General features: G+C 71.5%; 53 protein-coding genes and 1 tRNA gene (1 of these 54 cut by a window edge). 28 read left to right on the forward strand and 26 right to left on the reverse strand.

Annotated features, from left to right (window positions below; genetic code table 11):
• Positions 1–559: 559 nt before the first annotated feature.
• From ABT063_RS23350 to ABT063_RS23370, 5 genes are all read left to right on the forward strand, one after another.
• Positions 560–1,243, forward strand: coding sequence for a class F sortase (locus tag ABT063_RS23350; protein WP_351059458.1), 684 nt, complete (start codon positions 560–562; stop codon positions 1,241–1,243).
• Positions 1,244–1,415: 172 nt separating this feature from the next.
• On the forward strand, positions 1,416–2,753 hold the full coding sequence (locus ABT063_RS23355; protein ID WP_351059461.1) for an ABC transporter ATP-binding protein: 1,338 nt from the start codon (positions 1,416–1,418) through the stop codon (positions 2,751–2,753).
• A 128-nt stretch (positions 2,754–2,881) separates the two neighbouring features.
• A complete protein-coding gene (locus ABT063_RS23360; RefSeq protein WP_351059464.1) occupies positions 2,882–4,270 on the forward strand; it encodes an aldehyde dehydrogenase family protein in 1,389 nt (462 codons plus the stop codon).
• 11 nt (positions 4,271–4,281) lie between these two features.
• The gene (locus ABT063_RS23365) at positions 4,282–5,364 is read left to right on the forward strand and encodes a Zn-dependent alcohol dehydrogenase (protein ID WP_351059467.1); all 1,083 of its coding nucleotides are present in this window, start codon (positions 4,282–4,284) and stop codon (positions 5,362–5,364) included.
• A 127-nt stretch (positions 5,365–5,491) separates the two neighbouring features.
• A complete protein-coding gene (locus ABT063_RS23370) occupies positions 5,492–6,814 on the forward strand; it encodes an MFS transporter (protein WP_351059470.1) in 1,323 nt (440 codons plus the stop codon).
• Here the strand turns inward: ABT063_RS23370 and ABT063_RS23375 are convergent.
• From ABT063_RS23375 to ABT063_RS23385, 3 genes are all read right to left on the reverse strand, one after another.
• A complete protein-coding gene (locus tag ABT063_RS23375; protein ID WP_351059473.1) occupies positions 6,806–7,762 on the reverse strand; it encodes a DMT family transporter in 957 nt (318 codons plus the stop codon). The two genes, ABT063_RS23370 and ABT063_RS23375, sit on opposite strands and share 9 nt — an antisense overlap.
• 75 nt (positions 7,763–7,837) lie before the next feature.
• Complete coding sequence (locus ABT063_RS23380) at positions 7,838–8,560, reverse strand: ArsR/SmtB family transcription factor (protein WP_502990871.1); 723 nt, start codon at positions 8,558–8,560, stop codon at positions 7,838–7,840.
• A 34-nt stretch (positions 8,561–8,594) separates the two neighbouring features.
• Entirely contained in the window at positions 8,595–9,236 is a 642-nt protein-coding gene (locus ABT063_RS23385) for a TetR/AcrR family transcriptional regulator (RefSeq protein ID WP_351059479.1), read from the reverse strand.
• A gap of 77 nt (positions 9,237–9,313) precedes the next feature.
• Between ABT063_RS23385 and ABT063_RS23390 the strand changes: the two genes are divergently transcribed.
• The 3 genes from ABT063_RS23390 (at position 9,314) to ABT063_RS23400 (ending at position 11,469) form a co-directional block, all read left to right on the forward strand.
• Positions 9,314–10,465 (forward strand): acyl-CoA dehydrogenase family protein, encoded by a 1,152-nt coding sequence (locus ABT063_RS23390; protein WP_351059643.1) that lies wholly within the window; start codon positions 9,314–9,316, stop codon positions 10,463–10,465.
• A gap of 61 nt (positions 10,466–10,526) precedes the next feature.
• A complete protein-coding gene (locus tag ABT063_RS23395; protein ID WP_351059482.1) occupies positions 10,527–10,772 on the forward strand; it encodes a YiaA/YiaB family inner membrane protein in 246 nt (81 codons plus the stop codon).
• 73 nt (positions 10,773–10,845) lie between these two features.
• Positions 10,846–11,469 (forward strand): TetR-type transcription factor C-terminal domain-containing protein, encoded by a 624-nt coding sequence (locus ABT063_RS23400; protein ID WP_351059485.1) that lies wholly within the window; start codon positions 10,846–10,848, stop codon positions 11,467–11,469.
• Between the two features lie 12 nt (positions 11,470–11,481).
• Here ABT063_RS23400 and ABT063_RS23405 read toward each other — a convergent pair whose 3' ends face one another.
• Positions 11,482–11,943: a MaoC family dehydratase gene (locus ABT063_RS23405; protein ID WP_351059487.1), complete on the reverse strand. Its 462-nt coding sequence runs from the start codon at positions 11,941–11,943 to the stop codon at positions 11,482–11,484.
• A gap of 125 nt (positions 11,944–12,068) precedes the next feature.
• On the opposite strand from ABT063_RS23405, the gene soxR reads away from it, so the two are divergent.
• Positions 12,069–12,584 carry a redox-sensitive transcriptional activator SoxR gene (gene soxR, locus ABT063_RS23410; RefSeq protein ID WP_351059490.1) on the forward strand — a complete coding sequence of 172 codons (516 nt, stop codon included), beginning with the start codon at positions 12,069–12,071 and terminating at the stop codon, positions 12,582–12,584.
• Positions 12,585–13,111: 527 nt separating this feature from the next.
• On the opposite strand, the gene ABT063_RS23415 is transcribed toward soxR, so the two are convergent.
• A complete protein-coding gene (locus ABT063_RS23415) occupies positions 13,112–13,846 on the reverse strand; it encodes a 3-keto-5-aminohexanoate cleavage protein (RefSeq protein ID WP_351059493.1) in 735 nt (244 codons plus the stop codon).
• Between the two features lie 88 nt (positions 13,847–13,934).
• A complete protein-coding gene (locus tag ABT063_RS23420; RefSeq protein ID WP_351059496.1) occupies positions 13,935–14,537 on the reverse strand; it encodes a hypothetical protein in 603 nt (200 codons plus the stop codon).
• Positions 14,538–14,808: 271 nt separating this feature from the next.
• Here ABT063_RS23420 and ABT063_RS23425 point away from each other — a divergent pair, with 271 nt between their 5' ends.
• Complete coding sequence (locus ABT063_RS23425; RefSeq protein WP_351059499.1) at positions 14,809–17,607, forward strand: penicillin acylase family protein; 2,799 nt, start codon at positions 14,809–14,811, stop codon at positions 17,605–17,607.
• A gap of 18 nt (positions 17,608–17,625) precedes the next feature.
• Here ABT063_RS23425 and ABT063_RS23430 read toward each other — a convergent pair whose 3' ends face one another.
• Complete coding sequence (locus ABT063_RS23430; RefSeq protein ID WP_351059502.1) at positions 17,626–18,945, reverse strand: serine-threonine protein kinase; 1,320 nt, start codon at positions 18,943–18,945, stop codon at positions 17,626–17,628.
• 239 nt (positions 18,946–19,184) lie between these two features.
• Between ABT063_RS23430 and ABT063_RS23435 the strand changes: the two genes are divergently transcribed.
• The 3 genes from ABT063_RS23435 to ABT063_RS23445 are packed head-to-tail and all read left to right on the forward strand — an operon-like array spanning position 19,185 to position 22,274.
• Positions 19,185–19,958 (forward strand): SDR family oxidoreductase, encoded by a 774-nt coding sequence (locus ABT063_RS23435; RefSeq protein ID WP_351059505.1) that lies wholly within the window; start codon positions 19,185–19,187, stop codon positions 19,956–19,958.
• Positions 19,955–21,634, forward strand: coding sequence for a class I adenylate-forming enzyme family protein (locus ABT063_RS23440; RefSeq protein ID WP_351059507.1), 1,680 nt, complete (start codon positions 19,955–19,957; stop codon positions 21,632–21,634). Before ABT063_RS23435 ends, ABT063_RS23440 begins: the two co-directional genes overlap by 4 nt.
• 46 nt (positions 21,635–21,680) lie before the next feature.
• A complete protein-coding gene (locus ABT063_RS23445) occupies positions 21,681–22,274 on the forward strand; it encodes a TetR/AcrR family transcriptional regulator (RefSeq protein ID WP_351059510.1) in 594 nt (197 codons plus the stop codon).
• A gap of 91 nt (positions 22,275–22,365) precedes the next feature.
• On the opposite strand, the gene ABT063_RS23450 is transcribed toward ABT063_RS23445, so the two are convergent.
• From ABT063_RS23450 to ABT063_RS23480, 7 genes are all read right to left on the reverse strand, one after another.
• On the reverse strand, positions 22,366–23,589 hold the full coding sequence (locus tag ABT063_RS23450; RefSeq protein WP_351059513.1) for an acyl-CoA dehydrogenase family protein: 1,224 nt from the start codon (positions 23,587–23,589) through the stop codon (positions 22,366–22,368).
• Between the two features lie 4 nt (positions 23,590–23,593).
• Positions 23,594–24,628: a phosphotransferase family protein gene (locus ABT063_RS23455; RefSeq protein ID WP_351059516.1), complete on the reverse strand. Its 1,035-nt coding sequence runs from the start codon at positions 24,626–24,628 to the stop codon at positions 23,594–23,596.
• A 231-nt stretch (positions 24,629–24,859) separates the two neighbouring features.
• Entirely contained in the window at positions 24,860–25,156 is a 297-nt protein-coding gene (locus ABT063_RS23460; protein WP_351059519.1) for a hypothetical protein, read from the reverse strand.
• Positions 25,157–25,361: 205 nt separating this feature from the next.
• A complete protein-coding gene (locus ABT063_RS23465) occupies positions 25,362–25,694 on the reverse strand; it encodes a DUF202 domain-containing protein (protein WP_351059521.1) in 333 nt (110 codons plus the stop codon).
• On the reverse strand, positions 25,691–26,083 hold the full coding sequence (locus tag ABT063_RS23470; protein WP_351059524.1) for a YidH family protein: 393 nt from the start codon (positions 26,081–26,083) through the stop codon (positions 25,691–25,693). The genes ABT063_RS23465 and ABT063_RS23470 overlap by 4 nt, the downstream gene beginning before the upstream one ends.
• Before the next feature lie 124 nt (positions 26,084–26,207).
• On the reverse strand, positions 26,208–26,717 hold the full coding sequence (locus ABT063_RS23475; RefSeq protein WP_351059527.1) for an NUDIX hydrolase: 510 nt from the start codon (positions 26,715–26,717) through the stop codon (positions 26,208–26,210).
• Positions 26,718–26,740: 23 nt separating this feature from the next.
• The gene (locus ABT063_RS23480) at positions 26,741–27,634 is read right to left on the reverse strand and encodes a DMT family transporter (protein ID WP_351059530.1); all 894 of its coding nucleotides are present in this window, start codon (positions 27,632–27,634) and stop codon (positions 26,741–26,743) included.
• Between the two features lie 346 nt (positions 27,635–27,980).
• Between ABT063_RS23480 and ABT063_RS23485 the strand changes: the two genes are divergently transcribed.
• The 4 genes from ABT063_RS23485 to ABT063_RS23500 all read left to right on the forward strand — a co-directional run bounded on the left by ABT063_RS23485 (position 27,981) and on the right by ABT063_RS23500 (position 31,965).
• Positions 27,981–28,931 (forward strand): hypothetical protein, encoded by a 951-nt coding sequence (locus ABT063_RS23485; protein WP_351059533.1) that lies wholly within the window; start codon positions 27,981–27,983, stop codon positions 28,929–28,931.
• A 66-nt stretch (positions 28,932–28,997) separates the two neighbouring features.
• On the forward strand, positions 28,998–30,539 hold the full coding sequence (locus ABT063_RS23490) for an APC family permease (protein ID WP_351059536.1): 1,542 nt from the start codon (positions 28,998–29,000) through the stop codon (positions 30,537–30,539).
• A gap of 93 nt (positions 30,540–30,632) precedes the next feature.
• Positions 30,633–31,358 (forward strand): molybdopterin-dependent oxidoreductase, encoded by a 726-nt coding sequence (locus ABT063_RS23495; protein ID WP_351059539.1) that lies wholly within the window; start codon positions 30,633–30,635, stop codon positions 31,356–31,358.
• A complete protein-coding gene (locus tag ABT063_RS23500; RefSeq protein ID WP_351059542.1) occupies positions 31,342–31,965 on the forward strand; it encodes a cytochrome b/b6 domain-containing protein in 624 nt (207 codons plus the stop codon). Before ABT063_RS23495 ends, ABT063_RS23500 begins: the two co-directional genes overlap by 17 nt.
• Positions 31,966–32,259: 294 nt before the next feature.
• Here the strand turns inward: ABT063_RS23500 and ABT063_RS23505 are convergent, their stop codons facing one another.
• The 4 genes from ABT063_RS23505 to ABT063_RS23520 are packed head-to-tail and all read right to left on the reverse strand — an operon-like array spanning position 32,260 to position 36,044.
• Positions 32,260–33,285: an L-idonate 5-dehydrogenase gene (locus tag ABT063_RS23505; protein WP_351059545.1), complete on the reverse strand. Its 1,026-nt coding sequence runs from the start codon at positions 33,283–33,285 to the stop codon at positions 32,260–32,262.
• A gap of 17 nt (positions 33,286–33,302) precedes the next feature.
• Entirely contained in the window at positions 33,303–34,061 is a 759-nt protein-coding gene (locus ABT063_RS23510) for a glucose 1-dehydrogenase (RefSeq protein ID WP_351059548.1), read from the reverse strand.
• Positions 34,062–34,071: 10 nt separating this feature from the next.
• Entirely contained in the window at positions 34,072–35,469 is a 1,398-nt protein-coding gene (locus ABT063_RS23515; RefSeq protein ID WP_351059551.1) for a GntP family permease, read from the reverse strand.
• A 41-nt stretch (positions 35,470–35,510) separates the two neighbouring features.
• Positions 35,511–36,044, reverse strand: a complete 534-nt coding sequence (locus ABT063_RS23520; protein WP_351059554.1) for a gluconokinase — start codon at positions 36,042–36,044, stop codon at positions 35,511–35,513.
• A gap of 142 nt (positions 36,045–36,186) precedes the next feature.
• Here ABT063_RS23520 and ABT063_RS23525 point away from each other — a divergent pair, with 142 nt between their 5' ends.
• Complete coding sequence (locus tag ABT063_RS23525; RefSeq protein WP_351059557.1) at positions 36,187–36,888, forward strand: FadR/GntR family transcriptional regulator; 702 nt, start codon at positions 36,187–36,189, stop codon at positions 36,886–36,888.
• Between the two features lie 4 nt (positions 36,889–36,892).
• On the opposite strand, the gene ABT063_RS23530 is transcribed toward ABT063_RS23525, so the two are convergent.
• The 4 genes from ABT063_RS23530 to ABT063_RS23545 all read right to left on the reverse strand — a co-directional run bounded on the left by ABT063_RS23530 (position 36,893) and on the right by ABT063_RS23545 (position 42,995).
• Complete coding sequence (locus ABT063_RS23530; RefSeq protein ID WP_351059560.1) at positions 36,893–37,270, reverse strand: YchJ family protein; 378 nt, start codon at positions 37,268–37,270, stop codon at positions 36,893–36,895.
• A gap of 12 nt (positions 37,271–37,282) precedes the next feature.
• Positions 37,283–38,626 (reverse strand): M1 family metallopeptidase, encoded by a 1,344-nt coding sequence (locus tag ABT063_RS23535; RefSeq protein WP_351059563.1) that lies wholly within the window; start codon positions 38,624–38,626, stop codon positions 37,283–37,285.
• Between the two features lie 68 nt (positions 38,627–38,694).
• Positions 38,695–42,549, reverse strand: a complete 3,855-nt coding sequence (locus tag ABT063_RS23540) for a Pls/PosA family non-ribosomal peptide synthetase (protein WP_351059566.1) — start codon at positions 42,547–42,549, stop codon at positions 38,695–38,697.
• 358 nt (positions 42,550–42,907) lie between these two features.
• A tRNA-Leu gene (locus tag ABT063_RS23545) sits at positions 42,908–42,995 on the reverse strand.
• Between the two features lie 188 nt (positions 42,996–43,183).
• Between ABT063_RS23545 and ABT063_RS23550 the strand changes: the two genes are divergently transcribed.
• The 3 genes from ABT063_RS23550 to ABT063_RS23560 all read left to right on the forward strand — a co-directional run bounded on the left by ABT063_RS23550 (position 43,184) and on the right by ABT063_RS23560 (position 45,895).
• The gene (locus ABT063_RS23550) at positions 43,184–44,509 is read left to right on the forward strand and encodes a M20/M25/M40 family metallo-hydrolase (RefSeq protein WP_351059569.1); all 1,326 of its coding nucleotides are present in this window, start codon (positions 43,184–43,186) and stop codon (positions 44,507–44,509) included.
• A gap of 157 nt (positions 44,510–44,666) precedes the next feature.
• Complete coding sequence (gene chpH, locus ABT063_RS23555; RefSeq protein WP_351059571.1) at positions 44,667–44,900, forward strand: chaplin ChpH; 234 nt, start codon at positions 44,667–44,669, stop codon at positions 44,898–44,900.
• Positions 44,901–45,040: 140 nt separating this feature from the next.
• A complete protein-coding gene (locus ABT063_RS23560; RefSeq protein WP_351059574.1) occupies positions 45,041–45,895 on the forward strand; it encodes a chaplin in 855 nt (284 codons plus the stop codon).
• Positions 45,896–46,014: 119 nt separating this feature from the next.
• Here ABT063_RS23560 and ABT063_RS23565 read toward each other — a convergent pair whose 3' ends face one another.
• Positions 46,015–46,203 (reverse strand): DUF5703 family protein, encoded by a 189-nt coding sequence (locus tag ABT063_RS23565; protein WP_005485166.1) that lies wholly within the window; start codon positions 46,201–46,203, stop codon positions 46,015–46,017.
• A gap of 47 nt (positions 46,204–46,250) precedes the next feature.
• Here ABT063_RS23565 and ABT063_RS23570 point away from each other — a divergent pair, with 47 nt between their 5' ends.
• Positions 46,251–46,973: a hypothetical protein gene (locus tag ABT063_RS23570; RefSeq protein ID WP_351059577.1), complete on the forward strand. Its 723-nt coding sequence runs from the start codon at positions 46,251–46,253 to the stop codon at positions 46,971–46,973.
• Between the two features lie 85 nt (positions 46,974–47,058).
• Here ABT063_RS23570 and ABT063_RS23575 read toward each other — a convergent pair whose 3' ends face one another.
• Positions 47,059–49,245: a helix-hairpin-helix domain-containing protein gene (locus ABT063_RS23575; RefSeq protein ID WP_351059580.1), complete on the reverse strand. Its 2,187-nt coding sequence runs from the start codon at positions 49,243–49,245 to the stop codon at positions 47,059–47,061.
• Complete coding sequence (locus tag ABT063_RS23580) at positions 49,242–50,225, reverse strand: aldo/keto reductase (protein WP_351059583.1); 984 nt, start codon at positions 50,223–50,225, stop codon at positions 49,242–49,244. Before ABT063_RS23580 ends, ABT063_RS23575 begins: the two co-directional genes overlap by 4 nt.
• Before the next feature lie 133 nt (positions 50,226–50,358).
• Here ABT063_RS23580 and ABT063_RS23585 point away from each other — a divergent pair, with 133 nt between their 5' ends.
• A complete protein-coding gene (locus ABT063_RS23585) occupies positions 50,359–51,414 on the forward strand; it encodes an LLM class F420-dependent oxidoreductase (protein WP_351059585.1) in 1,056 nt (351 codons plus the stop codon).
• Between the two features lie 235 nt (positions 51,415–51,649).
• A complete protein-coding gene (locus tag ABT063_RS23590) occupies positions 51,650–52,438 on the forward strand; it encodes a ferritin-like domain-containing protein (RefSeq protein WP_351059587.1) in 789 nt (262 codons plus the stop codon).
• 31 nt (positions 52,439–52,469) lie between these two features.
• Here ABT063_RS23590 and corA read toward each other — a convergent pair whose 3' ends face one another.
• Complete coding sequence (gene corA, locus ABT063_RS23595; protein WP_351059590.1) at positions 52,470–53,465, reverse strand: magnesium/cobalt transporter CorA; 996 nt, start codon at positions 53,463–53,465, stop codon at positions 52,470–52,472.
• Between the two features lie 62 nt (positions 53,466–53,527).
• Here corA and ABT063_RS23600 point away from each other — a divergent pair, with 62 nt between their 5' ends.
• The 4 genes from ABT063_RS23600 to mshC all read left to right on the forward strand — a co-directional run.
• Positions 53,528–54,214 (forward strand): histidine phosphatase family protein, encoded by a 687-nt coding sequence (locus tag ABT063_RS23600; protein ID WP_351059592.1) that lies wholly within the window; start codon positions 53,528–53,530, stop codon positions 54,212–54,214.
• 67 nt (positions 54,215–54,281) lie between these two features.
• Positions 54,282–54,872 (forward strand): DUF3090 domain-containing protein, encoded by a 591-nt coding sequence (locus tag ABT063_RS23605; protein WP_351059595.1) that lies wholly within the window; start codon positions 54,282–54,284, stop codon positions 54,870–54,872.
• Entirely contained in the window at positions 54,836–55,681 is an 846-nt protein-coding gene (locus ABT063_RS23610; RefSeq protein WP_351059598.1) for an SCO1664 family protein, read from the forward strand. The genes ABT063_RS23605 and ABT063_RS23610 overlap by 37 nt, the downstream gene beginning before the upstream one ends.
• Before the next feature lie 111 nt (positions 55,682–55,792).
• On the forward strand, positions 55,793–56,518 hold the 5' portion of the coding sequence (gene mshC / locus ABT063_RS23615) for a cysteine--1-D-myo-inosityl 2-amino-2-deoxy-alpha-D-glucopyranoside ligase (protein ID WP_351059600.1). Its footprint extends 504 nt past the window's final position; the window shows 726 of its 1,230 coding nt (coding positions 1–726); the start codon lies at positions 55,793–55,795; its stop codon lies beyond the right edge, outside the window.

Raw genomic sequence — 56,518 nt, forward strand, 5'->3', positions numbered from 1 at the left:
TGGGGCGGTCCCGGCGCGTCCTGGATCCGGCGCTGTCGCGGATGGTGTCCGGCCTGGCCCGGGAGACGCACGGCCTGGTGCCGGTGCGGGTGGTGCCCGGCGTGATCCGGCAGGAACTCAAGCGGGCGGTGGGGCGGTCCCGGCGCGTCCTGGATCCGGCGCTGTCGCGGATGGTGTCCGGCCTGGCCCGGGAGACGCACGGCCTGGTGCCGGTGCGGGTGGTGTCCGGCGTGATCCGGCTGGGGCCCGAGCGGGCGGTGGGGCGGCGCAGGCGCGGCCTGGATCCGGCGCTGTCGCGGGCGGTGCGCGGCCTGGCCAGAGTGGCGCGCGGCCTGGAACCGGTGCCGGCCCCGGCGGCGCGCGCCCTGGAACCGGTGCCGACGCGGGCGCCGCTCGACCCGGTTCCCGCCCCGCCGCCGGCGGTGTCCGGCAGGCCCCGCCGAAGGCCGGCGCAGCCGGGGGCAGGGCAAACCCGCCCTGGCGGCCTCGAGCCGGTGCCGACGCCGACGGCGCCCGACCCGGCCCTCGCGCCGACGCGGGCGGCCGTGGGGCGGCGCAGGTGCGGCCCGGAACCGGCGCCGCTCGACCCGGCCCGCGCCCCGGCCGTCCCCGGCACACCCCGCCGAAGGCCGGAGCAGCCGAGGCCAGGGGAAACCCGCAGTCGCCCAGCCCCCGCACCAACGTCCGCCCGCCACGACCCCACCGACCCGCGCCGCCCCCCAAGGCCACCCGTCGCCCCCCGGCCCCGCCCCCGGTCCGCCTCCTGCCCCGCTCCCGCGCCACCCGGCTCGTCATCCCCTACCTGGACGTCGACGCCCCGGTCATGGGCCTGCGGCTGGACCGTGAGCGGCGGCTCCCCGCGCCTCCGGACAGCAAGTCGAACCTGGTGGGCTGGTACGCGCAGGGGCCGTCGCCCGGTGAGCAGGGGACCGCCGTCGCCGTAGGACACCTGGACACGGACACCGGCCCGGCCGTCTTCGCGGGCCTCACCGAGCTGAAACCGGGTCGGTCGGTCGAGGTGCGGCGCGCCGACGGGCGGACCGCCGTCTACACCGTCGACGCCATCAAGAAGTACGAGAAGGCGAACTTCCCCGACCGGGAGGTGTACGGCCCCCGCGGCCGCCCCGAGCTGCGCCTGATCACCTGCGGCGGCACCTACAACCGCAGAACCGGCTACTCGGGCAACCTCGTCGTCTTCGCGCACCTCACCAAGGTCCGCGAACCGGCCCGCCCCGCCCGCTGAATACGACCGTCCGCTTTCTCGCCAGTTGGACCGGAGTACCCGATCCCGCCCCGTCTCTTCCCCCCGCCGCGCACAGTCCGTTAATTTCCGTGACCCACAGGTCTCGTACGACTCGCACGGGACATCCGACCGCGGAGCACCAGCGCCCAAGTGAGCCCCCGGGGGCACCGTCATGACACGCGCCATCTCCCTGCACGACATCAGCAAGATCTACAGCAAGGGTGTCCGCGTGGTGGACCGGCTCTCGCTGGACATCACGCCCGGCGAGTTCCTCGTCCTGCTCGGGCCCTCCGGCTGCGGCAAGTCCACCGTCCTCAGAATGATCGCCGGCCTGGAGGAGATCACCGAGGGGCAGCTGCTGCTCGACGGCGAGTACGCCAACGACCTGCTGCCGTCCGACCGTGACATGGCGATGGTCTTCCAGAACTTCGCCCTCTACCCGAACATGACGAGCCGCGGCAACATCGGCTTCCCGCTGCGCATCGAGGCCCCCGGCGAGGACCCGGGCCCACGCGTGGACGCCACCGCCCGCATGCTGGGCATCGAGGACCTCCTCGACCGCCGTCCCGCCCAGCTCTCCGGCGGCGAACGCCAGCGCGTCGCCATGGGCCGGGCCATCGCCCGGCACCCCTCCGCCTTCCTGATGGACGAACCGCTGTCCAACCTCGACGCCAAGCTCCGCAACCACTTGCGCGCCGAAATAGCCAACCTCACCCGGGAGCTGGGCGTCACCACGGTGTACGTCACCCACGACCAGGCCGAGGCCATGTCCCTCGGCGGCCGGGTCGCCGTCCTGCGCGGCGGTGTCCTCCAGCAAGTGGACACCCCGCGCTCGGTCTACGCGCTGCCCCGCAACATCTTCGTCGCCGCCTTCATCGGCACCCCGCGCATCAACCTCCTGCGCGGCCTGGTCCGCGCCCCGCTCGACGGCGCGATGACCATCAGCCTCGGCAAGCAGTACCTGCGCCTGCCCGAGCCTCTCTCCCTCGACCACCAGCTGCTCCGCGTCCAGCAGGGCCGCGAGGTCATCGTGGGCCTGCGCTCGGAGGCCGTACGCATCGCCAAACCGGCCGCCGCCCGCCCCGGCGAGGTGCCGATCAGCGGTCTGGTGGAGCACGTGGAGTTCCAGGGCCACGAGGTCCTCGCCCACTTCAACACCGGCTCCAGCCCCGCCGTCGTGCCGGAACTGGAGGCCCCGCGCCCGGGCGCCCGCGCCGCCAGGCGCCGCCGCCGCGAGGGCACGGTCCTGGACCGCTTCCGGGGCCGGGCGGGAGCCCTGCGCGCCGGCCCGGTGGTGGTGCTGGACGATCCGGCGGACGCCGACCCCGAACCCGCGCCGGCCGACAGCCGCCTCCCCGGCGACCTCGTCGTCCGCACCACCCCCGACATCGACCTGCGCCGGGGCCTGCAGGTCCCTCTGCTCGTCGACATCGCCCACCTGTTCGTCTTCGACCAGCAGGGCGAACGGATCTGCCCTTCCCCCGCTGTGCTTCCCGACCTGGAGGGGTGAGGCCTGCCCCGCCACCGCCCCCGCCGAGTCGACTTCTGATCTCATGGTCCGGGATGTCTGGTGCCCGAAAACTAACATCGCTAGTTTAGGTGTCGGACGACGAACGGCCCCGCCCGGGAGGAAGCACGATGAAGGCATACGACGGCATCTACCTCGACGGCGCGTGGCGCCCCGCCACCGGCCAGGACACCATCGACGTCGTGAACCCGGTCGACGAGCAGGTCATCGGCCGGGTCCCGGCCGGCACCGCCGAGGACGTCGACGCCGCCGTACGGGCCGCCCGCGCCGCTCTCCCGGCCTGGGCCGCGACCGCCCCCGCCGAGCGGGCCGCGCGCCTGACCGCCCTCCGGGACGCCCTCGCCGCCCGCCAGGACGAGATCGCCGAGACGGTCACCGCCGAACTCGGCTCCCCGCCGAAGCTCTCCCAGGCCGTCCACGCGGCCCTGCCGATCACCGTCGCCGGGTCCTACGCCGAGCTCGCGGCGACGTACGCCTTCGAGGAGAAGGTCGGCAACTCGACCGTCCACCACGAGCCCATCGGCGTGGTGGGCGCGATCACCCCCTGGAACTACCCCCTCCACCAGATCGTCGCCAAGGTCGCCCCGGCGCTGGCGGCGGGCTGCACGGTGGTGCTGAAGCCCGCCGAGGACACACCGCTGGTCGCTCAGCTCTTCGCCGAGGCGGTCCACGAGGCCGGGATCCCGGCGGGCGTCTTCAACCTGGTCACCGGGCTCGGCCCGGTCGCGGGCCAGGCCCTCGCCGAGCACCCGGAGGTCGACCTGGTCTCCTTCACCGGCTCGACGGCCGTCGGCCGGCGGATCGGCGCGGCGGCGGGCGCGGCCGTGAAGAAGACCGCCCTGGAACTGGGCGGCAAGTCCGCCAACGTCATCCTGCCGAGCGCCGACCTGGCCAGGGCGGTCAACGTCGGCGTCGCCAACGTCATGTCCAACTCCGGCCAGACATGCAGCGCCTGGACGCGGATGCTGGTGCACCGGGAGCGGTACGAGGAGGCGGTCGGCATCGCCGCGACGGCGGCGGCCAAGTACGGCGACCGCATCGGCCCGGTGGTCAGCGCCAAGCAGCAGGAACGGGTGCGGAGTTACATCGAGAAGGGCGTGGCGGAAGGGGCACGGCTGGTCGCGGGCGGCCCCGAATCCCCGTGTGAGCGGGGCTACTTCGTCAGCCCGACGGTCTTCGCCGACGTGACCCCCGACATGACCATCGCGCAGGAGGAGATCTTCGGCCCGGTTCTGACGATCCTGAGCTACGAGGACGAGGAGGACGCCCTGCGCATCGCCAACGGCACGGTCTACGGCCTCGCGGGCGCCGTCTGGGCCGGCGACGAGCAGGAGGCGGTGGCCTTCGCCCGCCGCATGGACACCGGGCAGGTCGACATCAACGGCGGCCGCTTCAACCCCCTTGCTCCCTTCGGCGGTTACAAGCAGTCGGGCGTCGGCCGTGAACTCGGCACGCACGGCCTCGCCGAGTACCTCCAGACCAAGTCCCTGCAGTTCTGAGGAGCCCCGACGTGGTGCGTGCCGCCGTTCTTCCCGCCGTCGGAGCTCCTTTGGAGATCGCCGAGATCAGCCTCCCCGACCCCGGACCCCGCCAGGTCCGGGTCCGGCTCGCCGCCGCCGGGGTCTGCCACTCCGACCTGTCCCTGTCCGACGGCACCATGCGCGTCCCCGTCCCGGCCGTCCTCGGCCACGAGGGCGCGGGCACGGTCGTCGCCGTCGGAGAAGAGGTCACCCACGTCCGCCCCGGAGACGGCGTGGTCCTCAACTGGGCCCCGTCCTGCGGTGGTTGCCACGCCTGCTCGCTCGGCGAGGTCTGGCTGTGCGCCAACGCGCTGAACGGCGCCGCCGACGTCCACGCACACCGCCTGCCGGACGGCACCGGCCTCCATCCCGGCCTGAACGTCGCCGCGTTCGCCGAGGAGACGGTCGTCTCGGCGGGCTGCGTCCTTCCGGTCCCCGACGGCGTCCCGCTGACCGACGCGGCCCTCCTCGGCTGCGCCGTCCTCACCGGATACGGCGCCGTCCACCACTCGGCGCGGGTCCGCCCCGGCGAGACGGTCGCGGTGTACGGCGTCGGGGGAGTGGGCCTCGCCGCCCTGCAGGCGGCCCGCATCGCGGGGGCGTCCAGGATCGTCGCGGTCGATGTCTCCCCGGAGAAGGAGGAACTGGCGCGTGCCGCCGGCGCCACCGACTACGTGGTGGCCTCCGACGACACCGCCCGCGAGATCCGCGCCCTCACCGGCAAGCAGGGCGTCGACGTGGCCGTCGAGTGCGTGGGCCGCGCGGCCACGATCCGCACGGCCTGGGACTCCACCCGCCGCGGCGGCCGCACGACGGTCGTCGGCATCGGCGGCAAGGACCAGCAGGTCACCTTCAACGCCCTGGAGATCTTCCACTGGGGCAGAACCCTCTCGGGCTGCGTCTACGGCAACTCCGACCCGGCACGGGACCTCCCGGTACTGGCCGAGCACGTCCGGGAGGGCCGCCTGGACCTGGGCGCGCTGGTGACGGAACGGATCGCTCTGGAGGGCATCCCGGCGGCCTTCGAGAACATGCTGGCGGGGAAGGGCGGCAGGGCGCTGGTGGTCTTCTAGCCACCTCGGGTGTCGGGGCGGCCCGTCAGATGCTTCGTACAACCTCCCCGCACACCCGTTGACCCCATACCGTCCGGTCAGTATGTTCCCGGCAACGTCCCCACCGCACCCACCGGAGTGTGCACGCATGGACACAGCCCCACCCGCTCCCCCCGTCCCCACCACGGCCCTCCCCAAGGCCAACCGTCGCCGCGTAGCCACCGCGGCAGCCCTCGCCTCGGCCGTCGAGTGGTACGACTACTTCGTCTTCGGCATAGCCGCCGCCCTCGTCCTGGGCGACCTGTACTTCCCGGCGGGCAGCCCCACCGCCGGTGTCCTGGCCTCCTTCGCCACCTTCGCCGTCGGCTTCCTCGCCCGCCCGCTCGGCGGCATCGTCGCGGGGCACCTCGGCGACAAGCGCGGCCGCAAGCCGATGCTGGTCCTCGCGCTCACGCTCATGGGCGTGGCCACCACCGGCATCGGACTGCTCCCGACGTACGAGACGATCGGCGTCGCCGCCCCGGTCCTCCTGGTCGTCCTCCGCGTCGTACAAGGCATCGCGGTCGGCGCGCAGTGGGGCGGCGCGATGCTGCTGGCCACCGAGTACGCCCCCGAGGGCAAGCGCGGTGTCTACGGCAGCGTCGTCCAACTCGGCGTCCCCATCGGCGTGGTGACGGCCAACTCGGTCTTCCTGCTGGCCGGAGCCTTCACCACGGACACCGCCTTCGCGGCCTGGGGCTGGCGCGTGCCCTTCCTCATCGGCCTGTTCGTCCTCGTCCTCGCCTGGTACATCCACACCCGGGTCGAGGAAACCCCTGAATTCCGCGAAGCCGAAAAGGCGTTGACCGAGAAGGAGAAGGCCGAGCAGAGCTCCCCGCTGCGCACGATCCTCCGCGGCCACCTCGGCACGGTGCTCCTCGCCGGCGGCTCCTTCGCCGTGAACACCGCGACCTTCTACATCCTGATCACCGGCGTCCTCGACTACACCACCCGCGAACTCGACATGAAGCGCAGTGCGGTGCTCACCGTCTCGCTCTGCGTCAGCCTCACCCAGCTCGTGCTGATCCCGGCCGCCGCCGCGCTCTCCGACCGCGTCGGCCGCATCCGGATCTACGCGATCGGCGCGGCCGGCATCGCCCTGTGGGCCGTACCGCTGTTCCTGCTGATCGACACCGGCTCGCTGCTGTGGCTGGCGGTCGGCACGTTCGTCGCCAGCTGTTTCCTCAGCATCATGTACGGCCCCCAGGCGGCCCTGTTCGCCGAGCTGTTCACGCCCGAGATGCGTTATACGGGCGCCTCCCTCGGCTACCAGATCGCGGCCGTCCTCGGCGGCGGGCTCGCGCCCTTCCTGATGGTGCTGCTGCTGGAGGCGACGGGCACGTCGATGGCGGTGTCCGGCTACATCATCGGGCTCGCGGCGATCGCCCTGCTGTCCATCAAGGTCCTTGCCGGCAGGGCACGTTCACACTGAATCGGAGGCCTTCTCGGGCCGCGGCTCCGGAACCGTCTCCGGAGCCGCGGCCTGCGGCGCCCGCGATCGCGACACCGCGACCCCCGCCAGACACAGCGCCCCGCCCGCCAGCGTGAGCAGCCCCGGCACCTCACCCAGCGCCAGCCACGACATCAGGACGACCAGCGCGGGGACGGCGTACGTGGTCGCGCCCATCCGGCTGGCGGTCGTACGGGCCAGGGCGTACGCCCACGTCGTGAAGGCCAGCGCGGTCGGGAACACGCCGAGATAGACCATGTTGAGGGTCGCCGAGGCCGGCGCGTCGGCCGCCTCGGACACCAGCTGCCCGGCAAACGGCAGACAGATCACGGCCCCGACGAGACACCCGAACGTCGTCACCTGCAGCACGCTCGCCCGGCCGAGGGCCGGCTTCTGCGCCACGACACCGCCCGCGTAGCCGACCGCGGCCAGCAGACACAGCACGACCCCGAGCACCGACGACCCGCCGTCGCCCGACATCGACAGCCCGACCGCCACCGCGCCCGCGAACGACACCGCCATCCCGGCCAGCAGCCGCGGCGGCATCGCGTCCCCGAGCAGCCGCGCGCCCAGCAGGGCGATCAGGATCGGCCCGATGTTCACGACCAGGGCCGCCGTCCCGGCGTCCACCTGCTGCTCGCCCCAGTTGAGGGCCACCATGTAGAAGCCGAACCACAGGACCCCGGATATCACGATCCCGCGCCAGGCCGACCGCGGCGGCCACCCCTCCCGCCGTACGAGACAGATCGCCCCCAGCGTCAGGGCCCCGGCCAGCAGCCGCCCGAGCGCCAACGCACCCGGTGAGTACGCGGCACCCGCACTGCGGATCGAGACGAAGGCGGAGGCCCACAGCACCACGGTGACCGTGGCCGCACCGGCGGCGAGCAACTCGGTACGACGGGCGGGGCCGGACAGGGAGGCGTTCATCATGCTCCTGAGGCTAGGGAGGAAGGTGCAGGGAGGCTCGCGGATTTCGGCCGGGGTGGTGGAGGGAGCCCGGGGCCGCTAGTGCAGCGCCCCCGCCTCGATGCCCAGCAGCTCGGAGAGCGTCCGCTCACCCGTCGCCGTCACCTTCACCGCCCGCTCGGAGCCGATGCGCACGCACCAGCCCGCGTCCAGGGCGTGCCGGCACAGGGCCGCGCCCGCGACGCCCGCGAGATGGGGACGGCGTTCGGTCCAGTCGAGGCAGGCCCGGGCCAGTGGGCGCCGGCTCGTCCGGTCGAGGCGGATGCCGACCGCGTCGAACCAGCCGATGCCCGCGTCCGTCAGCGCGAACCCCTTGTCCGGGACCAGCAGTTCGCGTGCGGTCAACGCGTCGGTGACCGTGATGCCGAGCCGCCCGGCGAGATGGTCGTAGCAGGTGCGCCCCCGGGCCATGGCCGACCCGGCGTTGGACTCCCGCAGGTTCCGCGGCCGTACGACAGCGTCCGGCGCCACCTGCGCGGCCAGGTCCTCCACCAACTGGGCGACCCGCGCGTCGGCCAGCCGTACGTACCGGTGCCGCCCCTGCCGTTCCTCGGCGATCAGCCCGCCCGCGACGAGCTTGCCCAGGTGCTCGCTCAGGGTCGACGCGGCGACACCGGCGTGCCGCGCCAGCTCACCGGCGGTCCATGCCCGCCCGTCGAGCAGCGCGAGCAGGCACGCAGCCCGGGTCTCGTCGGCGACGAGTCCGGCGAGGCGGGCGAGCCGTGACGCCCGGGGGTCCCTGGTGGTCATGCGTCCCAGCATGGGCCACGGACACTTCGGTACCAGCCGAACTGTTCTAGACGGCCCGCCCGACCTGCTCGTACTGCCGCGCCAGTCCGTCCAGCAGCGCCGTCAGTCCCGTTTCGAAGGCGCGTTCGTCGATCTTCTCCTGCTGCTCGGCCAGGAGGTGGGCCTGCCCGAGGTGCGGGTAGTCGGCCGGGTCGTACGCGCTCGCGTCGTCCACGAAACCCCCGGCGAAGGAGCCGAGCGCGGAGCCCATGATGAAGTACCGCATCAGCGCGCCGATGGACGTGGCCTGTGCCGGTGGCCAGCCGGCGTCGACCATCGCGCCGTAGACCGCGTCCGCGAGTCGCAGCGCGGCCGGTCGGCGGCCGGGGCCGCGGGCCAGGACCGGGACGATGTTCGGGTGGTCGCGCAGGGCGGCCCGGTAGGAGACCGCCCAGTCGTGCAGCGCGGTCCGCCAGTCCCGGCCGTCCTCGAACATCGCCAGGTCGACCTGCGCGCTCACCGATTCGGCGACGGCCTCCAGGATCTCGTCCTTGGTGCGGAAGTGGTTGTAGAGCGAGGGCCCGCTGACCCCCAGCTCGGCGGCGAGCCGACGCGTGGAGACGGCCGCCAGGCCCTCCGCGTCCACGAGCGCGCGTGCCGTCTCGACGATCCGGTCGGTGCTGAGCAGAGGCTTGCGCGGTCGGGCCATGGCGCACATAGTAGGGCTGCGGTTGAAAACTAGCAGTGCTAATTTAAATGTACCGCCTTCAAGTGGAGTGGCTTGTGGTGAACCTGGAGCTCAGCGAGGAGCAGACCGCCGTACGGCAGCTCGCCCACGACTTCGTCGAGCGCGAGATCGCCCCCAACGCCGCCGCCTGGGACCGCGCCGAGGAGGTCGACCGTTCGATCGTGAAGAAGCTGGGCGAGGTCGGCTTTCTCGGGCTGACCGTCGACGAGGAGTACGGCGGCTCGGGCGGCGACCACCTCACGTACTGCCTCGTCACGGAGGAGCTCGGCCGCGGCGACTCGTCCGTGCGCGGGATCGTGTCCGTCTCGCTCGGCCTGGTCGCCAAGACGATCGCGGCCCGGGGGAGCGAGGAGCAGAAGCGCCGGTGGTTGCCGGGCCTCACCTCCGGCGCGTACGTCGGCTGCTTCGGCCTCACCGAGCCGGGCACCGGCTCCGACGCCGGCAACCTCACCACGCGGGCCGTACGTGACGGCGACGACTACGTCATCAACGGCACCAAGACGTTCATCACGAACGGCACGTGGGCCGACGTGGTCCTGCTCTTCGCCCGCTCCACGGACGCGCCCGGCCACAAGGGCGTCTCCGCGTTCCTCGTACCGACCGACACGCCCGGCCTCACCCGCCGCACCATCCACGGCAAGCTCGGCCTGCGCGGCCAGACGACGGCGGAGCTGGTCCTTGAGGATGTGCGGGTCCCCGCCTCCGCGCTACTGGGCGAGGAGGGCAAGGGCTTCTCGGTCGCGATGTCCGCCCTCGCCAAGGGCCGGATGTCGGTGGCGGCGGGCTGTGTCGGCATAGCTCAGGCGGCGCTGGACGCCGCCGTCCGATACGCCGGTGAGCGCGAGCAGTTCGGAAAGACCATCGCCCACCACCAACTGGTCCAGGAGCTGATCAGTGACATCGCCGTCGACGTGGACGCCGCCCGCCTGCTCACTTGGCGGGTCGCCGACCTGATCGACCGTGGACTGCCCTTCGCCGTGGAGTCCTCCAAGGCCAAACTCTTCGCCTCGGAGGCCGCTGTCCGCGCCGCGAACAACGCCCTCCAGGTCTTCGGCGGCTACGGCTACATCGACGAGTACCCGGCGGGCAAGCTGCTGCGGGACGCCCGCGTGATGACCCTCTACGAGGGCACGAGCCAGATCCAGAAGCTGGTCATCGGGCGGGCGCTGACGGGGGTTTCGGCGTTCTGAGTAGGTGGACTGAGTAGGTGCGCGCATGTGGCGCGGGCCGGGTCCGCCGATCCTTGCTCCCATGAGTGAGACACCGGGCAAGCAACAGAACACGGCCGCCTTCTACGGACAGGCCGTCGCCTCCTTCGCCGTGGCCATGGCCGCGACCGCCATCGGCATCTTCAAGCTGAACGCCGACGCCTGGGTGCGGGCCTTCCTCGCCATCGCCGTCCTGTACCTGGTGACCTCCGCCTTCACGCTGGCCAAGGTGATCCGGGACCGTCAGGAAGCGGCGGAGCGGTCGTACCACCCGTTCGAGAAGCTCTGAGCGGGCACGCTAAGCGCCCGCTCAGCTTCAGCGGTATGGTGGTGGCTCTGTCAGTGAGAGGGGCGATCGAGCGATGAGTACGGCGGAGGAGACGGCCGGCGGCGAGACGTCGGGGTGGGGCGAGGTCACGCCCGACGCGGCCCGGCGGCTGCTCATTGCCGCGGTGGAGGCCTTCGCCGAGCGCGGCTACCACGCCACGACGACCCGTGACATCGCGGGCCGCGCCGGCATGAGTCCGGCCGCGCTCTACATCCACTACAAGACCAAGGAAGAGCTGCTCCACCGCATCAGCAGGATCGGCCACGAGAAGGCCGTGGAGATCCTGCGCACGGCGGCCCAGGGCGAGGGCAGTGCGACCGAGCGCCTCGCCGACGCGGTGAGCTCCTTCGTCCGCTGGCACGCGGGCGGGCGCACCACCGCGCGGGTCGTGCAGTACGAACTGGACTCGCTCGGCCCCGACGCCCGCGCCGAGATCCTCGCCCTGCGCCGCCAGGTGGACGCGGAGGTGCGAGGCATCATCGAGGACGGCGTGACGTCCGGCGAGTTCGACGTGCTGGACGTCCAGGGCACCACCCTCGCCGTGCTCTCCCTCTGCATCGACGTGGCCCGCTGGTTCAACGTCAACGGCCCCCGCACGCCCGAGGAGGTCGGCGCGCTGTACGCCGACCTCGTGCTGCGGATGGTGGGCGCGAAGTAGCTCCCCCGCCCGTCAGAGGTAGTACCGGGACACCGACTCGGCCACGCAGACCGGCTTGTCCCCGCCCTCGCGCTCCACGGTGAAGGCGACGGTGACCTGGATGCCGCCGGGCACGTCCGCGACGCCGGTGATGGTGGCGGTGGCGCGCAGCCTCGACCCGACCGGAACCGGAGCGGGGAAGCGAACCTTGTTCGTCCCGTAGTTGACGCCCATCTTCACACCCTCGACCTTGATCAGCTGCGGCCCGAACAGCGGCAGCAGCGACAGGGTCAGATAGCCGTGCGCGATGGTCGTGCCGAACGGCCCCGCGGCGGCCTTCTCCGGATCGACGTGGATCCACTGGTGGTCGCCGGTGGCGTCCGCGAACAGATCGATCCGCTTCTGGTCGATCTCCAGCCAGTCGGTGTGCCCCAGCTGCTCGCCCACCGCCGCCTTCAGGTCGTCGGCGGAGGTGAAGATCCTCGGCTCTGCCATGTCGCTGGCCTCCCGCATCGCACACTCGTCGTGTCGCATCATGTCTAAGCAACTGCTTAGCATGGTCGGCTACGGGGCCCATGTCAACGGACCGGGGGCGTGCGGCGGTGGGTAGGCTCTGAGGGGTGCCCCAGATCCACGAGAAGATCCACGAGCTCACGGTAGGCCAGCTCGCCGCCCGCAGCGGCGCCGCCGTCTCCGCCCTGCACTTCTACGAGTCCAAGGGCCTGATCAGCAGCCGCCGCACCTCGGGCAACCAACGTCGCTACAGCCGGGACGCCCTGCGCCGCGTCGCCTTCGTCCGCGCCGCCCAACGCGTGGGCATCCCCCTGGCCACGATCCGAGAGGCCCTCGCCGAACTTCCCGAGGAACGCACCCCCACGCACGAGGACTGGGCCCGTCTCTCCGAGGCCTGGCGCTCCGAGCTCGACGAACGCATCAAGCAGTTGAACCGCCTCCGCGACCACTTGACCGACTGCATCGGCTGCGGCTGCCTCTCCCTGGACACCTGCGTCCTGTCCAACCCGGACGACGTGTTCGGCGAACGGCTGACGGGGTCGCGGTTGCTGGTGGAACAAGGGGGAGACCGGCAGAAGGTCGCCCGCCGACAGCGGGAACGGCAGCCGGAGGACTGCCGCTGAGTCGTGGGGCGCCGCGCTGCTGCGCCCACAGCCTGCGGACCGTCAGGCCGCGGGCGCTGCCCCGCCCGGCTGTGGGGCTGTGGGGGCGGGTTGCGGGTGCTGCCTTGTCCGGCTGTGGGGCTGTGGGCCGTCGGGTTGCGGGTGCTGCCTCGTCCGGCTGTGGGGCTGTGGGGCTGGGGGCCGTCGGGTTGCGGGTGCTGCCTCGTCCGGCTGTCGGGCTGTGGGTCGGCGGGGGCCGTCGGGTTGCGGGTGCTGCCTTGTCCGGCTGTCGGGCTGTGGGTCGGCGGGTTGCGGGTGCTGCCTCGTCCGGCTGTGGGGCTGTGGGTCGGTGGGGGCCGTCGGGTTGCGGGTGCTGCCTTGTCCGGCTGTGGGGCTGTGGGCCGGCGGGTCCGTCGGGTTGCGGGTGCTGTCCCGCCCCGCCGTCAGGCTGCGGGCAGTCGTGCCTGGCCGGCCCGTCACGCCCCTGCCCGCCTCCGTGCCCAGGGCGAGCTCGACCTGGCGACACGCGCCGAGCTCCTCGCCATGCCCTATGACGACCGCTGGGCCCACCCGTACTGGTCCAGGCCCGCCGCCACCAACTGAGCGTTGCACACGGCCCGTTCCCCGTCCGGCAGGAGCAGCGTGTCCTCCAGTCCCGCTCGGGTCGCCAGGCCGAGGCGCCCGGCCAACCGCAGCACCGGCCATGCGCCGCCGTCCTCGCCGTGCAGCAGGACCGGGCGGCCGTGGGCGGAACCCAGGTCGGCCAGAAGAGCGCGCGCGGTGCCCTCGGCCGTGTCCGGTGCCGGGTCCGTCACCTCCGCGAGCACTCGCAGCACCTTCGGGCCCAGCGGCGAGTCGGCGAACCGTGCCGCCCCGTCCGTCCCGGACCAGATGCCGGCCTCCACGCCCACCCCGAGGTCGATCAGGGCGGCGGCCACCTCCTCGGCGCCCGGCTCGTGCCAGTTGACCGAGGCGTGGTCCGGGAGCACGGTCCAACTCCGTACGCGCGCCGCCCGGGCCGCCGGATCGAGGTCAGGTTCCGCCCAGGCGCCCGTGGTCACTCCGACCGGCACCCGCACCCGCGCGCGTATCGCCTCGACCGTCGCCGCGACCACCCGCGGCGACAAGGTGTCCTGCCCGCAAGGCGTCTTGGGGTGGACATGGATGTCCGTGGCCCCCGCCGCGACGGCCTCGGCAGCGGAGTCGGCCATCGCCTGCGGCGTGAGCGGCACCATCGCACCGTCGGCCGCCCCCCGGGGCCCGTTGAGACACACCTGCACCATGCCTGGATGATGCCATCCGCCACTGACAACGGCCCGCGGTCATATAGGGGGTGCGGCATCCCCGGCGCACCCCCGCCGTTCGCCGTTCCTAGGCCGACACCAACAATCGTCCGCGCCTGGCATCCGCCAGCGCCTCGGGCGTGAGCACAGGACGCGGTACGAGAATTCCGCAGTCCGTGCAGACCGGACCCGTCGAGGGTTCGTGGTCCAGTTCGTATTTCCAGACGAGCCGCTCCCCGCCGCACACCGGGCAGACCGACCCCGGTTCCCGCTCCAGCGCGGAGGTCAGGCGGCGCAGTACCTCCGCCAGCGGCTCATGGGGGTGGACCCGGGGGTCGTCGCACCAGGCGACACCGAAGCCGCCCCAGGTCAGCCGGTGCCAGTCGTCCACAGTGCCCGGCCTGCGCAACCCGTCGTGCTTCTCCTTCTTGCGACGCTCGGCGAACTCGACCTCATAGGCCAGCCAGACCGAACGCGCCTCCTCCAACTCCTCCAGTGCGGCCACGAGCCGCGCTGGGTCGGGGGAGCGGTCCTCCGGGCCGAACCCGGCCCGGGAGCACAAATGGTCCCAGGTCGCCCTGTGCCCGTAAGGAGCGAACCGCTCCAGGCACTTGCGCAGCGAATAGCGCCGCAGCGCCAGATCGCACCGCGGATCGCGCACCTGTCTCGCCAGACTCCGGAAACCGGCCATCGCCCTGCACCTCCGTCACACTTGCACCTGTACTTCGGTCACTTCGGCGTCGTCGTACGGACTTCGCGCGACGTTGCCGAATAGACGTATCGACAAGCGATTCGGCTCCATCCGATTTCCGATGGCCCCCATAAGCCGGCTGAGCCGGCCAAGCCGGCCGCATCGACGCGGTGCCTACCCGGCACCGACTTCAAAAAGTGACGCATGTTCATCTTCAATCTCGGGGATACCGGCGGTAACGTCCGGCACACCCCCGTCGGTAGGAGCTGCCATGCCACGGCGCACCCCACGCACCGCTCTCGACAAACTGAGAACTCCCGGCAGAATCCCCGGGTTCCTGAAGACCGCATCCGTATGCGTCCTGATTGCCGGACTTTTGACCCCGCTCACCCAGGCGGCGGCAGCGGAAGAGGCCGCGCCCAAGGCGACGGCGGCGGCGAACGACTACTGCGGCGGCCAGTGTTCCGACATCCTGCCGCCCGGCCAGAACGGCAACGCCACCCTCGCCCAGATCCTCCTCAACCAGGCCTTCGGCACCCAGCCCGCCCACGCGGAAGACCAGCTCGGGCCCTACGCCAACCTGGCCAAGGGGTACCCCACGCTGACCAACTCCACGGTCAACACCTTCTTCAACGACGCGTCTTTCGGGGTCCCCGCCGATCAAGTCGCCTCCACGGTCAAGCCCGCCGGTCGCGGCGACGTGACGATCGTCCGCGACAAGAAGACGGGTGTGCCGCACATCACCGGAACCACCAGATACGGCACGGAGTTCGGTGCCGGGTATGCGGCAGCTGAGGACCGGCTGTGGCTGATGGACGTCTTCCGTCACGTGGGACGTGGTCAGCTGACCTCCTTCGCGGGCGGCGACCCCTCCAACCAGGGCCTGGAGCAGCAGTTCTGGCGCCACGCCCCGTACACCGAGGCCGATCTCCAGGCCCAGATCGACAACGCCGTCGCCACGAACGGCGAGCGCGGCAAGCAGGCTCTCGCCGACGCCAAGGCCTACCTCGACGGCATCAACGCGTACATCGACGCCTCCGACAAGGGCCGCTACTTCCCCGGTGAGTACGTCCTCACCGGCCACAAGGACTCGATCACCAACGCGGGCACCATCCAGCACTTCAAGATCACCGACCTGGTGGCGCTGGGCTCCGTCATCGGCGCGCTCTTCGGCTCCGGGGGTGGCGGCGAGGTCAACAACGCGCTCTCGCTGCTCGCCGCGCAGGAGAAGTACGGCGTGCAGGAGGGCACGAAGGTCTGGGAGTCCTTCCGCGAGCGCAACGACCCCGAGGCGGTCGTCACCGTCCACGACAAGAGCTTCCCGTACGCCTCGAAGCCCGACGATCCGCAGGGTGAGGCACTGCCCGACGCCGGCTCGGTGGAGGAGGAGCCGCTGGTCCACGACCGCACCGGCAGCGCGGCCACATCAAGTGCGAACACCGCGTCGGCCACTGCCGCCAAGACGGCCATGACCTCGGCCAAGCGCGGCATGTCCAACGCCCTCGTGGTCAGCGGCGAGCACACCGCCAGCGGCCACCCGGTCGCCGTCTTCGGCCCGCAGACCGGCTACTTCGCGCCCCAGCTGCTCCTGCTCCAGGAGATCCAGGGCCCGGGCATCAGCGCCCGCGGCGCGTCCTTCGCGGGTCTGAGCATGTACGTCGAACTCGGCCGCGGCCAGGACTACTCGTGGAGCGCGACGACCTCCGGCCAGGACATCATCGACACGTACGCCGTCGAGCTGTGCCAGGACGACTACCACTACCTGTACCGCGGCACGTGCACGCCCATGGAGAAGGTCGAGCAGAAGAACGCCTGGAAGCCGACCGTCGCCGACGGCACCGCGGCCGGCTCGTACACGATGCGGGTGTGGCGCACCAAGTACGGCCCCGTCGAGTACCGCGCGACCGTCGACGGCAAGAAGGTCGCCTACACCACCCTGCGCTCCTCCTTCATGCACGAGGCCGACTCGATCATCGGCTTCCAGATGCTGAACGACCCGGACTACGTGAAGGGCCCGGAGGACTTCCAGAAGGCGGTCCAGCACATCAACTACACCTTCAACTGGTTCTACGCCGACTCCGAGCACACCGCGTACTACAACAGCGGCGACAACCCGGTGCGGGCGAACGGCGTCGACGCCGAGTTCCCGGTGTGGGCGCGGCCGGCGTACGAGTGGCGGAACTGGACCCCGGCCACGAACACGGCCGACTACACGCCGGCGTCGGCCCACCCCAACTCCATCGACCAGGACTACTACATCTCCTGGAACAACAAGCAGGCCAAGGACTACACCACCGCTCCCTGGGGCAACGGCTCGGTCCACCGCGGCAATCTCCTCGAGGACCGGGTGAAGAAGCTGGTCGCCGCGGGCGGGGTCACCCGCGCCTCCCTGGTGAAGGCCATGGCCGACGCGGGGCTCGCCGACCTGCGGGCCGAGAACGTACTGCCGGACCTGCTGAAGGTCGTCAACAGCTCCCCGGTGACGGACTCCACGGCCGCGGCGGCGGTGAGCAAACTGCAGACGTGGCTGTCGGCGGGCGCCAAGCGCACGGAGACGTCTGCCGGTTCCAGGACGTACGCCAACGCCGACGCGATCCGCATCCTGGACGCGTGGTGGCCGCTCCTGGTCAAGGCCGAGTTCGAACCGGGTCTCGGCAGCGACCTGTACACGGCCATGACCAAGAACCTGCCGATCGACGAGTCCCCGTCGGCCGCGCACGGCCCGACCGGCTCGCACGCCGGAAGCTCCTTCCAGTACGGCTGGTGGAGCTATGTCGACAAGGACATCCGGGCGGTGCTCGGTGAGTCGGTGCAGGGGCCGCTCGCGCGGAAGTACTGCGGCGGCGGCAGCCTCAGCGCCTGCCGGGACCTCCTGATCAGCACGCTGAAGGAGGCGGCCGGCAAGACCGCGGCCCAGGTCTACCCCGGTGACGCCCTGTGCTCGGCGGGCGACCAGTGGTGCGCCGACTCGATCTTCCAGCGGACGCTCGGCGGCATCAAGCACGGCCACATCAGCTGGCAGAACCGCCCGACGTTCCAGCAGGTGGTGGAGTTCACCTCGCACCGGTGAGGCACGAGTGGCGGCGGGTCAGCTGACGCGGCCCGCCGCCACCACCAGGTGCGCCAGCTCCCGGTGCACGATGTCGTTGTGCGCCCCGGCCGGCGGCCCGCCCCGCCGGACCACCTGAGCCGCGTCGATGTTCACGCACCCCGACGCGGGCAGCTTCGCCCTCAGCGCGTCGGCGAGCTTGAAGGACTTCGTGCCCGGCACCGCCTGCACACCGTCGAACCCCATCGCCCCCCACTTGGCCCCGAGCACACGTCCCACGGCCAGTTCGGCGGTGGCCCCGCGCGCGTCCCCCGCCATGCGCGAGGCCAGCGGATACATCGTGCCGAGGGCCGAATCATGGCGGGAGTAACAGCACACCAGGGGACCGTCGATGCGGTTGTGCTGGCCCTGCAACACCCCTCCCGCGCGCGGGTCGTGCGGCAGGCGCGCCGCGAACGCGTAGTGCGAGAAGGCCCCTTGGAGCAGCGTCACCGACTTCACCGTGCGCACGCCCTCCGGCAGTCCGCGCAGCGCGAACGCCACCAGCCGCGCGCCGAAGCTGTGCCCGACGAGATGCACCCGCACCCGCGGTGCCGCCGAGGCCAGCTGCCCGACCACCCGGCCGAGCCCGCGCTCACCGACCGTCCCCGCCCGCCGCTTCATGGCGTAGTACGTCGCCTGCCGCAGCAGCTCGTGCGCCCCGTCCCACGGGTTGGGCAGCGAGAACCGCGCCGCACCACCCGGGGATTCGAGATCCGCCAGCGCCCTCGCGAACTCCTCGCAGACCTCCGCCGCGGACCCCGTCAACATCATGGGCTCGCTCTGCGGCACGCCCTCCGCCAGCGTGTCCGCCGCGAACAGCGCCTGCGGTCCCGGCGGCAGCACGTCCACCAGCAACCGCACCAGACGCCCGAACTCCTCCAACTCCGCCTCCTCGCGCGGCTGCTGGTCCAGCAGACGGGCGATCTGGTCGATCACCGTCGCCCGCCCCGGAAAGGTCTCCAGCAGCGCGTGCCGGGTGTCCTTGTCGAGGACCGGCCGTGGCGGGATGTCGGCGGCCACGGCCCGCGGAAAGTCCGGGATCGGCTCGTCCGAGAACCGCATCGAAGGCCACACCACGCCGACGTACCCGATCCTGGCCGCCGGTGCGAGCTCGGGGATCGGCGCGAGGAAGCGACTGTAGAGCCGGGTCGCGCCCGAGCGGTCGCAGTTCCAGCCGTGCGATAAGACGACCAGGTCACGGATGCGGTGTTCCGCGACTCCGGCGAGCAGCCGGTCCCGCTTCCGGCCGTCCGTGTCCCCGTCCGCGTCGAAGGTGAGCTCCCAGAAGGGAGTCACGCTCATTGCCGGATCCGCCATGCCAAGCCCCCTCGTCCCCCGGACTGGTGCGTTGTGGGCGCATCGTCCTGCTACGGGGCCGAGTTGGCCATACGTCGTGACTCATCCGGGTGATTCACCCGTTCACCCGTTCTCCCGATCATGCGTTCACCGTCTCGGGTGTCTGCCGTCCTCGCGCCCCTTAAGGGGTGGAGTCACCCTTCCCTGTTACATACCGACCGGTTAGTCTGGCGCCGCAGAGCCGCAGTCAAAGGAGACCGATGGTGGAAGCCGTTCAGGGTGCTGGTGTGGTCGTCACAGGGGCCGGAGGCGGCATCGGAGCCGCACTGGCCCGTCGCTTCGCCGGCGAAGGCGCTCGGGTCGTCGTCAACGACCTCGATGCCGGGCGGGCGCAAGCCGTCGCCGAGGAGATCGGCGGCATCGCCGTCCCCGGCGACGCCTCCGCGATCGTCGGCGAGGCCCGCGAGGCGCTCGGTGGCACCGTCGATGTCTACTGCGCCAACGCCGGTGTCGCCTTCGAGGGCGGAGACGCCGCCGCGCCGCTCGACGAGAAGGTCTGGGCGGCCTCCTGGGACGTCAACGTCATGGCGCACGTCCGCGCGGCCCATGAACTGCTCCCGGACTGGCTGGAGCGGGGCAGCGGCCGTTTCGTCTCCACCGTCTCCGCGGCCGGACTGCTCACCATGATCGGCGCCGCACCCTACGCCGTCACCAAGCACGGTGCCTACGCCTTCGCCGAGTGGCTGTCGCTGACGTACCGGCACCGCGGCGTGAAGGTCCACGCGATCTGTCCGCAGGGTGTGCGCACCGACATGCTGGCGGCCACCGGCAGCGCGGGCGACCTGGTGCTCCAGCCGACCGCGATCGAGCCGGACGACGTGGCGGACGCCCTTTTCAAGGGCATCGAGGAGGACCGCTTCCTGATCCTGCCGCACCCCGAGGTCGCCGGGTTCCACCAGGCCAGGGCCACCGACCCCGACCGCTGGCTGACGAACATGAACCACATCCAGCAGAAGTGGGAGACGACCCGGTGACCGACTCCCGTTACGCGGCCAAGCCCTGGCTGGCCCTGCTCGACGATGCCCAGCGCGCCCCGATCGACCCCGCCGACTCCCTCGTGCACGCCCTGCGCCGGGCCGTCGCCGAGACACCCGACCGCACCTTCCTCGCCTACTTCGACGGCCGCCTGACCTACCGCGAGGTCGACGAGCTGAGCGACTCCGTCGCCGGCCACCTCGCCGCCCGCGGTCTGGAGCGCGGCGACCGGGTGGCGGTCCTGCTGCAGAACTCCCCGCACTTCGTGCTCGCCGTGCTCGGCGCCTGGAAGGCGGGGGCGACCGTCGTTCCGGTCAACCCGATGTACAAGTCGGGGGAGGTCGGCCACGTCCTGCGGGACGGCGAGGTGGCCGCGCTGATCAGCTCCGACCGGGCCTGGGAGTCGTATCTGCGCGACACGGCCGCCGACTCGCCGGTGCGGACCGTGCTCACCGCGTGCGAGTTGGATTTCCAGACCCGAGGTGACGCGCGCGTGCTGACCTTCGAGCGGTTCCCACAAACCGAGGACGCCGACGACCTGGCGACCGTGGCCCGCGCGGGCCACAAGGCGCCCGAGGGGCGTGACGCCGGCCCGTCCGACATCGCGCTGATCAGCTACACCTCGGGCACCAGCGGCACCCCCAAGGGCGCCACCAACACGCACGGCAACATCATGCACAACGCGGAGCGGCAGCGGACCGGGCTGGCCCTGCCCGAGACGCCCGTCTACTTCGCGACGGCGCCCCTGTTCCACATCACCGGGATGGTCTGCCAGCTCGGCGCCTGCCTGAACAGCGCGGGCACGCTCGTCCTGGCGTACCGCTTCGAGGCGGGCGTCGTGCTCGACGCGTTCGCCGAGCACCGGCCGCACTACACGGTCGGCCCGTCGACCGCCTTCATGGCGCTGGCCGCCCACCCGTCCGTCACGCCGGACCACTTCTCGTCCTTCGTCAACATCTCCTCGGGCGGCGCGCCCCTACCGCCGGCCCTGGTGGAAAAGTTCCGGGCCGGCTTCGGGCCGTACATCCGCAACGGCTACGGGCTGACGGAGTGCACCGCTCCCTGCGCCTCCGTGCCGCCCTCCCTGGAGGCACCCGTCGACCCGGCCTCCGGGACGCTGGCCGTGGGCGTGCCCGGCCCCGACACGGTCGTCCGCATCGTCGACGACCAGGGGCAGGAGGTGCCCTTCGGCGAGCAGGGCGAGATCGTCGTACGAGGGCCGCAGGTCGTCCCCGGCTACTGGCGGCGCCCGGAGGCCACCGCCGAGACCTTCCCCGACGGGGAGCTGCGCACCGGCGACATCGGGTTCATGGACCCCAGGGGCTGGCTGTACGTCGTCGACCGCAAGAAGGACATGATCAACGCGTCCGGCTTCAAGGTGTGGCCGCGGGAGGTCGAGGACGTGCTGTACACGCACCCGGAGGTGCGCGAGGCGGCCGTCGTCGGCGTGCCCGACGGGTACCGCGGAGAGACGGTCAAGGCGTACATCAGTCTCCGTCCGGGGGCTGAGACGGACCCGGATACGCTCGCCGTGTACTGCAAGGAGAGACTGGCCGCCTACAAATACCCGCGTCAGGTGGAGATCCTGCCCGACTTGCCGAAGACGGCGAGTGGGAAGATCCTCCGGCGGGAACTGCGTTCCCGCACGCATGACCACAAGCGGCAACAGAATTAGCAACAGAAAAGCAACAGAAGAAAGACTCGGAAGGCAGGTGGCGGCAGTGCCCAGGACGATGGAAGGTGACGGGACTCCCGTGCCGCAGCGGCTGCTGGCCGCCGCCACCCGGCTCTTCGCCGAGCAGGGCTACGACCGCACCTCGGTGCAGGAGATCGTCGAGGCGGCCGGCGTCACCAAGGGGGCGCTGTACCACTACTTCGGCTCCAAGGACGACCTCCTGCACGAGGTGTACGCGCGTGTGCTGCGCGTCCAGCAGGAGAGACTCGATGCCTTCGCGGACGCCGACGAGCCGGTCGAGAAGCGGCTGAGGGACGCGGCGGCCGACGTCGTCGTCACGACGATCGACAAGCTCGACGACGCGATGATCTTCTGGCGCTCGATGCACCACTTGAGTCCGGAGAAGAACAAGCAGGTGCGTGCCGAGCGGCGCCGGTACCACGAGCGATTCCGGGCGCTGATCGAGGAGGGACAGGAGGCCGGGGTCTTCTCCAAGGCGACCCCCGCCGACCTGGTGGTGGACTACCACTTCGGCTCCGTCCACCACCTGTCGACCTGGTACCGGCCCGACGGCCCCCTCAGCCCTCAGGAGGTCGCCGATCATCTGGCGGACCTGCTGCTGCGGGCGCTGCGACCGTAGCGCCCCTCTGTCATCCGTGTCCGTGCGTGGCCATGTCCATGGCCATGTGTAAGGGGCGCCTGCCACGGGCAGGCGCCCCTTACACATGAGCTCACAGGTACTTCTTCAGCTCCCGCCGCGCCAGCGACCGCTGGTGCACCTCGTCCGGGCCGTCGGCGATCATCAGGGTGCGGGCACCGGCGTACAGCTCGGCCAGCGGGAAGTCCTGGCTCACCCCGCCCGCGCCGTGCAGCTGGATCGCCCGGTCGATGATGTCGACGACCGTACGGGGCGTGGCGATCTTGATGGCCTGGATCTCCGTGTGAGCGCCCCTGTTGCCGACCGTGTCCATCATCCAGGCCGTCTTCAGGACCAGCAGCCGCAGCTGCTCGACCGCGACCCGGGCGTCCGCGATCCAGTTGTGGACCACGCCCTGCTGGGCCAGCGCCTTGCCGAAGGCGGTGCGTGACGTCGCTCGCCTGCACATCAGCTCGATCGCACGCTCCGCCATGCCGATCAGCCGCATGCAGTGGTGGATACGGCCGGGACCGAGGCGGGCCTGCGCGATGGCGAAGCCGCCGCCCTCCTCGCCGATCAGGTTCGAGGCCGGTACGCGCGCGTGGTCGAAGATCACCTCGGCGTGGCCGCCGTGATAGTGGTCCTCGTAGCCGAAGACCTGCATCGCGCGCTGGACCGTGACGCCCGGGGTGTCACGGGGGACCAGGACCATGGACTGCTGGCGGCGGATGTCGGCGCCGTCCGGGTCCGTCTTGCCCATCACGATGAAGATCTTGCAGTCCGGGTTCATCGCCCCGGAGATGTACCACTTGCGGCCGGTGATGACGTACTCGTCTGTGCCATCGGAGGCTCGCTCGATGTGCGTGGTGATGTTCGTGGCGTCGGACGAAGCCACCTCGGGCTCCGTCATCGCGAACGCCGAGCGGATCTCACCGGCGAGCAGGGGCTCGAGCCACTGCTTCTTCTGCTGTTCGTCGCCGAACTGCGCCAGGACCTCCATGTTCCCGGTGTCGGGCGCCGCGCAGTTCGTCACGGTCGGCGCCAGCTGCGGGCTGCGGCCGGTGATCTCGGCGAGCGGCGCGTACTGGAGGTTCGTCAGGCCGGCGCCGTACTCGGTGTCGGGAAGGAAGAGGTTCCACAGGCCCTGCCTGCGTGCCTCGGCCTTCAGCTCCTCGACCACGGCCGGGGTGTCCCACGGCGACGCCAGCTGTGCGCGCTGCCCGTGCGCGGTCTGCTCGGCCGGGTAGACGTACTCGTCCATGAAGGCGAGCAGCTTGGCGCGCAGTTCCTCGGTGCGCGCGTCGAACGCGAAGTCCATGGCCTCAGCCTTCCTGGAGTCCTGCTTGAAGAGTCGTCAGACCGTGCTCGATGAAGACCGGGACCAGGTCGCCGATGCGGTCGAAACCACGGCCGACCGTCTGGCCCAGGGCGTAGCGGTAGTGGATGCCCTCCAGGATCACGGCGAGCTTGAACCAGGCGAACGCCGTGTACCAGGACACCGCGGAGACGTCGCGTCCCGAGCGCGCGGCATACCGCTCGACGAGTTCGGCGGGTTCGGGGTGGCCGGGAGCCTCGGCGGTCGTGGAGACCGGGGAGTCGGCCATGCCCAGCGGGATGCTGTACATCACCAGCAGACCGAGGTCGGTGAGCGGGTCGCCGAGCGTCGACATCTCCCAGTCGAGGATCGCCTTGATCGTGTCGTTCTCGCCGATCAGGACGTTGTCGAGCCGGTAGTCACCGTGCACGACCGTCGGGGCGGGGGAGCGGGGCAGCTCACGGCCGAGCGCCGCGTGCAACTCGTCGATGCCGGCCAGCTCGCGGTTGCGGGAGGCGTCCAGCTGCTTGCCCCAGCGTCGCAGCTGCCGGTCCAGAAAGCCCTCGGGGCGGCCGAAGTCGGCCAGGCCCACCTCGGCGGGGTCCACCGCGTGGAGCTCCACGAGCGTGTCGACGAGGTTCAGTACGGCCCCTCGGGTGCGGTCCGGACCGAGGGGGGCGAGCTGGTCGGCGGTGCGGTACGGGGTGCCCTCGACGAACTCCATGACGTAGAACGGCGCCCCGAGCACCTCCTCGTCCTCGCACATCAGCACCGGGCGCGGCACCGGCACGTTGGTCGGATGCAGTGCGCTGATCACCCGGTGCTCGCGCTTCATGTCGTGCGCGGTGGCCAGGACGTGGCCCAGTGGGGGCCGCCGTACCACCCACTTCGACGTGCCGTCGGAGACCGCGTACGTGAGGTTCGACCGTCCGCCCTCGATCAGCCGGCCGGTCAAGGGGCCGTGGACCAGGCCGGGCCGCTCACGGTCGAGCAGGGCGCGCAGCCGGTCGGGGTCGAGGCCTGGCGGATGGTCGGGGCTCATCAATGCTCCTACGGGCGGGTGAACGCGACCTGACCAATGATGCCGACCGGTCGGTATGTCGTCCAGTGGGGGAGTCGAACGTGATCGGAGCCACGATAGGCCGACAGCTCCCCGCGTGGGGCGACGGGGAGCTGTCGGCAGTGCCATCTCGGCCAGGCCGGGGCGGTGTGGAGTTGTTGTCGGGCGTGGTGCGGGGTCGGTGTCGGGGGTGGTTGTGAGGGTGGCCTCGGGTCAGTGGTCGTCCCAGTGGCCCTCGTGCTCGGCGTGCCGGTGGCCGTCGTGGAGGTAGTCGACGTGGTCGCCGTGCAGGACGCTCGGGTGCCCGCAGTCCGCGCCGTGCCGGTGGTCGTGGCCCTCGTGCGAGACGTGCTCGGCGGGCTCGCATTCGTCCCAGTGGCCGCCGTGCTCGCGGTGCAGGTGCCCGTCGTGCGCGTAGTCGACGTGGTCGCCGTGCGGAACCTGGGTGTGGCCGCAGTCCGGGCCATGGGTGTGCGTGTGGGAGGCGTGTTCGTGGTGCAGGGTGGTCATGGTGCTCACCTTCGATGGTGCGGGTGATGACGTCGGACAGGCTGCCACGCGAACAGTGATTATCCGGCTATTCCGTCTATTTCGGCTTTTCGATCTGCGTGGCGTACGGGTAACCCTTGGGGGTCATCACCTATCGACGGTAGGGCGGGGGCGAGGGGCTGGCCCACCAAGATTCGTTCAAGGTCGTGTGCGACCGGCCCCGGGTTCAGAAGAAGAGCGCGGCGGCGCACAGCGCCAGTGCCGCTGTGAGGAGGGCGCCGGCTGTCGCTTGTCGGGGGGTGAGTGCGGGTGGGGTGTTCGTGGCCGCCAGGGTGCTGATGCGGTGGTGGGCGATCAGGAGGAAGGCCAGCCACAGGGCGCAGCACAGGGCGCAGACGATGATCGCGGCCGCCGATGGCCCGCCGTGCAGCGCGGTCTTCATCGCCAGCAGGGCGGCTACGGTGCTGGACAGCGTGGTACGGCGCCAGGCGAGGCGGGTGCGCTCAGGTTGCAGTCCCGGATCCCGGTCGTGGGCTGCCTGGGGGGCTGTCCCGCTCACCCTTCCCACCCGACGAGGACGACAACGACCATCGCGACGGCCACGATCGCGACGACGAGGCTCAGCAGCGCCGGGAACCGGGACACCGGCAGGTCCTCGCCTCGGCGCATGGCCCGTTCGCAGCGGATCCAGTGGTTGACCGCGCGCAGGGAGCACAGGACGCCCGCCGCGAGCAGCGCGAGCGCGAGGCCGACGCGCCAGCCCCAGCGCAGGTCGGGCAGGAACTGGTCCACGGCGAAGCCGCCGCCGATCAGGGCGAGGGCGGTGCGCAGCCAGGCCAGGAAGGTGCGCTCGTTCGCCAGCGAGAACCGGTAGTCGGGGGTGCCGCCCTCGTCCCGGATCGCCTGGGGTGCGAACCACAGGCGGACGTTCCGTGCGAATCCGATCACGACCAGACCCTATCGGGGCGGGTTCCGGCCGTTGGGTGGGGATGCCTGCGGCGGCCTGTGGGGGCGGAGCCCCAAGTGACGTCCGCATCGGCGCCGGGCGACCGGAAACGTGGCGTACCTGCCCCTACCCCCGATACGCGCGGAGCCTCTCGTACGCCGCCAACCCGTCCGGCACCCACTCCCAGTCCCTCAGGCGGCGCTCCACCTCGTCCTCCGGCAGGAACTCGTGCCAGGCCACCTCCTCGGCCTGCGGCCGTACCGGAAGGTCACAGCGGACCTCGTACACCGCCGACCACCAGCTCCGGCCGGCTCCGTCGTCGTAGAGGAACTTGAAGAGGTAGTCCGGGCTCGGTAGCCCCGTCACGCCCAGTTCCTCCTCGGCCTCGCGCAGGGCCGCGTCGTCGTAGGACTCGCCCGCGCCGACCACTCCGCCGACGAACATGTCGTAGAGGGACGGGAAGACCAGCTTGGTGGGGGTGCGGCGGTGAACGAAGAGGCGGCCCTCCGTGTCCACGGCCTGGATGAAGACGCAGCGGTGGCGCAGGCCCTTCGCATACGCCTCGCCGCGCGGTGATCGGCCGATGACCTGGTCGTTCTCGTCGACGATGTCGAGGATCTCGTCAGCAGCGCTCATGACCTCATCCAAGCAGGGTCAGGTCACTGAGGTTGCAGGTCCCGCGCCCGCACGGGCTGCGCCGCACCGCTCGGCATCGCCGGGTGCATGCCCAGCAGCACGATGCCCACCACGATCGCCGCGAGCCCGGCCGCCTCCCAGGCCAGCGCCCCCGTGTCGGTCCGCAGCCGGTCGCCCAGGAAGCCGACGCCACAGGCGATACCGGCCAGCGGCTGGGCCGCCGTGAGGGCGGGCAGCGACATGCGCAGGGGCGCGGTTTCGAACGCGCTCTGGACGAGGATCAGGCCGGTGACGCCGAGCACCAGCACGCCGTACGGCTGCCAGCCGGTCAGCAGTTCCATGAGGCCGCCCTCGGAGAAGCGCTGGCCGCTCACCCGGGTCAGAGCGTCCTGCACGCCGTAGAGCAGGCCGGCCGCGATCGCCAGCAGTACCGGGCCGGAGCTCAGGCGGGAGCGCTTCGCGTGCGTCGTGAGGAGAAGGGCGAGGCCCAGCATGGTGCCGATGATCAGCCAGTGGCGGAACGGATCGGGGACCGCGGTGCCGCCGCGGGGTTCGCCCGCCACGAGGAACGTGGTCACCCCGCCCGCGAGCAGTGCGAGGCCCGCCCAGCCCTGGCGGCCCAGTGGCTGCTTGCTCTGCTTGCGGGACAGAGCGAGGGCGAAGAGCAGGTTCGTGGCCAGGAGGGGTTCCACCAGGGAGACCTCGCCCTGGCCCAGCGCGATCGCGCCTAGGGCCATACCGGCCGCCATCAGCCCGATGCCGCCGAGCCAGCGCGGCACCTTCATGAGGTCGACGAGCAGCCGGGGCGAGAGGAAGTCGCTCAGCGGTGCCTGCCGGGCCGCGTTCTGCTGGAGTACGAAGCCGAAGCCGAGGCAGCAGGCCGCGCTCAAGGAGAGGACGAGTACCAGAACCGACAAGCTGTGTACCTCGAGATCATCCGGTCGGGCCACGGGGGGGCGTAGGGGCCTGCGCGACGTAGAGCAGGCCGTCGAAGCGCCACCATCGTGCGGGACCGGGGTGGGGTGCGCCATGGCGTACGCCACAGGTCCTGGGTGCGTGCCCCGCGGTGCCACGCAAATACCCACCCGTTCAGGGAGGTTGACGCGTGTAACGCCCGGAGAGGCCTTGACGGAACGTGTCGGCCGAGGGTTGGCTGTACATGATCAATCAATGGCGAAACAGAAAAGTCCAGACCGGAAGCTCGGGCCGAGAGCGCCTCAAAGGTGAACGAGCCGGAAATGAGCGCGTGAGGAAGTCCCCGCGGTGTCCCCACCCCCGCCACCCTTCGGGCGCGGCCGCAAGCACGCCCGCCGATCGCTCGACGCGGCCCTCGACGACGCCGAACTCGTCGCCGCGCGCGCCGCGCTGTCCCAAGGGCGGTGGCAGGCCGCCCGCACGCTCCTCGCCCACACCGGCGACGACTGGGACCGCCGAGGACACCGGGTCACCGTCCTCGCCCTGGAGCCCTACAGCGCCGCCTGGGCGCGCGACTGGCTGCTCGCCGATCCCGACTCCGCCGACGCCGCCGTCCTGCTCGCCCTCGCCCAGGTCCGGCGCGCCCTGCGCGGCAAGGAGACGCCGGTCCGGGCCCGGGAGGCCTGCAAGGCCGCCGCTGCCCTCGTGCCCGCCGACCCCACGCCCTGGCTCGGCCTGCTCATGCTGGAGCGCTCCCTCGGTGCCGGGGAGGAGGTCGTCCGGCTCTTCGGCGAAGTGCGCGCGCGGTACACCGATCACCACCACGCCCATCACCTGATGGTCGCCCGCATCGCCGAGCACCGCCCCGACGCCGGCCCCGACCCCCTGCACGAGGTCTACGATTTCGCCGCCTGGGCCGCCGAGCAGGCACCCGCCGACTCCCCGCTCGCGATCCTCCCGGTCGTCGCGCACGCCGAGCGCTACCGCGTGCTGGCCGCCGCCGGACACGAGCCCCCCGATCCAGCCGCCTCCGAGCACTGGACCGGCCGCCGGGCCCGGCAGGTGATGAAGGCCGCGTTCGACTGGTGGCTGGAGTGGGAGCACGAGGGCCACCCCCGGCGGCTGGTCGATCTCAACTTCCTCGCCCACGCCAAGGCCTGCGAGGGCCGGGGCGCCGAAGCGGCCGCCCTGTTCCACCGCATCGGTGAACACGCCACACCGGCGCCGTGGTCGTACCCGGACCGCGATCCGTATCCCGCCTTCCGTGCCGCTCGCGACAGCGCGCTGGGCGCGGTCTGACATCCCCGGCACATCCCCGGCACATCCACGACACATCCCCGACTCCGAACGAAGGACGGTCTCCCGATGACCACGGGCAGTTCGAGCACGAGCACATCAACGGCCGACGGCATCAGCACCTTCAAAGGCCAGGAGCGGGCGCTGCGGGCCGGCCGCCTCGGCACCGGCGGCCTGCTGCTCTCCGTCCTCGCGGCGACCGCCCCCCTCATGGTCGTCGCGGGTGTCATGCCCACCACATTCGCGGTGATGGGCATCGTCGGACAGCCGCTCCTCTTCGTTCTCCTCGGTGTGGTCCTGGTCCTCTTCAGCGTCGGCTACGCGGAGATGAGCCGGCACGTCCACAACGCGGGCGCCTTCTACGCGTACATCTCCCGCGGCCTCGGCGGTACGGCGGGGGCCGGCGCGGCCCTCGTCGCCCTCGTCGCCTACAACGCCCTCCAGATCGGCATCTACGGCATCTTCGGCTTCGAGGTCTCCGGCCTCTTCGCCACCTACGCCGACCTCGAGGTCGCCTGGTGGATACCGGCCCTGGTGGCCGCGCTCGTCGTCGGCATGCTGGGCTGGCTGAAGATCGACGTCAACGCGCGCGTGCTCGGCGTCCTGCTGATCGTCGAGGTGGCCCTGGTGGTCATCTTCGACATCGCGGCCGTCGCCGACCCCGGCGCGGAGGGCCTGTCCCTGCACGCCTTCAACCCGGACACCCTCAGCGGCGCCGGCGTCGGCACCGCCCTGTGCTTCTGCATCGCGGCCTTCCTCGGCTTCGAGCAGGCGCCCGTGTACGCCGAGGAGACCAGCCGCCCGCACATCCTGGTGCCCCGCGTGATGTTCCTCGCGGTCGGCGGGGTCGCCGTCTTCTTCGCGTTCAGCAGCTGGGCCCTCACCGTCGCCACCGGCCCCGCGGCCGTCGTCGGCGAGGCACAGAAGCAGAGCGCCGGACTGCTGTTCTCGCTCACCGAGTCCCGGCTCGGCGGCACCTTCACGGACGTCCTGCACGTCCTGTTCGTGACCGGCATGTTCGCGGCCCTGCTCAGCTTCCACAACGTCGTCGCCCGGTACGCCTTCGCCATGGGCCGCGAGGGCCTGCTGCCCGCCGCGTTCGGCCGCACCAACAGCACGAGCGGCGCTCCCGGCACCGGTTCACTGCTGCAGACCGCCGTGGCCGTGGTCGTCGTGGCCGTGTTCGCGGTCGCCGACGACAAGCCGGCGGGAGATCCCACCGAGCCCGTCCTGCACCTGTTCACCTGGTTCGGCAACATCGGTGCTCTCGGCGTGATCGTGCTGATGGCGGCGGCCTGCGTGTCGGTCATCGTGTTCTTCGTCCGCCGCGGCGCCGCGGCCGCCCAGGCCTGGCGGCTGCTCACCTCCGCCCTGGCCGGCACCGCCCTGCTCGTGATCGCCGGCTACACCGTCAAGGACTTCGACGTCCTGGTCGGCGCCGGCCCCGGCTCGTCGCTGAGCTGGATGCTGCCCGGGATCATCGGGCTCGCCCTGCTGATCGGCCTGGTGCAGGGTCTGGTTCTGCGCGCCCGCCGTCCCGAGGCGCACGCCCGTATCGGGCTCGGCAACGAGGCGTTCCAGCTGGAGAAGGCCGCGGAGAAGGCGTCGTAACGAACCGGGACCCGCGTAAGAAGTGATTACGGAACCCTGACGAGCACCCGCGACCCCTGGTTCGCCCCGGGCCGCGGGTGTTCGAATGAACCCGTGAACTCCGAACAGCCCGAGGAGCGCGGCACACCCGTCGGCCGCCGCGTCGTCCTCGGCACCCTCGGCCTGGGCGCGCTCGGCGTGATCGCCGCCCCCACCCTGCAACGCGGTCTGGAGGCCTTCCTCGGCAGCGCCGCCGACAAGGACCCCACCGGCCTGACGGGCCTGCTCCCGAACGGCGGCGGCTTCCGCTACTACTCGGTCACGTCCTCCGTGCCCCACAAGAACGCCGAGAACTACCGCCTCACCGTCGACGGTCTCGTCGACCGACCGGGCAGCTACACCCTGGCCGACCTGCGCGCCCTGCCGCAGACCCGGATGGTCAAGGACGTCCAGTGCGTCACCGGCTGGCGGGTCCCCGACACGCCGTTCGAAGGGGTGCGGCTGTCCCGGCTGCTCGACGCCGCCGGAGTGCGGGCGAAGGCCGGGGCCGTGCGCTTCACCTGCTTCGACGGCGCGTACACCGAGAGCCTCACCCTCGACCAGGCCCGCCGCGCGGACGTCCTGGTCGCCCTGCGCATGCAGGACAAGGACCTCGGCCACTCCCACGGCGGCCCGGTCCGCCTCTACGTGGCGCCCATGTACTTCTACAAGTCCGCCAAGTGGCTCTCCGGTATCACCGTCACCGAGGACGTGAAGCCGGGCTACTGGGAGGAACGGGGCTACGACGTCGACGCCTGGGTCGGCCGTTCGAACGGGCGGGACGATGAGCCTACGAGTTGACGCCCCGGCCGACGCGGCGAGGCTGCCGCGCTTCAGCCGCGCCGAGCGGTGGGTGCACCGCACCACGGCCGCGCTGATGGGCGTGTGCGTGGTGACGGCGGCCTGCCTGTACGTCCCGCAGCTCGCCGAACTCGTCGGCCGCCGCGAGCTCGTGGTCCGCGTCCACGAGTGGGCCGGCCTCGCCCTGCCCGTGCCCGTCCTGGCGGGCCTCGCCTCCCGCGCGTTCCGTGGCGACCTGCGCTTCCTGAACCGCTTCGGCCCGCACGACCGCGTCTGGCTGCGCGCCGCCCTGCGGCGCGACAGACGGCCCGCGTCCCGCCCGGCGGGCAAGTTCAACGCCGGGCAGAAGGTCTACGCGGCCTGGATCGCCGGGGCGACGCTGGTGATGCTCGGCACGGGCCTGGTGATGTGGTTCACCCACCTCACCCCGCTGGTGTGGCGGACCAGCGCGACCTTCGTCCACGACTGGCTCGCGCTGACCATCGGCATCGTGCTGGCCGGCCACATCGGCATGGCCCTCGCCGACCCGGAGGCCCGCCGCGGCATGCGCACCGGGTCGGTGAGCCGGGAGTGGGCGGAAAAAGAGCACCCCCTGTGGCGTCCCTAGGCGTGGCGCCCCTAGGGCCTGTCCGGCCGATCATGCCGCAGACGCGGGATCTGGCACGCCCATCTGCGGCGTTGTCGTCGGTCGCCGACTCCCCCACGCTCGAACGCGCTCGCGCGGGGGACCCCCATCGCCGCCGCTCACCTGCGTCGATGAGGCGCCGCTGCCTTCCTGCGACCTGATCCGCCGGACAGGCCCTAGGGCCCTTCTGATGGATCTCCGCAGCGTCGCGACGCCCGGCACGCACGCTCGCACCGAACGCCGCTCCTTCTCCTGCGGAGATCCATCAGAAGGGCCCTAGGCCTCGAAGTCCAGCAGCACCTTGCACGACCTGCTCCGGTCCGCCGCCAGCGCGAACGCCGCCTCCGCCTCCGCCACCGGAACCACCGCGCTGACCAGCCCGTCGAACACCGGCTCCGCCGCGAGCAGTTCGAGCGCCTCGTCGAACTCTCCGTCGAAGCGGAACGCTCCCCGCAGCTCGATCTCCCGGCTCACGACGAGGTTCCCCGCGAAGGGGCTCTGCCCGGACGGCAGCATCCCGAGCTGCACGACGACCCCGCCGCGCCGCACCAGCCGGAGACAGGTGTCGAGGCCCGCGGCCACCCCGGACGCCTCCACGGCCGTATCCACCTCGGACGGCCATCCGGCGTCGGACGGATCATCCGCGCGTACGACGGTGTCGGCGCCCGCCGCCGAGGCGTACCGCAGCGCCTCCGGGAGCAGGTCCGTCGCCGTCACGTGGTCGGCGCCGGCCGCCTTGGCCGCCGCGACCACGAGACACCCGATGGGACCCGCGCCGGTGACCAGGACGTGCCTGCCTCGCAGGTCCCCGGCCCGCCGTACCGCGTGCAGCGCCACCGACAGCGGCTCGGCGAGCGCCGCCCGGCGCAGTTCGAGACCCGCCGGAAGCGGCCTCAACTGCTCCGTCGGGACGACCACTTGGGCCGCGAACCCGCCCTGGACGTGCGGGAAGCGCGCCGCGCTGCCGAGGTAGCGGGTGTCCCGGCAGACGTTGCGCCGCCCGTCCGCGCACTCCGGGCACACCCCGCAGGGCGTGGCGGGGTGCACGGCAACGGCTGTACCGACCACCGGACCCGAGGCGCCGTCACCGTACGAGACGACCGTGCCCACCACCTCGTGGCCCAGCACCATCGGCTCCCGGAGCCGGAAGTCGCCGACTCCGCCGTGCCGCCAGTAGTGCAGGTCGGACCCGCAGACTCCGCCGTAGCGGACGGCGACCAGCGCCTGCCCGGGGCCGGGCGTAGGCGCCGGCAGTTCCTCGGTGCGCAGGTCGCCCTGACCGTGGATCACACAACCCAGCATCACAGTCTCCCTGGTGGTCACAGCACGCTCGTCATGCCGCCGTCGACATAGAGCACCTGCCCACTGACGAAGTCCGCGGCGGGCGAGGCGAGGAACAGCACCCCGCCCACCAGGTCCTCCGTACGGCCCCAGCGGCCGGCCGGGGTGCGGCGCCGTACCCACGCGCTGAACTCCTCGTCCTCGACGAGGGCTTGGGTCAGCTCGGTCTCGATGTAGCCGGGGCCGAGACCGTTGACCTGCACGCCGTACGGACCCCAGTCCGCGCACATGCCCTTGGTGAGCATCTTCAGCGCGCCCTTGGTGGCCGCGTAGGGCGCGATGCCCGGGCGGACCACCTCGCTCTGCAGCGAGCAGATGTTGATGATCTTGCCGTGGCCGCGTTCCGTCATCCGGCGCGCGGCCTCCCGGCCGACCAGGAACGCGCTGGTGAGGTTGGTGTCCAGGATCCGGTGCCAGTCGGACTCCGCGAACTCCAGCAGCGGGGCGCGCAGTTGCATGCCCGCGTTGTTGACCAGGATGTCGAGCGGGCCGACCCGCTCCTCGACGTCCGCGATTCCGGCGTGCACCGACGCCCCGTCGGTGACGTCGAACGCGGCCGTGTGCACGTCTCCCGACAACTCGGCGGCGGCCTTGGTGAGCCGGTCGCCGTCCCGTCCGTTGAGGACGACCCGGCAGCCCGCCTCCACCAGCCCGCGGGCCAGCGCGAGTCCGATGCCCCGGCTGGAGCCGGTGACCAGGGCGGTACGCCCGCTGATGTCGAACAGGGGGTGACTCATCGCCGTACTCCTAGATGATCAGCGAAAGGAGCAGGACCACACCGCCGGCGACCACCGAGATGATCGTCTCCATCACGGACCAGGTTTTGAGGGTCTGGCCGACGTTCAGGCCGAAGTACTCCTTCACCAACCAGAATCCGGCGTCGTTGACATGGCTGAAGAAGAGTGAGCCGGCGCCGATGGCCAGGACGAGCAGGGCCGCGTGGGTCGTCGACATGTCGGCCGCGAGCGGGGCGACCAGACCGGCCGCCGAGACCGTGGCCACGGTCGCCGAGCCGGTCGCCAGCCGGATGGCCACCGCGATCAGCCAGGCAAGCAGCAGGGCGGGTATGGACCAGTCCTCGGATATGTCCAGGACCATCTGGCCCACACCTGAGTCGATCAGCGTCTGCTTGAAGCCGCCGCCCGCGCCGACTATGAGGAGGATGCCCGCGATGGGCGCGAGGCCCTTCTCGACGAGCTGCGAGACCCGCTCCTTGGCGAACCCGGCGGGCCGCAGGAGGGTGAAGATGCCCACCAGCACGGCGGCGAGCAGGGCGATCAGCGGCGAACCGATGACGTCGAAGACGCGCTGGACGGTGTTCTCGGGGTCGTCGATGACGATGTCGACCAGCGCCTTGGACAGCATCAGGACGACCGGCAGGAGGATCGTGGCCAGGGTCGCGCCGAAGCCGGGACGCTTCTCCAGTTCCTCCGAGGCACGCTGCGGGATCATGCGGTCGGGGGCCGGGACGTCCACCCAGCGAGCCGCGTACCGCGCGAACAGCGGACCGGAGATGATCACCGTCGGGATGGCGACCAGGACGCCCAGCGCGAGCGTGACGCCCAGGTTGGCGCCGACCGCGTCGATCGCGACCAGCGGGCCGGGGTGCGGCGGCACCAGGCCGTGCATCACGGACAGACCGGCGAGCGCCGGGATGCCGATCTTCATGAGCGAGTAGTTGCCCCGCTTGGCGACCATCAGCACGACCGGGATCAGCAGCACGACGCCGACCTCGAAGAACAGCGGCAGACCGATCACCGAGGCGATCAGCACCATGGCCCACGGCATCGACCGGCCGCTCGCCCTGGCGAGGATCGTGTCGACGATCTGGTCGGCGCCGCCGGAGTCGGCGAGCATCTTGCCGAGGATCGCACCGAGGGCGATCAGCACGCCCACGCCGGCGACCGTGGTGCCGAGCCCGGTGGTGAAGCTGGTGATGGCCTTGTCGAGCGGTGCCCCGGCGAACGCGCCGAGGGCCAGCGACCCGAGGGTCAGCGACAGGAAGGCGTGGAGCTTGAACTTGGTGATGAGCAGGACGATGACGGCGATGCCCGCCAGTACGGCGATGCCCAGCTGAGCGTGGCCGGCCGAGGTGATCGGCTCGGGTGCGTCCGCTGCCAGCATCTCAACGCTGAGTCTGGTCACGGGGGTCCCTTGCAGTACGGGGATGGGGGAGGGAGGGGGTGTTACCGGGGTGCGTCGGGAAGGGACGCGTGGGGAAGGGAGTTCAGCGCCCGCACCGCTCGCTCGGTGATCTCCTCCGGGCTGCCGGAGACGTCCACGGCGATACCGGCCTCGTCCGCCCCGAGCGGCTGGAGCGTGGCGAACTGCGAGTCCAGCAGCGCCGTCGGCATGAAGTGACCCTGCCGGTGCGCCATTCGGTCCTCGATGAGCTTCCGGTCGCCCGTGAGGTGCACGAACGTGATCCCGGGAGCGGCGGCCCTGAGCCGGTCGCGGTACGACCGCTTCAGCGCCGAACAGCTGACCACCCCGCCGAGCCCGGCCCGCCCGTGCGCCCAGGCGCCGATGGCGTCGAGCCACGGCCACCGGTCCGCGTCGTCGAGCGGGGTGCCGGCCGACATCTTGTCGATGTTGGCCGGCGGGTGGAAGTCGTCACCCTCGGCGTACGGGACACCCAGCCGGGCGGCGAGCAGAGTACCGATCGTGGTCTTGCCCGTGCCGGAGACGCCCATCACCACGACGACGTGCGGGGTACGCATCACTGCCTCGCTGTCTTCCTCGACCTACGACGTCGACATCTGACGTCGCCATACTGAAACCCATTAGGTACGACGAATTCAAGCCCCAGTCGCAAATAAGTCTGACTTTTTGTTCCCGTGACATGCCGCGTACGCTGAGTGCATGAGCACATCGGGCCGGGGGCTGCACGGCCGGGTACTGGAAACCCTCGGCCCCGCGATCACCGCGGGCGAGTACCCGCCGGGCAGCGTTCTGCGCACCGACGAACTGGCACAGCGTTTCGACGTCTCACGCTCCGTGATGCGCGAGGCGGTCCGGGTCCTGGAGTCCATGCACCTCGTCGAGTCCCGCCGCCGGGTGGGCGTGACGGTGCGTCCCACGGCCGAGTGGAACGTCTACGACCCCCAGGTCATCCGCTGGCGCCTGGCCGGCGCCGACCGCCCGCGCCAACTGCGCTCCCTCACGGTGCTGCGCTCCGCGATCGAACCGGTCGCCGCGGGCCTGGCCGCGAAGAACGCCACCGCCGACCAGTGCGCCGAACTCACCGAGTGCGCCCTGGGCATGGTGGCCCACTCACGCGGACACCAGCTGGAGGGCTACCTCGTCCACGACATCGCCTTCCACCGGGTCATCCTCTGCGCCTCCGGCAACGAGATGTTCGCCCGGCTCGGCGACGTCGTCGCGGAGGTCCTGGCCGGCCGCACCCATCACGAGGTCATGTTCGAGGACCCCGACCCGGCCGCCGTCACCCTTCACGTCCAGGTGGCGGAGGCGGTCCGCGGGGGCGACGCGGCCCGCGCGGAGGAACTGACCCGGGAGATCACGGTGGGAGCGCTCCAGGAGCTGGACATACTCGCGCCGTAGGCCCTCAGGCCTCGGGGAAGTCCCCGTCGACGTACGTCCACGCCCCGTCGACCCGCTCGAACCGGCTGCGCTCACGCAGGGCACCGCCCCGGTAGGAGGCCCGGAACTCGACGGTCCCGGTGTTGTGGAACGCCGACCCGTCCCGTGTCCCGAGGATCTCCAGCCCCGTCCACCGCGTCCCCGGATCGAGGTCGAGCCGCGCCGGCCGGGTCCGCGGATGCCAGGTCCGCAGAAGATACGGAGCGTTCCCCTTCACGAAGGCGCTGTACCGCGACCGCATGAGCGCCTCGGCGGTGGGTGCGGCGGCGGCACCCGAGAGATACCGGCCGCAGCACTGGTCGTACGCCTGAGGCAGCCCGCACGGGCAGGAACGACTGGTCATGGCCCCATTGTGCTAGACGGCCGCCCGGGTCTCGGGCATCGGCAACGGCGGCAGCGCCGTCCCGTACACCCACGCCTCGAACAGCTCGTCCAGCGGCTCCGCCGCGAACCGGGCCACATGCGCGGTGAACGTCGCCGTACTCACCGCCCCACCGCGGTGCAGCCCCGCCCACCCGCGCAGCATCCGGAAGAACGCGTCGTCGCCCATCGCGCACCGCACCGCGTGCAGGGTCAGCCCACCGCGCTCGTAGAGCCGGTCGTCGAACATCGACTTCCGCCCGGGGTCGGCCAGTTGGAGATCCTGCGGAAGCGACGACAGCAACCGGTGTGCGGCGGCGGCGTGCTGATGGGCCGGTCGCCCGCCCGACCGCTCCGACCACAGCCACTCGGCGTACTTGGCGAACCCCTCGTTCAGCCAGATGTGCCGCCAGTCCGCGATGGACACGCTGTTGCCGAACCACTGGTGCGCGAGCTCATGCGCCACCAGCCGCTCCGAACCCCGCGCCCCGTCCACATGGTTGGCGCCGAACAGCGACAACCCCTGGGCCTCGACGGGGACGTCGAGCTCCTCCTCGGTCACCACGACGGCGTACTCGTCGAAGGGGTACGGCCCGAAGAGCTGCTGGAAGAGATGCATCATCCCGGGCTGCCGCGCGAAGTCCCGCGAGAACTCCGGCAGCATGTGCGCCGGAATGTGCCCGTGCTGCGGTACGCCGCCGAGCCCAGGGTCGCCCAGCAGCACCGTCTGGTACTTGCCGATCGACAGACCCACCAGATAGCTGGACGTCGGCGCCGACTGCTCGTACACCCACGTCGTCGTCGAAGCCTTCGTCGTACGGGTCAGCAGGCGCCCGCCCGCCACCACCTGGTACGCGGACGGCGTGGTGATCGAGATCTGGTACGAGGCCTTGTCGGCGGGCCGGTCGTTGCACGGATACCAGGACGGCGCCCCGATCGGCTGGCTCGCCACCAGCGCCCCGTCCTCCAGCTCCTCCCAGCCGAGCCCGCCCCAGGGGCTGGCGACCGGCTTGGGGTTGCCCGACCAGTGCACCTCCACCGTGAACGCGGCCCCGGCCCGGATCGGCTTGGCGGGGCGGATGCGCAGCTTGCCGCCCCGGTGCGTGTAGTGCGGCTGCCGGCCGTCGACCCGCACCCGGCCGACCTTGAAGTCGGCCAGGTTGAGCTGGAACTCGGCGAGCGGCGACCGTCCCGCGATGGCGTTGATCCGGGCCGTCCCCGACAGCCGGTTCGGATCCGGGCGGTAGTCCAGCGCGAGTTCGTAGCGGTGCACCCGGTAACGGGGATCGCCGTTGGCCGGAAAGTACGGGTCCGGACCCACTGCCTGCTGAACGGCCACTGCTGCGTCTGCTCCCTGCGCTGTGCTCGAACGTCGTGCCGGTGCACCGTCCCCCGGCCGAGCCGCGCTCAGGAACGCCATGACTCGATCGGGTTGCCCAGCCAGCGGGTGTCGTCGGGAACGGACTCCGCGGCCATGACCAGCGACGCCGGACCCAGTGTGGTACGGGCCCCGACCGTGCTGCCGGGCAGGACGATTCCGCCAGGACCCAGCGTCGCGCCCTCACGGAGGACCACAGTATCCGTCCGCAAGATCCGGTCGTGGAAGAGGTGCGTCTGGAGCACACAGCCCCGGTTGACCGTCGCCGCGTCCTGCAGCGTCACCAGGTCCGTCTCCGGCAGCCAGTAGCTCTCGACCCACACGCCCTTGCCGATGTGCGCCCCGAGCCCGCGCAGCCACGCCGTCATCACCGGCGTACCCGGCACCGAACCGGCCAGCCAGGGCACGGCCACGACCTCGACGAAGGTGTCCGCCAGCTCGTTGCGCCACACGAAACCGCTCCACAGCGGATGCTCCCCGCCGCGGTGCCGCCCGACGAGCAGCCACTTCGCCACGATCGACACCAGGCCCGCCGCGACCCCCGCCCCGAGCAGCACCAGCCCCGACAGCAGCGGCGCCCACGCGCCCAGCGCACACAGCGCGGCCACCGTCAGCACGGCCAGCCCCGCCGAGCAGAACACCGGCACGATCCGGCACAGCTCCACCAGACCGCGCGCCCACAGCAGCCGCGCCGGCGGGTCGTAGGTCCGGCTCTGGTCGCCGCCGGCCGCCGCGCGCGGCAGTTTCACCGGTGGCAGCCCCAGGTACGAGCTGCCCTTTTTCGCCTTCTTCGGCGTCGCCGACAGCACCCCGACGAGCCCGCCGTCCGGCACGGAACGCCCCGGCGCGGTCATCCCCGAGTTCCCGAGGAAGGCCCGCCGCCCGATCTCCGCGCGCCCGATCCGCATCCAGCCGCCACCGAGCTCGTACGGCGCGGTCAGCGTGTCGTCGGCCAGGAACGCGCCTTCACCGACCGTCGTCAGGCTGGGCAGCGCGAGGACGGTCGACACTTCGGCGCCCCTGCCGATCCGCATCCCGAGCAGCCGCAGCCACACCGGCGTGACCAGCCCGGCGTACAGCGGGAAGAGGGTCTCGCGCGAGCGGTCCATCAGCTGCGTGACCGTCCAGGCCTGCCAGCCGATCCGGCTGTGCGTGGGACGGGTGCCCTCGCGCAGGCCGAGGCTCAGCAGTCGTACGGCGATCAGGAGCAGCAGCGCGAACGCCAGCCCGTAGGCCAGGGTCGCCGGTACGAGGGCCAGCGCGACACCGCTCACGGTCACGTCCGGCGTGATGAACGCGTGGGCCACGAGGAGCGCCGCCCCGCCCGCGAGCAAGGGCAGGACGCTGAGCGCGAAGCCCGTCGCGCCGTACATCGCACGCCAGTACGCGCCCCGCACCGGCCGCTCCTTGGGCCAGTTCCGCTTGGCCTTGCCGAGCTTGACCGCGGGCGCGCCCGCCCACCGCTGCCCGGTCGGAATCTGACCGGTGACCGCCGATCCCGGCGCCACCTCGGCGCGCTTGCCGACGCGGGCGCCCGGAAAGAGCATGCTGCGCGTGCCGACGACGGCGTGCGCGCCCACCTTGACCGGGCCGACCTCCAGCCGGTCGCCGTCCAGCCAGTACCCGGACAGGTCGACCTCTGACTCCACGGCCGCGCCCCGCCCCAGCTTGAGCATGCCGGTGACCGGCGGCAGCGAGTGCAAGTCCACGTCCGGACCGACTTTGGCGCCCAGCGCCCGCGCGTACCGCTCCAGCCACGACCCGGTCAGCGAGGTCGCCCCGCTGAACTCGGCCAGCCGCTCGGCGGTCCACAGCCGCAGATGCACGCTGCCGCCGCGCGCGTACCTTCCCGGCCGCACTGTTCGCAGCAGCAGCCGCGCCCCGCCCGCCGCGATCGCGAGCCGCCCCGGCGGGCTGAAGAGGAGAACGGCCCCGGCCGCGACCAGCCACCAAGGGGCGGTCGGCAGCCAGGAGTACACGGGGAGCAGGTTCCCGAGCGCGGCGAGCGCCACCGTCCAGCGCAGCCCCAGCAGGGTGAACAGCGGGACCATCAGCAGGAGCTGGACCACCTGGGCGCGTACCGGAACCGGAGCGACGACACGTTCGGCACCGTCGTCCTGCGCCGACTCCTCCAGATGCCGGGCCAACTTCCGCAGCACCGGCTGCTGGTAGATGTCGAGGACGGCGGCGCTCGGGTAGCGGGTGCGCAGCCTGGTGGTCAGCTGGGCGGCGGCGAGGCTGCTGCCGCCGATCGCGAAGAAGTCGTCCCGCGCACTCGTCACGGGGATGCCGAGCACCTCGCTCCACTGCTCGGCGAGCCACGCCTCGGTGCCGTACAACTCCTCGACCGGACCGGCGTTCTGCAGCCCCTCCAGCGGCCACGGCAGGGCGCCCCGGTCCACCTTGCCGCTGGTCCGGGTCGGCAGCTCGTCGACCGGCGCGAGCAACGGGACGAGCGCGGCGGGCAGTTCCGCCCGCAGCTTCTCGACGGCCGCCGCGTGGTCCCAGCCCTCCTGCGTCACGATGTAACCGACGAGCAGCTGATTGCCGCTGCGGGCGGTCCGTACGGCGGCCGCGGCCCCGGCGACACCGGGCAGCGCCTGCAGCGCCGAGTCCACCTCACCGAGCTCGATGCGCCGCCCGCCCAGCTTGATCTGCTCGTCGGCCCGCCCGAGGAACACCAGCCCCTCGGGCTCCGCCTTGACGAGGTCACCGCTGCGGTACGCCCGCGCCCACCCGAGGGACTCCAGCGGCGCGTACTTCTCCGCGTCCTTCTCGGCGTCGAGGTACCGCGCGAGCCCGACCCCGCCGATCACCAACTGCCCACTGGCGCCCATCGGCACGGGCTTCCCGGCCTCGTCGACGACGGCCAGCTCCCAGCCGTCCAGCGGCAGCCCGATCCGGATCGGCTCCTCACCGGTCATCAGCGAGGCACAGGCCACGACGGTCGCCTCGGTGGGCCCATAGGTGTTCCACACCTCGCGCCCCTCGGTCACCAGCCGCTGCACCAGCTCGGGCGGGCATGCCTCACCGCCGAAGATCAGCAGCCGTACGTCGTTGAGGGTCTCGGGCTCCCACAGCGCGGCCAGCGTCGGCACGGTCGACACGACGGTGATCTCCTGCTCGACCAGCCAGGGCCCGAGATCGGCACCGCTCCTGACCTGCGAGCGCGGCACGGGCACCAGACACGCCCCGTACCGCCAGGCCAGCCACATCTCCTCGCAGGACGCGTCGAAGGCGACGGACAGCCCCGCCATGACCCGGTCCCCGGGCCCGATCGGATCCTCGGTCAGGAACAGCGCGGCCTCGGCGTCCACGAAGGCGGCGGCGCTGCGATGGCTGACGGCGACGCCCTTGGGCTTCCCGGTGGACCCGGAGGTGAAGATGATCCACGCGTCGTGCCCGATGCCGGGCCGGGCGGCGGGGAGTTCGGAGACGCCGTGCATGGTGAGTTCGTGCCCGGCCCCGACGACGGCCCGCACGTCCGCTTCCCCGAACACCAACTCGGCCCGCTCGTCCGGGTCCTCGGCGTCCACGGGAACGTAGGCGGCACCCGCGGCCAGCACGGCGAGGATCGCCACGTACAGGTCATTGGTCCCGGAGGGCACCCGAACACCCACCCGGTCACCGAGACCGACCCCGGCGACCGCGAGCCTGCGCCGCAGGGTCTCCACCTCGACGGCCAGCGCACGGTAGGTGAGCTGCGTCGTGCCGTCGTCCAGGGCGAGTTCGTCCGGATGCGAGCGTACGGACGCGTCGAAGACGTCCACGAGCGTGCGTGGAGAGGCGGCCGGCCCCCCGGAGAAGCGTGCCGTATCACCGAACCGCTCGCGGATCTCTTCGTCGAGCAGACCGAGAGCACTGCTCTCGTGTATGGCTGCCATCGGGTCCTCGCGTCTCGATCCCGGAAGCCTCCGGGGCGCTGGCGGGCCCGCAGGTCTGCCTGGGGTTGTCCGGCTCCAGCTCCGTAACAAGCCGGAAATATTAGTACGACGCTAGGCTCGACCCCTGTTGCCGACCACTCGGAAAGGCCGTTCGGAGGGCCCCTAGATCATCGCGAACCGCCGATGACCAGCCGGTTCGTCCGCCGAACGAGAGATGCCCCACAACCATGCCTTCGACGTGTCCCAGGGGTGGCTGCCGAGGGGGCAGGCGCGCGCCGACGGGGCTGCCGACGGGGGCCGGGCGACTCCCCATTCGCGCCGGAAAAGCAAAAAACCCCTGGTGAACAGGGGTTTCAGCTGGTGTCCGAGGGGGGACTTGAACCCCCACGCCCGATAAAGGGCACTAGCACCTCAAGCTAGCGCGTCTGCCATTCCGCCACCCGGACAAGGTGTCTGCCGTGCGGGGTTTCCCCGCGGCGACAGAGGAAACATTACCAGGCTTCCGAAGGTGGCCGATCACCCCCCGCCCGGGTCGTGAACGGCGTGTGACGGGCCGGGACCGGTCTTGGGGTGCGGCCCGGGGGAGGGGGAGGATGAGGGGAAGCACCAGCAGCGACGGCGCGGAGGAAGCAGCGTGAGCGAGACGGACACGACCAGGCACGTCACCGGCGAGGACGAGGTCGTGGACCTCTGCCGCGAGCTGATCCAGATCGACACCAGCAACTACGGCGACCACTCGGGACCGGGCGAGCGCAAGGCGGCCGAGTACGTCGCCGAGAAGCTCGCCGAGGTGGGCCTTCAGCCGCAGATCTTCGAGTCGCACCCGGGGCGCGCCTCCACGGTGGCCCGCATCGAGGGGGAGGATCCGTCCCGGCCCGCGCTGCTGATCCACGGCCACCTCGACGTCGTACCGGCCAACGCGACCGACTGGACCCACAACCCCTTCTCCGGCGAGGTCGCGGACGGGTGCGTGTGGGGGCGTGGTGCCGTCGACATGAAGGACATGGACGCGATGACCCTCGCGGTCGTCCGTGACCGGCTGCGCAGCGGGCGCAGGCCGCCCCGCGACATCGTCCTCGCCTTCCTCGCGGACGAGGAGGCGGGCGGCAAGTACGGCGCGCGGCACCTGGTCGACAACCACGCCGGCCTTTTCGAGGGCGTCACCGAGGCGATCAGCGAGGTGGGCGGGTTCTCGTTCACCGTGAGCGAGCAGCGGCGGCTCTATCTGATCCAGACGGCCGAGAAGGGCATGCACTGGATGAAGCTGACCGTGGCCGGCACCGCCGGGCACGGCTCGATGATCCACCGGGACAACGCGATCACCGAACTGTCGGAGGCGGTCGCGCGGGTGGGCCGGCACAAGTTCCCGGTGCGGGTCACCAAGACCACCCGGGCGTTCCTCGACGAACTCGGCGACGCGCTCGGCACCGAACTCGACCCGGAGGACATGGAGTCGACCCTCGCCCGGCTCGGCGGCATCGCCAAGCTCATCGGCGCGACCTTGAGCAACACGGCCAACCCCACGCAGCTCGGCGCCGGCTACAAGGTCAACGTCATTCCCGGCGAGGCCACCGCGCACGTCGACGGGCGTTTCCTGCCCGGGCACGAGGAGGAGTTCCTCGCCGACCTCGACCGGATTCTCGGCCCGAAGGTGCGGCGCGAGGACGTGCACGCCGACAAGGCCGTCGAGACCACCTTCGACGGGGCGCTGGTGGAGGCCATGCAGTCCGCGCTGCTGGCCGAGGACCCCGCCGCCAAGGCGATCCCCTACATGCTTTCCGGCGGAACGGACGCCAAGTCCTTCGACGACCTGGGCATCCGCGGCTTCGGCTTCGCGCCGCTCAAGCTGCCGCCGGAGCTGGACTTCGCGGGCATGTTCCACGGCGTCGACGAGCGGGTGCCGGTGGACGGGCTGAAATTCGGCGTGCGGGTGCTGGACCGGTTCATCGACGCGTCCTGAATTGCCTGAGTGAAACGACACTTCTGTATTCGCTCGGGCGTGCGGAAACCGGCCGGGAAGAGTGAATGCGACCATAAGCTCGTAGCTCCATTACTCCCTCCTCGTTACTGATGATGTGATCCGCTACTTGGGATCGCATTGCCAACAAGGAGGAATAATGATCAAGAAGGTCGTCGCTGCTGCGGCTGCCACCGGTGGACTGGTTCTCGCGGGCGCGGGCGTCGCCGCCGCCGACGCGGGTGCTCAGGGTGCCGCCGTGCACTCTCCGGGTGTCCTGTCCGGCAACGTGGTTCAGGTGCCTGTTCACGTCCCGGTGAACGTCTGCGGCAACACGGTCTCCGTGATCGGGCTGCTGAACCCCGCCTTCGGCAACACCTGCGTCAACAAGTGATGTTGTGCCTCGCCCCCTAAGGGGCTGAGCCCGTCGGCCCCGGAGCGCGTGCCATGCGCTCCGGGGCCGACGGGCCTTTCGGAACGGTTCTTTTCCGACGTCGAGAATTCGGGACAAGGTCGAAGGCAGGGATTCAACGAATGCGACAGGTCACCCGCAAGGGCCTGATGACCGTGGCGGCCGCGACCGGCGTGATCGCCGCCGCGGGCAGCGCCGCCCACGCAACCGGCTCGGGTGCGAGCGGCTCCAGTTCGAACTCGCCCGGCGTGCTGTCGGGCAACACGGTGCAGGCGCCGGTGAACGCGCCGGTGAACGTCTGCGGCAACACGGTCAACGTCGTCGGGGTCCTCAACCCGGCGATGGGCAACAAGTGCGTCAACACCGGAGTCAAGAGCGGCGGCAGCGGCTCGTCCGGCGGATACGGCGACTCCGGCGGCTCCGGGGGTTCGGGGGGCTCCTACGCGGGCGGTCACACCGACGGCTCGCCGGGCGTCGGCTCGGGCAACCACGTCGAGGTGCCGATCGACGCGCCGGTGAACGTCTGCGGCAACAGCGTCAACGTCATCGGGATCGGCAACACGGCCACGGACAACGACTGCGCGAACGGGGGCGGTTCCGGCGGCGGGCACCCCAGCACGCCTCCGGGAGGCGGCGACGGCACGACGCCGCCCGGAACCCCGGACCAGCCCGGCAACCCCGGGCATCCCGGCGACCCCGGACAGCCCGGTGACCCCGGCGACCCGAACACCCCGGAGAACCCGGTGGAGCCCGGCCGCCCCGGTGCTCCGAACACGCCGCCCCCCTCGGGCGGGGAGACGCCGGGCGGCTCCTCGCACGCCAACCAGCCGGGAGCCCAGTCGGTCATCCAGCCCCAGGGCGCCGCGCAGCTCGCGGACACCGGCAGTGACCTGCCGATGGGTCTCGTCCTCCCCATGGGCGCGGGGGCGCTGCTGGCGGGCGCGGTGCTCTACCGGAAGGCACGCGCCTCGGCGTAACCCGGCACCACCCGCACAACTCGTGCACGGCGACTGAAAATACCGCGAACTTCCCCGGTGGTACGCACGACGGGGCGGGCCCTGACTCGGTGGGCCCGCTCCGTTTCCGTCGCCTCAGCTCACCACGTGGCGCGTACCTGGCGGATGATCCGCCGGCGCAGCCGCACCCTGCGGCTGCCGTCGCGCAGCAGGCTCAGGCGGTCCAACTCCCAGTGTCCGTACTCGGCATGGTCCGTCAGCAGGCGTGTGGCGTCCTTGCGGGAGACTCCGCGCGGTACGTACACGTCGACAAATTCGTATTCCGGCATCGCATCTATTGTGCGGGCAGAGCCCCTGTACGGATAGCGTCTGCACTATGTCTGATGCTGCGCAGCCCACCGCTGCCGAGGTACGCGCCGCCGCCGAGGCGGTCAAGACCGCGCTCGACCGCCACCTGGCCGCGGTCGAACGCCGGTCGGGGGAGGACGACCCGGCCGTCTACGAGGCGTTCAACGAGCTGGCCGCGGCCGCGGAGGTGTACGACGAACTGCTCTACGACCGTTATGACGAGGTCACGCCTTTCGAGATCCCCGGAGCGGACGATTCGCTGCCGCCGTACACGGGCCCCGAGGAACCGAACGCGCTGAGCGTGCTGATCCGCCGCGACTACGCCGTGGTGGAACCGCAGCGGCTGCTGGCCCAGGCCCAGCGGATCGAGGCGGCGGACTACGAGGCGGACGCGGGCACCGAGGCCTCCGGCACGGTCCACGGCGCGATGGGCATCCTGTTCGGCGAGTTCGAACCGGACGAGATCGCCTCCCGGCACAAGGAGTTCGGCCTGGAGGAGGGCGACTCCACGCTCTGGGTGACGGCCGCGGACGAACCGGCCGACCCCGGCGAGTGGCTGGAGGCACCGTTCGAGCAGATCGACCCCCAGCGAGTGGTCTGCCGCTTCGACGTCAGCGCGGTCTTCGACGAGGAGATCGACGACGGTGACGACGGTGACGACGAGGAGGACGAGGCCGACGACCTCGACACGGACGCGGACCTGGACGAGGACGAGGATCTCGAGCCGCTGGACGCGGATCGCCGAGCATGAGACCGACCACGGCGGCGGCCCCGGAGCCCGAACTCCGGGGGCCGCCGCCGTCGTCATGGAGTCGTCGCCCCAGGCCGTTCTCCGGTCAGCCGGTGGCCGTCGGGACCTGCGGGGCGAGCAGGGTGGGCAGGCGGGTGGTGCGGGGCTTGGCCGGGATCTCGGCCACGGCCCGGGGCAGCGCCTGTTCCGCGCCGTGAACCACGGACAGATGCCGCTCCGCCCGCCCGAACGCCGTGTACACCCACGGCCGGCTGAGCGCCTGCGCGGCGTCGCCGGGCAGCACCACGACCACCGCCGGCCACCGGCCGCCCACCGCCTGGTGCGCGGTCAGCGCCCAGCCGTGCCGCACAGACTGTTCCACCCGCTCCTTCGGTACGACGACGGCCTCGCCGGCGCACGACAGGTGCAGCCCCTCGGCGTCGGCCTTCACCACGCGACCCGGCAGCGTACGGCCCGGTGCGGGGGAGTAGACGATCCGGTCGCCGGGGTCGAAGCCGCCGAAGCGGCCGGGACCCGGGTTGAGCCGCTCCTTCAGCGCCGCGTTCAGCACGCGCGTGCCGGCCGCGCCGCCATGGCCCGGCGTGATCACCTGGGTGTCCTCCGACGGTACGCCGATCGCCCGCGGCACCGAGTCCGCGACCAGCTGCACGGCCCGGTGCACGGCCTCGCCCGCGTCGCGCACGGGCACGATCACGACCTCCTTGCCGGGTGCCTCGACCTGATGGAGCTCGCCGATGCCGATACCGGAGACCAGTTCGCCGAGCGGGCCGGGGTCCGGCCGCCGGGAGGCGACCTGCGGGCAGACCCGTGCCGCCAGCAGATCGGCGAACACCCGCCCGGGACCGGCGGACCACAGCACCGCCGGGTCGCCGGCCAGCACCAGCCGGGCGCCGTCCGGCAGCGACTCCGCGAGCAGCGCCGCAGTCTCCACATCCAGCTGGGGCGCGTCGAGCACGACGAGCAGGCCGAGGTCCAGCGTGCCGTCGGCGTCCCGGCCCGGCCCCTCGGCGCCGGAGAGCAGCCCGGCGACGGTGGCGACGGTCGGCTCGGGCGCGTCCGGCGCGTCGGCCCGGCCCACCAGGCCCGCGAAGCGCTCACGGCCGATCGGGCTGTGGGCGGCGGCCCAGGCACGCAACCCGAGACCACGAGCCGCATCCAGCAACGCCGCGGGCTCCGCCAGTGAGGCCTCCCCGCCGGTGTGCAGAACCAGACCGTGCCCCGCGACCGCACGGATCAGCTCGGCGGCGGACCCTCCGGCCGAGGCGGCGGCCCGCTCCCACTCCGCACCCGAACCGTCCTCCTTCGGCACGGAGTTGATCACCCGGGCCAGCCCGTCGGCGAGGCTCTCCTCCGCGAGGGCGTACCTCTCAAGACCCACGAGAACCCGGACCGGCCGCTCCTCTTCCTCCTCCGGTTCCGGAGCGGTTGGGTCGAGGGCGTCCTGGAAGACCAGGGCGTCACCCTCGGCGAGGGCGCTGTGGACGGCCGCGTCGGGATCCGGCACGCTCCGCTGGGCCAGCGCGGCGGTGAGCGCCGACATCTCCAGGGCGGTGTGCCCGGCGAGGGCCGCCTGTTCCAGCAGCCAGACGGTGACCGCCCGCCCGCGCCGCTCGTCGTCCGGCCCGCACTCCGCACCCAGCAACGCGCGCGCGAACCCGTCGGCCTGCTCGGGCCGCACACCGCCGACCCGCAGCAACTGCCAGGGATCCGCCCGCAGCAACTCACCGGCACCCTCGCCAAGAAGCGAGGCGACCTGCGGCGCGAGCCCATCCGGCGCCCCACCCTCGCTCAGCACCAGCCGCACCGCTTCGACGGTCTCCGGCGCGGGACCCGCCGCCACCGCGGCGGCACTGGCGGACACCGGCTGGGGCCTCGGCTCCGCCTCGGTCCGGCGTGGCGTGGGCTCGGGCTCCCGGAAGACGGTGGCCACGGGCTTCGCACCACTCTCCACAGCCCGTACGGCGGCGAGAAGATCGGCGGCCGTCCCACTGAGCTTGGTCCCGCTGGCGATGCGCTTCTTCTCGGCCTTCCGCTTCTCGATCCGCTCCCGCTCGAGCTGCTGGGCGGCCAACTCGGCCTCGGCCTCGGACAACTGAGCCGCGTCCTTGCCTGCCTCGGCGTCTCCGGCCGTGCCGCCCTCAGCAGCGTCACCGCCCTCGGCGTCTCCGGCCTCGGCGTCTCCGGCCTCCGGGCCGCCGCCCTCCTCGGCGTCGCCCGGCGTCCCCGGCTCGGCGTCCACAGCTTCCTCGGCGGGCTCCGGCTCCGTGCTCACAGCGTGCTCCAGTCGTGATCGGGATAGCGGTGCACGGGCGCCGACACGTCGTCGAGCGCCCGGCAGATCTCGTCAGGAAGACTAAGGGCCTCCACTGACAATGCCGCCGTGAGCTGCTGTGCGTTGCGCGAGCCGACGATCGGCGCGGCCACGCCCGGCCGGTCGCGGACCCAGGCGAGAGCCACCTGGAGCGGCGTCACCGCCAGCCCGTCCGCCGCCGTCGTCACGGCGTCCACGATCCGGCTCGCGGTGTCGTCGAGGTACGGCGCGACGAAGGGCGCCAGGTGCTCCGAAGCACCTCGCGAGTCGGCGGGCGTCGAGTGCCGGTACTTGCCCGTGAGCACGCCGCGTCCGAGCGGGGACGAGGGAAGCATGCCGATCCCGGAATCCATCGCGGCCGGCAGCACCTCGCGCTCGACACCACGCTGGAGCAGCGAGTACTCCATTTGCGTACTCGCCAGCCGGGTCCGTGTGCCCGGCGCCGCGAGCTGCCAGGTCGCGGCCTTGGCGAGCTGCCAGCCGCAGAAGTTGGAGACGCCCGCGTACCGGGCCCGCCCGCTGCCGACCGCCAGGTCCAGCGCGTGCAGGGTCTCCTCCAACGGGGTGTCCGGGTCGAAGGCGTGGACGTGCCACACGTCGACGTAGTCCGTGCCGAGCCGGTCCAGCGAGGCGTCCAGCGCGGAGAGCAGATGCCCGCGCGAGCCGTCGAACCGACGATCCGGGTCGGGCACGCTGCCGGCCTTCGTCGAGATGACCAGGTCCCGACGCGGCACCAGGCCTTCTATGAGGCGTCCGAGCAGATACTCGGCCTCTCCGTCGCCGTACACGTCCGCCGTGTCGACGAGGGTCCCGCCGGCTTCCCAGAACGTCTTCAAGAGGTCCGCGGCGTCGTGCTCGTCGGTGTCCCGACCCCACGTGAGCGTGCCGAGCCCGATCCGTGACACACGCAGGCCGGTGCGGCCGAGATGCCTCTGCTCCATGAACGCCGAGATTACTGGCCAGAACCTGCCGTGTGGGGGCCTGTGGATATCCAGTTTCCTCATGGCCGGAGGTGGTTCCAGGCACGCTAAGGTCTTCCCCAAGAGACGTTACTGATCGGTAAGGGGATTCGGCATGCAGCTCGGGATCAACCTCGGCTACTGGGGCGCCGGCATGGACGCGGACAATCTCGCCGTCGCCCAGGAGGCCGACCGGCTCGGCTACGCCGTCTGCTGGGCCGCCGAAGCCTACGGCTCCGACGCGGCCACCGTGCTCACCTGGGTCGCCGCCAAGACCGAGCGCATCGACGTGGGCTCGGCCATCTTCCAGATCCCGGCCCGCCAGCCGGCCATGACCGCGATGACCGCGGCCACCCTCGACTCGCTCTCCGGCGGCCGCTTCCGCCTCGGCCTCGGCGTCTCCGGCCCCCAGGTCTCCGAGGGCTGGTACGGCGTCAAGTTCGACAAGCCCCTCTCCCGCACCCGCGAGTACGTCGAGATCATCCGCAAGGCGATGACCCGGGAACGGCTCTCCTACGAGGGCGAGCACTGGACCCTGCCCCTGCCCGGCGGCCCCGGCAAGCCCATCAAGCTCACCGTGCACCCCCAGCGCGAGCACATCCCGCTCTACATCGCCGCCATCGGCCCGAAGAACCTCGAACAGACCGGCGAGATCGCCGACGGCGCCCTGCTGATCTTCCCCTCCGCCGATCATCTCGAGGACACCGCGATCAAGTACCTCCGCGCCGGCCGCGAGAAGGCCGGCAAGACCCTCGACGGCTTCGACGTCTGCCCGACCCTGCCGCTCGCCGTGGGCGACGACAAGGACGTGACCGCCCTCGCCGACACCTTCCGCCCGTACACCGCGCTGTACGTCGGCGGCATGGGCAGCCGCAAGCAGAACTTCTACAACCAGCTGGCCCAGCGCATGGGCTACGAGAAGGAAGCCGCGGAGATCCAGGACAAGTACCTCTCCGGCGACAAGCAGGGCGCCGCGACAGCCGTACCGCACGACCTGATCGACAAGACGACCCTGCTGGGCTCGGTCGACCGGATCGCGGACCGGATGAAGGCCTACGCCGAGGCCGGAGTCACCACCCTCACCCTCGCCCCGGCGGGTTTCACACTCGACGAGCGGATCGCCTCACTCCGCGCCGGCACGGAGGCCATGGAACGCGCCGGCCTCGCGTAACACACGGTTCGACCACCGGAGGTTTCCGCGGCCGTGGTGGGGGCTCGGGGGTCGACCCCGCCACGGCCGTCACGCGGAACAACGCGCTCGAGCCCGCGCGGTTACGCCGCCGCGCGCCCCTGAGGGTCCTCCTTTCGACGGAGTTGTCCGACACAACTGTTGCAGCACCCCTCGCGCCGCATTTGACTCGTTCTTTGCGGAGTCCTGCGGAGAGCCCGGCAGAGAGGTGCCCACGATGCTTTCGGCCAAGAGTCTGTTCGAAGAGATCCTCGACAACGACGAGTCCTTCCGCCTGTTCTGCTCCATCGCGGCCAGCGGGGAGTCACAGGGCGGCTGGGAAAACGCCCGCATCGCCGCGCTCGTCCCCGAGACCGAGCGCGCACTGGCCCCCAAGATCACCCGGCACGGCGCGGACGAGGACAAGCACGGGCGGATCTTCAACGCCCTGCTGAAGAAGCGCCATCTCGAACCCGTCCCGGTCCCGCCCGAGACGGACTACACGATGCTGCTGGAGAAGCACGGCATCGGTCTCGCCCACGACAAGCTCAAGAGCGACGAGCCCCTCACCGTCCAGGACATCGTCACCTACCTGTCGCACAGCCGGGTCACCGAGCAGCGCGCCGCGGAACAGATGGAGCTGCTGCGCAAGCACTTCGCCGACCACTCCGACATTGGCCGGGCGGTCAAGATGATCTCCAACGACGAGGACAACCACCTCGCCTACTGCCATGAGGAACTGCTGCGCCTCGCGGCCGCCGGGCACGGCCGGGCCATCCAGCGGACGCTGCGCGAGTGCGCCCTCGCCGAGATCCGGATCTACCGGGACGTCAGCCTCGCCGTCATGGTCCACATGGGCCGCGTCCTCGGCTGGCCGAGGACGAAGTCGGCGGTGCTGGCGGCGGGCATCCACGCGGTGTACGCGTACGAGCGGATCGCGGGCTGGCGCCGGATGGTGTCCCTGAAGATGCCGGAACGCCGCGACGCCCTGGGCGGCCCCGCGACCTCGGCGCCGGAGCTCGCCTGAGCTCATCCGAGCTCGCCCGAGGGGAGCGTCCCTACAACCACCCCCGCCTCTTGAACAGCCGATACACCCCCACCTCCAGGGCGGCCATCAGCCCGATCAACGCCGGATAGGACCACACCCAGCGCAACTCCGGCATGTGGTCGAAGTTCATGCCGTAGATCCCCGCGATCATCGTGGGGATCGCGGCCATGGCCGCCCACGCGGAGATCTTCCGCATGTCGTCGTTCTGCCGGACGCTCATCTGCGCCAGATGCGCGGAGAGGATGTCGGAGACCAACCGGTCGAGGCCCTCCACGGACTCGTTCACGCGCGTGAGATGGTCGCTGACGTCACGGAAGAAGGGCCGTGCCTCGTCGTTCACGAACGGCACCGCGCCACCGAACGCCCCCACGCCCGCCAGACGCGACACCGGCAGCGTCAGTGGCCCGGTCGCCCGCCGGAACTCCAGGATCTGCCGCTTGAAGGTGTAGATCCGGGACGCGGTGTGGCGCGAGCCGCCGCCGTCCGGCGAGAACACCTCCGCCTCCAGCTCCTCCAGGTCGGTCTGCAGTTCGGTCGCCACGTCCAGGTAGTGGTCGACGACGGCGTCGGCGACCGCGTAGAGCACGGAGGTCGGCCCCTCGCCGAGCATCTCGGATTCCTGCTCCAGCCGCCGCCGTACGGCGCTCAGCGGGGAGCCCTCGCCGTGGCGGACGGTCACGACGAAGGAGTCGCCGAGGAAGAGCATGACCTCGCCGGTGGAGACGGCGTCGCTCTTCGGCTCGTACACCACCGGCTTGAGGACGAGGAACAGCGAGTCGTCGTAGACCTCCAGCTTGGGCCGCTGATGGGCCTTCAGCGCGTCCTCCACGGCCAGCGGATGGAGCCCGAACTCCGCGGTGACATGGTCGAACTCGTTCTCGGACGGCTCGTGCAGCCCGATCCACACGAACCCGCGCGCGGCCCGTGCCTCGGCAAGAGCGTCGGACAGGTCCTCGGGGCCCTCCGTCCGGTGTCCGTCCCGGTAGATGGCACAGTCGACGATCACGGAGCGCATTCTCCCGCCGCCCGGCAGCCCCGGCCCCTGTACGGACGCCTACGCTGGTCCGCATGCCCACGCTGATCCTCGTCCGGCACGGACGATCCACCGCCAACACCGAGGGACTGCTCGCCGGGTGGACACCCGGCGTCGTCCTCGACGAGCGCGGCGCCGCCCAGGCCGCCGCGCTGCCCGGGCGCCTGGCCGGGCTGCCGATCGCCGAGGTCGTCACCAGTCCGCTGGAGCGCTGTCAGGAGACGATCCGGCCGCTGCTCGAGGCCCGGCCCGAGCTGCGCGCGCACACCGACGAGCGGATCGGGGAGTGCCACTACGGCGACTGGTCCGGCCGCAAGCTCGCCGAGTTGAAGGACGAGCCGCTGATGGAGGTCGTGCAGACGCACCCGTCGGCGGCCGCGTTCCCCGGCGGCGAGTCGATGCGGGCGATGCAGACGCGCGCCGCTGAGGCGGTGCGTGAGTGGAACGCGCGCGTGGAGCGCGATCACGGCGCCGACGCCGTCTACCTGATGTGTTCGCACGGCGACATCATCAAGTCGCTCGTGGCGGACGCACTCGGACTTCATCTCGACCTCTTCCAGCGGATTTCCGTTGAACCGTGTTCCATCACCGCGATCCGCTACACACGCCTGAGGCCGTTTCTCGTTCGCCTCGGGGACACCGGTGATTTCGTCTCCCTGGTGCCGCGCGAGGAGCCCCCGGCCGGCGATGCGACGGTCGGTGGCGGCGCGGGCGCACCGTGATCGTCCGGAGCAGTAGGGTGAAGCGGTCGAAGCAGCGCCGTACTCACGATTCCAATGGAGACAGGACGTGTCCCGTCAGGTGTTCCTCTATGACCCCCCGGACCGCTTCGTGGCCGGTACGGTCGGACTGCCCGGACGCCGTACGTTCTTCCTCCAGGCCACCGCCGGCTCCCGGGTGACCAGCGTGGCCCTGGAGAAGACCCAGGTCGCCGCCCTTGCCGAGCGCATGGACGAGCTTCTGGACGAGGTCGTACGCCGTAGCGGCGGCAGCGCCGCCGTCCCGGCCGTGGCGCCCACCGAGATCTCCGACACCGCCCCCCTGGAAACCCCTGTCGAGGAGGAGTTCCGGGTCGGCACCATGGCGCTGGCCTGGGACGGCGAGGAGCAGCGCATGATCGTCGAGGCGCAGGCCCTCGTGGAACTCGACGCCGACTCCGACGAGGATCTCGCCGAGGCCGAGGAGCGGCTGCTCCAGGACGAGGAGAACGGACCCCCGATGCTGCGGGTCAGACTCACCGGCGCGCAGGCCCGGGCCTTCGCCAGGCGCGCCCTCGACGTCGTCAACGCCGGGCGGCCGCCGTGCCCGCTGTGCAGCCTCCCGCTCGACCCGGAAGGACACGTATGTCCGCGCCAGAACGGATACCGCCGCGGAGCGTGACGACCACCGGCGCGATGTCGACCGAGCCGTTCGCCGAGTTGCTCGCCGAGGGCGAGCTGACCGTGCGCGGCCGCATCCGGGACGCGTCCAACGCGGCGCTGTACTGCACGGTCTCCCACCAGGGCCGCGAGGCCGCCTGCATCTACAAGCCGGTGGCCGGGGAGCGGCCGCTGTGGGACTTCCCCGACGGGACCCTCGCCCAGCGCGAGGTCGCCGCGTACGAGGTCTCGGAGGCGACCGGCTGGGGACTCGTACCGCCCACGGTGCTGCGGGACGGGCCCTACGGCGAGGGCATGTGCCAGCTGTGGATCGACGCGACGCCCGAGGCCGAACTGCTCGCGCTGATCGACGCGGAGGAGCCGGAGCCCGGCTGGAAGGCGATCGGCTTCGCCGAGGTCGGTGAGGGACGGACCGCGCTGCTCGTGCACGCCGACGACGAGCGGCTGCGCCGGCTCGCCGTGCTGGACACCGTGATCAACAACGCGGACCGCAAGGGCGGCCACCTGCTGCCCGCCGCCGAGGGCCGTCTGTACGGCATCGACCACGGGGTCACCTTCAACGTCGAGAACAAGCTGCGGACCCTGCTGTGGGGGTGGGCCGGGGAGCCGCTGACAGGGGAGTCCGTCGACGTACTCGAAGCCCTCAAGGAGGCGCTCAGGGCGTCGGGCGCGCTGGCGGTGCGGCTGGCCGGACTGATCACCGCCGCCGAAATCGACGCCACGCGCGCGCGTGTCGACGCGTTGCTGGCCACGGGGAAGCACCCGGAGCCCAGCGGGGAGTGGCCGGCCATTCCGTGGCCGCCGGTGTAGTCGTGGGGCCGCGGCGGCGGCACACGGTCCCGTATCGCGCAAGAACGCCTTACCGGCCGTCCGGCCCGGTCCGGTTCGTATACGGAACATCCGTCCGGTTAGGCTCATGACATGCATGCCTGGCCCGCTTCCGAGGTCCCCGCCCTGCCTGGTCAGGGCCGCGACCTGAGGATCCACGACACCGCGACCGGCGGCCCGGTCACCCTCGCCCCCGGTCCCGTCGCCCGTATCTACGTCTGCGGCATCACGCCGTACGACGCCACCCACATCGGTCACGCGGCGACCTACAACGCGTTCGACCTCGTGCAGCGCGTGTGGCTCGACACCAAGCGGCAGGTTCACTACGTCCAGAACGTCACCGACGTCGACGATCCGCTCCTGGAGCGGGCGCAGCGTGACGACATCGACTGGGTCGCCCTCGCCGAGAAGGAGACGGCTCTCTTCCGCGAGGACATGACCGCTCTGCGGATGCTGCCCCCTCAGCACTACATAGGCGCGGTCGAGGCGATACCCGGCATCGTGCCGCTCGTCGAGCGGCTGCGGGAGGCCGGCACCGCCTACGAACTCGAAGGGGACATCTACTTCTCCGTCGAGTCCGACCCCCACTTCGGCGAGGTGTCCCACCTGGACGCCGCCGCCATGCGACTGCTGTCCGCCGAGCGCGGCGGCGACCCCGACCGTCCGGGCAAGAAGAACCCGCTCGACCCGATGCTGTGGATGGCCGCCCGCGAGGGCGAGCCCAGCTGGGACGGAGCGTCGCTCGGGCGCGGGCGGCCCGGCTGGCACATCGAGTGCGTGGCCATCGCCCTCGACCACCTCGGCATGGGCTTCGACGTC

Origin of the sequence: Streptomyces sp. NPDC002838, assembly GCF_040295365.1 — a bacterium.
GTDB lineage: Bacteria > Actinomycetota > Actinomycetes > Streptomycetales > Streptomycetaceae > Streptomyces.

Bases quoted from the DNA above. Each gene is read 5' to 3' on its own strand.
- ABT063_RS23395 (WP_351059482.1), top strand. From the start codon at position 10,527: ATGAGTGAGACACCGGGCAAGCAACAGAACACGGCCGCCTTCTACGGA.
- ABT063_RS23430 (WP_351059502.1), bottom strand. From the start codon at position 18,945: ATGGCGGATCCGGCAATGAGCGTGACTCCCTTCTGGGAGCTCACCTTC.
- ABT063_RS23380 (WP_502990871.1), bottom strand. From the start codon at position 8,560: ATGCTGGGACGCATGACCACCAGGGACCCCCGGGCGTCACGGCTCGCC.
- ABT063_RS23450 (WP_351059513.1), bottom strand. From the start codon at position 23,589: ATGGACTTCGCGTTCGACGCGCGCACCGAGGAACTGCGCGCCAAGCTG.
- ABT063_RS23520 (WP_351059554.1), bottom strand. From the start codon at position 36,044: ATGCGTACCCCGCACGTCGTCGTGGTGATGGGCGTCTCCGGCACGGGC.
- ABT063_RS23590 (WP_351059587.1), top strand. From the start codon at position 51,650: ATGCTTTCGGCCAAGAGTCTGTTCGAAGAGATCCTCGACAACGACGAG.
- ABT063_RS23375 (WP_351059473.1), bottom strand. From the start codon at position 7,762: ATGATGAACGCCTCCCTGTCCGGCCCCGCCCGTCGTACCGAGTTGCTC.
- ABT063_RS23355 (WP_351059461.1), top strand. From the start codon at position 1,416: ATGACACGCGCCATCTCCCTGCACGACATCAGCAAGATCTACAGCAAG.
- ABT063_RS23400 (WP_351059485.1), top strand. From the start codon at position 10,846: ATGAGTACGGCGGAGGAGACGGCCGGCGGCGAGACGTCGGGGTGGGGC.
- ABT063_RS23475 (WP_351059527.1), bottom strand. From the start codon at position 26,717: ATGAGCGCTGCTGACGAGATCCTCGACATCGTCGACGAGAACGACCAG.
- ABT063_RS23505 (WP_351059545.1), bottom strand. From the start codon at position 33,285: ATGCTGGGTTGTGTGATCCACGGTCAGGGCGACCTGCGCACCGAGGAA.
- ABT063_RS23560 (WP_351059574.1), top strand. From the start codon at position 45,041: ATGCGACAGGTCACCCGCAAGGGCCTGATGACCGTGGCGGCCGCGACC.
- ABT063_RS23610 (WP_351059598.1), top strand. From the start codon at position 54,836: ATGTCCGCGCCAGAACGGATACCGCCGCGGAGCGTGACGACCACCGGC.
- ABT063_RS23600 (WP_351059592.1), top strand. From the start codon at position 53,528: ATGCCCACGCTGATCCTCGTCCGGCACGGACGATCCACCGCCAACACC.
- ABT063_RS23500 (WP_351059542.1), top strand. From the start codon at position 31,342: ATGAGCCTACGAGTTGACGCCCCGGCCGACGCGGCGAGGCTGCCGCGC.
- ABT063_RS23580 (WP_351059583.1), bottom strand. From the start codon at position 50,225: ATGGAGCAGAGGCATCTCGGCCGCACCGGCCTGCGTGTGTCACGGATC.
- ABT063_RS23525 (WP_351059557.1), top strand. From the start codon at position 36,187: ATGAGCACATCGGGCCGGGGGCTGCACGGCCGGGTACTGGAAACCCTC.
- ABT063_RS23415 (WP_351059493.1), bottom strand. From the start codon at position 13,846: ATGGTGCAGGTGTGTCTCAACGGGCCCCGGGGGGCGGCCGACGGTGCG.
- ABT063_RS23565 (WP_005485166.1), bottom strand. From the start codon at position 46,203: ATGCCGGAATACGAATTTGTCGACGTGTACGTACCGCGCGGAGTCTCC.
- ABT063_RS23360 (WP_351059464.1), top strand. From the start codon at position 2,882: ATGAAGGCATACGACGGCATCTACCTCGACGGCGCGTGGCGCCCCGCC.
- ABT063_RS23585 (WP_351059585.1), top strand. From the start codon at position 50,359: ATGCAGCTCGGGATCAACCTCGGCTACTGGGGCGCCGGCATGGACGCG.
- ABT063_RS23490 (WP_351059536.1), top strand. From the start codon at position 28,998: ATGACCACGGGCAGTTCGAGCACGAGCACATCAACGGCCGACGGCATC.
- ABT063_RS23460 (WP_351059519.1), bottom strand. From the start codon at position 25,156: ATGACCACCCTGCACCACGAACACGCCTCCCACACGCACACCCATGGC.
- ABT063_RS23510 (WP_351059548.1), bottom strand. From the start codon at position 34,061: ATGAGTCACCCCCTGTTCGACATCAGCGGGCGTACCGCCCTGGTCACC.
- ABT063_RS23420 (WP_351059496.1), bottom strand. From the start codon at position 14,537: ATGGCCGGTTTCCGGAGTCTGGCGAGACAGGTGCGCGATCCGCGGTGC.
- ABT063_RS23570 (WP_351059577.1), top strand. From the start codon at position 46,251: ATGTCTGATGCTGCGCAGCCCACCGCTGCCGAGGTACGCGCCGCCGCC.
- ABT063_RS23385 (WP_351059479.1), bottom strand. From the start codon at position 9,236: ATGGCCCGACCGCGCAAGCCTCTGCTCAGCACCGACCGGATCGTCGAG.
- ABT063_RS23425 (WP_351059499.1), top strand. From the start codon at position 14,809: ATGCCACGGCGCACCCCACGCACCGCTCTCGACAAACTGAGAACTCCC.
- ABT063_RS23435 (WP_351059505.1), top strand. From the start codon at position 19,185: ATGGTGGAAGCCGTTCAGGGTGCTGGTGTGGTCGTCACAGGGGCCGGA.
- ABT063_RS23405 (WP_351059487.1), bottom strand. From the start codon at position 11,943: ATGGCAGAGCCGAGGATCTTCACCTCCGCCGACGACCTGAAGGCGGCG.
- ABT063_RS23455 (WP_351059516.1), bottom strand. From the start codon at position 24,628: ATGAGCCCCGACCATCCGCCAGGCCTCGACCCCGACCGGCTGCGCGCC.
- ABT063_RS23370 (WP_351059470.1), top strand. From the start codon at position 5,492: ATGGACACAGCCCCACCCGCTCCCCCCGTCCCCACCACGGCCCTCCCC.
- ABT063_RS23540 (WP_351059566.1), bottom strand. From the start codon at position 42,549: ATGGCAGCCATACACGAGAGCAGTGCTCTCGGTCTGCTCGACGAAGAG.
- ABT063_RS23530 (WP_351059560.1), bottom strand. From the start codon at position 37,270: ATGACCAGTCGTTCCTGCCCGTGCGGGCTGCCTCAGGCGTACGACCAG.
- chpH (WP_351059571.1), top strand. From the start codon at position 44,667: ATGATCAAGAAGGTCGTCGCTGCTGCGGCTGCCACCGGTGGACTGGTT.